At 60.1% G+C, this 57,671-nt stretch carries 44 protein-coding genes and 1 pseudogene (1 of these 45 running past the window's edge); 21 read left to right on the top strand and 24 right to left on the bottom strand.

Annotated features, from left to right (window positions below):
• A protein-coding gene (locus H1B37_RS26305) for a hypothetical protein (protein WP_182870254.1) crosses the window boundary here: on the bottom strand, positions 1 to 179 show its 5' end (the start). Its footprint begins 298 nt before the window's first position; 179 of the gene's 477 nt are visible here — the first part of the coding sequence; the start codon lies at positions 177 to 179; its stop codon lies off the left edge, out of view.
• A 317-nt stretch (positions 180 to 496) separates the two neighbouring features.
• On the bottom strand, positions 497 to 1,126 hold the full coding sequence (gene hisH, locus H1B37_RS26300; RefSeq protein WP_182870264.1) for an imidazole glycerol phosphate synthase subunit HisH: 630 nt from the start codon (positions 1,124 to 1,126) through the stop codon (positions 497 to 499).
• A 264-nt stretch (positions 1,127 to 1,390) separates the two neighbouring features.
• On the opposite strand from hisH, the gene hisE reads away from it, so the two are divergent.
• From hisE to H1B37_RS26260, 8 genes are all read left to right on the top strand, one after another.
• Entirely contained in the window at positions 1,391 to 1,741 is a 351-nt protein-coding gene (hisE, locus tag H1B37_RS26295; protein ID WP_182870253.1) for a phosphoribosyl-ATP diphosphatase, read from the top strand.
• 16 nt (positions 1,742 to 1,757) lie between these two features.
• Entirely contained in the window at positions 1,758 to 2,624 is an 867-nt protein-coding gene (hisG, locus tag H1B37_RS26290) for an ATP phosphoribosyltransferase (protein WP_182870252.1), read from the top strand.
• A 9-nt stretch (positions 2,625 to 2,633) separates the two neighbouring features.
• The gene (locus tag H1B37_RS26285) at positions 2,634 to 2,972 is read left to right on the top strand and encodes a rhodanese-like domain-containing protein (protein ID WP_182870251.1); all 339 of its coding nucleotides are present in this window, start codon (positions 2,634 to 2,636) and stop codon (positions 2,970 to 2,972) included.
• Between the two features lie 450 nt (positions 2,973 to 3,422).
• Positions 3,423 to 4,517 (top strand): AAA family ATPase, encoded by a 1,095-nt coding sequence (locus tag H1B37_RS26280; RefSeq protein ID WP_286178204.1) that lies wholly within the window; start codon positions 3,423 to 3,425, stop codon positions 4,515 to 4,517.
• Complete coding sequence (locus tag H1B37_RS26275) at positions 4,514 to 5,923, top strand: DUF58 domain-containing protein (RefSeq protein WP_182870250.1); 1,410 nt, start codon at positions 4,514 to 4,516, stop codon at positions 5,921 to 5,923. The genes H1B37_RS26280 and H1B37_RS26275 overlap by 4 nt, the downstream gene beginning before the upstream one ends.
• The gene (locus tag H1B37_RS26270) at positions 5,913 to 8,315 is read left to right on the top strand and encodes a transglutaminase-like domain-containing protein (protein ID WP_182870249.1); all 2,403 of its coding nucleotides are present in this window, start codon (positions 5,913 to 5,915) and stop codon (positions 8,313 to 8,315) included. The genes H1B37_RS26275 and H1B37_RS26270 overlap by 11 nt, the downstream gene beginning before the upstream one ends.
• Positions 8,312 to 8,611 carry a DUF167 domain-containing protein gene (locus tag H1B37_RS26265; RefSeq protein WP_182870248.1) on the top strand — a complete coding sequence of 100 codons (300 nt, stop codon included), beginning with the start codon at positions 8,312 to 8,314 and terminating at the stop codon, positions 8,609 to 8,611. Before H1B37_RS26270 ends, H1B37_RS26265 begins: the two co-directional genes overlap by 4 nt.
• A 252-nt stretch (positions 8,612 to 8,863) precedes the next feature.
• Positions 8,864 to 9,334 (top strand): hypothetical protein, encoded by a 471-nt coding sequence (locus H1B37_RS26260; RefSeq protein ID WP_220498379.1) that lies wholly within the window; start codon positions 8,864 to 8,866, stop codon positions 9,332 to 9,334.
• Between the two features lie 150 nt (positions 9,335 to 9,484).
• Here H1B37_RS26260 and H1B37_RS26255 read toward each other — a convergent pair whose 3' ends face one another.
• From H1B37_RS26255 to H1B37_RS26240, 4 genes are all read right to left on the bottom strand, one after another.
• Complete coding sequence (locus H1B37_RS26255; protein WP_182870247.1) at positions 9,485 to 9,883, bottom strand: hypothetical protein; 399 nt, start codon at positions 9,881 to 9,883, stop codon at positions 9,485 to 9,487.
• Between the two features lie 245 nt (positions 9,884 to 10,128).
• Positions 10,129 to 12,084, bottom strand: a complete 1,956-nt coding sequence (locus H1B37_RS26250; RefSeq protein ID WP_182870246.1) for a YjhG/YagF family D-xylonate dehydratase — start codon at positions 12,082 to 12,084, stop codon at positions 10,129 to 10,131.
• A 268-nt stretch (positions 12,085 to 12,352) separates the two neighbouring features.
• The gene (locus tag H1B37_RS26245; protein ID WP_286178203.1) at positions 12,353 to 15,745 is read right to left on the bottom strand and encodes a secretin GspD/PilQ domain-containing protein; all 3,393 of its coding nucleotides are present in this window, start codon (positions 15,743 to 15,745) and stop codon (positions 12,353 to 12,355) included.
• A 480-nt stretch (positions 15,746 to 16,225) separates the two neighbouring features.
• Positions 16,226 to 18,160, bottom strand: a complete 1,935-nt coding sequence (locus H1B37_RS26240; RefSeq protein WP_286178210.1) for a preprotein translocase subunit SecA — start codon at positions 18,158 to 18,160, stop codon at positions 16,226 to 16,228.
• 642 nt (positions 18,161 to 18,802) lie between these two features.
• Between H1B37_RS26240 and H1B37_RS26235 the strand changes: the two genes are divergently transcribed.
• Positions 18,803 to 20,209: a BBP7 family outer membrane beta-barrel protein gene (locus H1B37_RS26235; protein WP_182870244.1), complete on the top strand. Its 1,407-nt coding sequence runs from the start codon at positions 18,803 to 18,805 to the stop codon at positions 20,207 to 20,209.
• 343 nt (positions 20,210 to 20,552) lie between these two features.
• Positions 20,553 to 21,452 (top strand): aldo/keto reductase, encoded by a 900-nt coding sequence (locus H1B37_RS26230; RefSeq protein WP_182870243.1) that lies wholly within the window; start codon positions 20,553 to 20,555, stop codon positions 21,450 to 21,452.
• A gap of 16 nt (positions 21,453 to 21,468) precedes the next feature.
• Here the strand turns inward: H1B37_RS26230 and H1B37_RS26225 are convergent, their stop codons facing one another.
• The 4 genes from H1B37_RS26225 to H1B37_RS26210 form a co-directional block, all read right to left on the bottom strand.
• Entirely contained in the window at positions 21,469 to 21,693 is a 225-nt protein-coding gene (locus tag H1B37_RS26225; RefSeq protein ID WP_182870242.1) for a hypothetical protein, read from the bottom strand.
• A 212-nt stretch (positions 21,694 to 21,905) separates the two neighbouring features.
• The gene (locus tag H1B37_RS26220) at positions 21,906 to 23,693 is read right to left on the bottom strand and encodes a serine/threonine-protein kinase (protein WP_182870241.1); all 1,788 of its coding nucleotides are present in this window, start codon (positions 23,691 to 23,693) and stop codon (positions 21,906 to 21,908) included.
• Positions 23,694 to 23,767: 74 nt separating this feature from the next.
• The gene (gene larE, locus H1B37_RS26215) at positions 23,768 to 24,583 is read right to left on the bottom strand and encodes an ATP-dependent sacrificial sulfur transferase LarE (protein WP_353620922.1); all 816 of its coding nucleotides are present in this window, start codon (positions 24,581 to 24,583) and stop codon (positions 23,768 to 23,770) included.
• Between the two features lie 147 nt (positions 24,584 to 24,730).
• The gene (locus H1B37_RS26210) at positions 24,731 to 25,618 is read right to left on the bottom strand and encodes a class I SAM-dependent rRNA methyltransferase (RefSeq protein ID WP_353620921.1); all 888 of its coding nucleotides are present in this window, start codon (positions 25,616 to 25,618) and stop codon (positions 24,731 to 24,733) included.
• Between the two features lie 103 nt (positions 25,619 to 25,721).
• On the opposite strand from H1B37_RS26210, the gene H1B37_RS26205 reads away from it, so the two are divergent.
• On the top strand, positions 25,722 to 26,699 hold the full coding sequence (locus H1B37_RS26205; RefSeq protein ID WP_182870238.1) for a ThuA domain-containing protein: 978 nt from the start codon (positions 25,722 to 25,724) through the stop codon (positions 26,697 to 26,699).
• A gap of 170 nt (positions 26,700 to 26,869) precedes the next feature.
• Entirely contained in the window at positions 26,870 to 27,619 is a 750-nt protein-coding gene (locus H1B37_RS26200) for an FHA domain-containing protein (RefSeq protein WP_182870237.1), read from the top strand.
• A gap of 144 nt (positions 27,620 to 27,763) precedes the next feature.
• Here H1B37_RS26200 and H1B37_RS26195 read toward each other — a convergent pair whose 3' ends face one another.
• On the bottom strand, positions 27,764 to 29,476 hold the full coding sequence (locus H1B37_RS26195) for an NADPH-dependent assimilatory sulfite reductase hemoprotein subunit (RefSeq protein ID WP_182870236.1): 1,713 nt from the start codon (positions 29,474 to 29,476) through the stop codon (positions 27,764 to 27,766).
• Between the two features lie 173 nt (positions 29,477 to 29,649).
• Between H1B37_RS26195 and H1B37_RS26190 the strand changes: the two genes are divergently transcribed.
• Positions 29,650 to 30,543 (top strand): bifunctional 5,10-methylenetetrahydrofolate dehydrogenase/5,10-methenyltetrahydrofolate cyclohydrolase, encoded by an 894-nt coding sequence (locus tag H1B37_RS26190; protein WP_182870260.1) that lies wholly within the window; start codon positions 29,650 to 29,652, stop codon positions 30,541 to 30,543.
• Between the two features lie 170 nt (positions 30,544 to 30,713).
• Here H1B37_RS26190 and H1B37_RS26185 read toward each other — a convergent pair whose 3' ends face one another.
• The 4 genes from H1B37_RS26185 to H1B37_RS26170 all read right to left on the bottom strand — a co-directional run bounded on the left by H1B37_RS26185 (position 30,714) and on the right by H1B37_RS26170 (position 35,302).
• Positions 30,714 to 32,108, bottom strand: coding sequence for a methyltransferase RsmF C-terminal domain-like protein (locus H1B37_RS26185; RefSeq protein WP_182870235.1), 1,395 nt, complete (start codon positions 32,106 to 32,108; stop codon positions 30,714 to 30,716).
• A gap of 172 nt (positions 32,109 to 32,280) precedes the next feature.
• On the bottom strand, positions 32,281 to 32,571 hold the full coding sequence (locus H1B37_RS26180) for a hypothetical protein (RefSeq protein WP_182870234.1): 291 nt from the start codon (positions 32,569 to 32,571) through the stop codon (positions 32,281 to 32,283).
• 92 nt (positions 32,572 to 32,663) lie between these two features.
• Positions 32,664 to 33,683: a hypothetical protein gene (locus H1B37_RS26175; protein WP_182870233.1), complete on the bottom strand. Its 1,020-nt coding sequence runs from the start codon at positions 33,681 to 33,683 to the stop codon at positions 32,664 to 32,666.
• Between the two features lie 449 nt (positions 33,684 to 34,132).
• A complete protein-coding gene (locus H1B37_RS26170) occupies positions 34,133 to 35,302 on the bottom strand; it encodes a fatty acid desaturase family protein (RefSeq protein WP_182870232.1) in 1,170 nt (389 codons plus the stop codon).
• 245 nt (positions 35,303 to 35,547) lie between these two features.
• On the opposite strand from H1B37_RS26170, the gene H1B37_RS26165 reads away from it, so the two are divergent.
• From H1B37_RS26165 to H1B37_RS26140, 6 genes are all read left to right on the top strand, one after another.
• Positions 35,548 to 36,831, top strand: coding sequence for a BaiN/RdsA family NAD(P)/FAD-dependent oxidoreductase (locus H1B37_RS26165; RefSeq protein WP_182870231.1), 1,284 nt, complete (start codon positions 35,548 to 35,550; stop codon positions 36,829 to 36,831).
• A gap of 402 nt (positions 36,832 to 37,233) precedes the next feature.
• Positions 37,234 to 40,062, top strand: coding sequence for a c-type cytochrome (locus H1B37_RS26160; RefSeq protein ID WP_182870230.1), 2,829 nt, complete (start codon positions 37,234 to 37,236; stop codon positions 40,060 to 40,062).
• A 273-nt stretch (positions 40,063 to 40,335) separates the two neighbouring features.
• Positions 40,336 to 41,820, top strand: a complete 1,485-nt coding sequence (locus tag H1B37_RS26155) for a DUF7133 domain-containing protein (RefSeq protein ID WP_182870229.1) — start codon at positions 40,336 to 40,338, stop codon at positions 41,818 to 41,820.
• A gap of 195 nt (positions 41,821 to 42,015) precedes the next feature.
• Positions 42,016 to 42,879 (top strand): alpha/beta hydrolase, encoded by an 864-nt coding sequence (locus H1B37_RS26150; RefSeq protein WP_182870228.1) that lies wholly within the window; start codon positions 42,016 to 42,018, stop codon positions 42,877 to 42,879.
• 9 nt (positions 42,880 to 42,888) lie between these two features.
• Positions 42,889 to 43,122 (top strand): VOC family protein, encoded by a 234-nt coding sequence (locus H1B37_RS34565; RefSeq protein ID WP_353620920.1) that lies wholly within the window; start codon positions 42,889 to 42,891, stop codon positions 43,120 to 43,122.
• A 141-nt stretch (positions 43,123 to 43,263) separates the two neighbouring features.
• Complete coding sequence (locus H1B37_RS26140) at positions 43,264 to 44,118, top strand: hypothetical protein (RefSeq protein WP_182870227.1); 855 nt, start codon at positions 43,264 to 43,266, stop codon at positions 44,116 to 44,118.
• 5 nt (positions 44,119 to 44,123) lie between these two features.
• Here H1B37_RS26140 and H1B37_RS26135 read toward each other — a convergent pair whose 3' ends face one another.
• Positions 44,124 to 46,943: a transporter substrate-binding protein gene (locus H1B37_RS26135; protein WP_182870226.1), complete on the bottom strand. Its 2,820-nt coding sequence runs from the start codon at positions 46,941 to 46,943 to the stop codon at positions 44,124 to 44,126.
• Between the two features lie 204 nt (positions 46,944 to 47,147).
• Positions 47,148 to 48,914, bottom strand: coding sequence for an alanine/glycine:cation symporter family protein (locus tag H1B37_RS26130; protein WP_182870225.1), 1,767 nt, complete (start codon positions 48,912 to 48,914; stop codon positions 47,148 to 47,150).
• A gap of 608 nt (positions 48,915 to 49,522) precedes the next feature.
• On the opposite strand from H1B37_RS26130, the gene H1B37_RS26125 reads away from it, so the two are divergent.
• The gene (locus tag H1B37_RS26125; RefSeq protein ID WP_182870224.1) at positions 49,523 to 50,299 is read left to right on the top strand and encodes an NAD(P)-dependent oxidoreductase; all 777 of its coding nucleotides are present in this window, start codon (positions 49,523 to 49,525) and stop codon (positions 50,297 to 50,299) included.
• A 154-nt stretch (positions 50,300 to 50,453) separates the two neighbouring features.
• On the opposite strand, the gene H1B37_RS34105 is transcribed toward H1B37_RS26125, so the two are convergent.
• The 6 genes and pseudogenes from H1B37_RS34105 to H1B37_RS26100 form a co-directional block, all read right to left on the bottom strand.
• Positions 50,454 to 50,591: a hypothetical protein gene (locus tag H1B37_RS34105; protein ID WP_286178201.1), complete on the bottom strand. Its 138-nt coding sequence runs from the start codon at positions 50,589 to 50,591 to the stop codon at positions 50,454 to 50,456.
• A 53-nt stretch (positions 50,592 to 50,644) separates the two neighbouring features.
• Positions 50,645 to 50,746: pseudogene (locus tag H1B37_RS34560) on the bottom strand (transposase); the annotation flags it as partial.
• 8 nt (positions 50,747 to 50,754) lie between these two features.
• Positions 50,755 to 51,147 carry a hypothetical protein gene (locus H1B37_RS26115; protein WP_182870222.1) on the bottom strand — a complete coding sequence of 131 codons (393 nt, stop codon included), beginning with the start codon at positions 51,145 to 51,147 and terminating at the stop codon, positions 50,755 to 50,757.
• A gap of 215 nt (positions 51,148 to 51,362) precedes the next feature.
• Entirely contained in the window at positions 51,363 to 51,875 is a 513-nt protein-coding gene (locus H1B37_RS26110; protein ID WP_182870221.1) for a ferritin, read from the bottom strand.
• A gap of 130 nt (positions 51,876 to 52,005) precedes the next feature.
• On the bottom strand, positions 52,006 to 53,514 hold the full coding sequence (locus H1B37_RS26105) for an arylsulfatase (RefSeq protein WP_182870220.1): 1,509 nt from the start codon (positions 53,512 to 53,514) through the stop codon (positions 52,006 to 52,008).
• Positions 53,515 to 53,731: 217 nt separating this feature from the next.
• Positions 53,732 to 55,387: a sulfatase family protein gene (locus H1B37_RS26100; protein WP_436298887.1), complete on the bottom strand. Its 1,656-nt coding sequence runs from the start codon at positions 55,385 to 55,387 to the stop codon at positions 53,732 to 53,734.
• A gap of 555 nt (positions 55,388 to 55,942) precedes the next feature.
• Here H1B37_RS26100 and H1B37_RS26095 point away from each other — a divergent pair.
• Positions 55,943 to 57,274 carry an amidohydrolase gene (locus tag H1B37_RS26095; protein ID WP_182870218.1) on the top strand — a complete coding sequence of 444 codons (1,332 nt, stop codon included), beginning with the start codon at positions 55,943 to 55,945 and terminating at the stop codon, positions 57,272 to 57,274.
• 11 nt (positions 57,275 to 57,285) lie between these two features.
• Here the strand turns inward: H1B37_RS26095 and H1B37_RS26090 are convergent, their stop codons facing one another.
• The gene (locus H1B37_RS26090) at positions 57,286 to 57,486 is read right to left on the bottom strand and encodes a hypothetical protein (protein ID WP_182870217.1); all 201 of its coding nucleotides are present in this window, start codon (positions 57,484 to 57,486) and stop codon (positions 57,286 to 57,288) included.
• Positions 57,487 to 57,671: the final 185 nt, after the last annotated feature.

The following is a 57,671-nucleotide window of genomic DNA, read 5'->3' as shown; positions in this document are numbered from 1 at the left end:
GACAGCTGTTGGATCGGGGGCGAATCCGGCCAGGCAGCTCCATCGGCCCCGATTCGGCACGCGATCCGCTCGGCCCCAAATTCGATGGCGTGCTGAAATCGATCCGCGGTCCACTCAAAGTGGACGCGACCGAGGTGATCGGGGTGCTGAAGTGACAAGGGCGAGGCAGAGGTCGACAAGTTTGGCATTAGGAACGGGGCTTACGTAAGGAAGCGGTAGTTTCAGCGATTCGATGAAAACACCCTCAATGCCAGAGGTCGTCCGGTTTTTGGCAATTCACCCTCCCTGGCAGGGAGGGTCGAGCGAAGCGAGGGGAGGGTCGATTGGTGGTGTTTGAGTGTGTCCGAGCCACAGCGAACCCTCCCCGCTCCGGGCGCTCACTCCTCCGCGACCCTCCCAGAGGGAGGGTGAAGGGGTTACGCGCCCGATATTTCAGAGGTTAAAGCCGCACGACCCTTCCAGGGAGGGTTTCGTCTTAATTTGATGCCGATGCCCCTCACGATCCGGGAGCGTTTTGCAGGTCCAGGGTGTTGAAGGCGCGGAGCAGGTTGAGCCCGTTGGCTTGGCTTTTTTCGGGGTGAAACTGGGTCGCAAACAGGTTGTCGCGGGAAACCATCGCGCAAAATTCGTGGCCGTAATCACAGGCCAGGGACATCACCGAGGGGTCGGCGGGGCGGACGTAGTAGGAGTGGACGAAATAGAAATGGGTTTCGTCGGCCAGATCCTCCAACAGCGGCGAGGGGGCGGTTTTCCGAACGGTGTTCCAGCCCATGTGCGGGACTTTGAACGTGTCGGGCAAATCGAATCGGACGACGTCACCGGGCAGGATCCCCAGCCCGCGATGCGTGCCGTGTTCGTAGCTCTGTTCGAACAGCAGCTGCAACCCCAGGCAGATCCCCAGGAAGGGGCGTCCGGTTTGGACAAAATCGCGAATCGCCGGCGCCAGGTCGCGGCGATTGATTTCGGCCATCGCGTCCCCGAACGCGCCGACCCCTGGCAAGACCAGTTGTTCGGCCGCTGCGATTTCGTGCGGATCGGACGAGAACCGGGCTTGGCCACCGATTCGCTCGATGGCTTTTTGGACGCTCCGCAAATTGCCCATCTGGTAGTCGACGATCGTGATCATGGCGTGTGATTCGCGGGTGGGGCGGAATGCGTGGGACAGCAGTTTCATCGACACACTACTGGGAAACGAGTTCGCTGGCAAATCCCCCTGTTTCGCCGCCGCAAACTTGGGGCGCCGGTCGTCGCCCAGGCCCATCACAAGGGGGCGATTCGGCCTAGCCATCGGTGGCGGAGTGGACGTCGGCAAACGTCTGATCTACGATCCCCGCTCCGCTCCGTCGGCAATTTGTCACACGCCCTTGGCCCAACCAGCCCTTAGTATTCGATGTCTGATTCGCTCCTCCCGCTGCGGCGACTGATGGAAACCTTGGCCGAGCGAGCGCAGACGCGTCCGCAGGGATCGTACACGACCAAGTTGATGGCCGCCGGGACGGGCAAGATCGGCGAGAAGATTTTGGAAGAGGCCCGGGAGTTGATCGAAGCGGCCGACGAGCCGGGGGATGCCGGCCGGGAGCACTTCATTTATGAAGCCGGGGATCTGATTTACCACACCCTGGTCCTGTTGGCCTATCGCGGTGTCGACCTGGACGAGGTCGCGGCCGAACTGGCGCGGCGCGAGGGGACGTCCGGCTTGGTCGAAAAAGCAAACCGAAGTCAAACGAATACGGACCAATAGCCCCAAGCGAACGACGATGGGACAACTGAACAAGAATCTAAGAATCGGGCTTCCGAGCAAGGGGCGGCTGAGTGAGTTGTCCGGCGAGCTGCTGCTGCAAGCGGGGCTGAATTTCCGCCGTCAAAACCGCGGCCTGTTCGCCAAGGTCAAGGGGTTGCCGATCGACCTGGTCTTTTTGCGAACCGATGACATCCCGACCTTGGTCGCCGAGGGCGCCATCGACATGGGGTTCACCGGCAGCGATTTGGTCGAAGAAGCCAACGCCAACGTGACCACGCGGATGCGGTTGGGCGTCGGACGTTGCCGGTTGGCGATCTGTGTTCCCGATGACAGCGAGATCCGATCGGCAAACGAGTTGGACGGAAAACGCATCGCCACCAGCTTTCCGCACATCACCAAAGCCTACTTGGGCCAACACAACGCCCTGGCTCACATGGTGTCACTCTCCGGCAGCGTCGAAGTGATGATCCAACTGGGCGTGGCCGATGCGATCGTCGATCTGGTCGAAACCGGCAGCACGTTGGCGGCCAACCGATTGCGAATCCTGGAAGAGATCGGATCCTATGAAACGATTCTGATCCAGAACAACGAAGCCTGCCGCGACGTGGAGATGGCCGACCGGGTCGTCCGGCGGCTTGAGGGCGTGGTGATCGCCCGGGATTACTCGTTGCTGGAATACAACATCCCGACGGCCAAATTGGATGAAGCCGAAAAGATCACGCCGGGATTCAATTCGCCGACCATCGGCACGCTCGAAGACGACGCCTGGCGCAGCGTGCGAGTGATGGTGCGAAGCAGCGAAGTGATCGACGTGATGGAAAAGCTGGAACGTCTCGGCGCATCGGCAATTTTCCAAACCACCATCTCCAACTGCAGACTGTAAACGCCAACCATGTCCAGCGACTATCCGATCGAGATCGATGTTCAATCCGTCAAGCAACTCCAGGATTCCGACGAATCCTTTTTGTTGCTCGATGTGCGTCAACCCGAAGAATATGCGACCGCCAAGATTGACGGCAGCATGCTGATCCCGATGGGCGAACTCGGGCAACGGCTGGACGAATTGGAACCGCACAAGGACGGGCGGATTGTGGTGCACTGTCACCACGGCGGACGCAGCATGCAGGTGACCGAAGCGTTGCGGTCACGCGGCTACGACAACGTCCAAAACATGGCCGGCGGAATCGACGCCTGGAGCCTGCAGATCGACGCCGGCGTGCCCCGCTATTGATCGCGCAGGCAGCGCACGTTGGTGTTTAGCCTTCAGGCGACTCCCAGCGCTGCGAGGGACGTCGATTGTTTAGGTGACGGATTTGATCGTAGCGGAAGTCGCCAAGACTTTCGCAATCCGCCGGCCCTCTCTGGCGTTTGCGTGCTGCGCAAACGCCGTCTCTCCCAGGGGGAGAGAATTTCAATCGGTTGGCAAATCCTGCAGGAACGAAATCGACGTCCCAAGCAGCGAGCGAGTGCGGTTCAAGCCAGGACACCAACGCGCGTTCTCGTACTGCCGGGGGGACACGGATCAGCCGATTGCGTTTCAATCTTGGCGGTCGATGCGGCGGACCGAGGCGTGGCCGGGTACATTAGGGGTTAGGGAAAGCCAACGCCCTCGTCGTGGATGCAACATGGGACGAAACCACCACCGCAGGTTTGCCCCGATGGATGCCGACGACGCTCATCGATGATTTTGACGCTTGCCGGAGGCCCCATGTTCACCCACGAAAACCAGTCGCGACAGTCCGACAACGACGCCGAGTCGGCTTCCCCGGCCTCGGTCGCCGACGCATCGGATCGGCATGCAGCGGCTGCAGCGAGCCATCCCCACACCGTGCATCCGGATGTCGCCCGCGATCTGCTGGGAAAAATCGAAACGGTGCGATCGAAGCTGCAAAGTGTGATCCGCGGAAAGTCCGACGTCATCGATTCGGTGCTGACGTGCATCTTGGCCGAGGGTTCGGTGTTGGTCGAGGATGTTCCGGGGGTCGGCAAAACGACGCTGGCCAAATCGATCGCCGCCCTGATCGACTTGGAATTCCAGCGGATCCAATGCACGCCCGACCTGTTGCCGTCGGACATCTTGGGCAGTGCCATTTTCCAACCCACCAGCGGCGAGTTTCACTTTCGTCGCGGGCCGATCTTTTGCAACTTGCTGATCGCCGATGAAATCAACCGCGCCTCACCGCGGACGCAAAGCGCGCTGCTGGAGGCGATGGCCGAATCGCAGGTCACGATTGATTCGACGCAGTACCGCTTGGCCAAACCGTTTATCGTCATCGCCACACAGAACCCGACGGGTTTCGAGGGGACCTATCCGCTGCCCGAATCGCAGCTCGACCGATTCCTGTTCCGTTTGTCGATGGATTACCCGGACCAGGAAAGCGAGATCGAATTGCTGCTCGACCAGGCGTCTCATGATCCGTCCAGCGAGTTGACGCCGGTGATGCACCGCGACGATCTGGCGACACTGCAGCGATTGGTACGTGAGGTCACGGTGGATCGCAAGGTCGTCCGTTATCTGGTCGCGTTGGTCGGTGCGACGCGGCACGACAGTCGATTGCGGGTCGGGTGCAGCCCGCGCGGATCGAAGATGTTGTTGCGTGCCGCGCAAGCCCGCGCGGTGCTGGATCAACGCGACTATGTGTTGCCCGATGACATCCAGGAAGTCGCCGTCGCCGTGCTCGCCCACCGAGTCTCGATGCGATCGGTTTCCACGTCGTGGAGTGACGCCGCGGCGGTGATCGACGAACTGATTCGACAGACGGAGGTGGTGGTTTGAGTGCGGACGTGTCGGCCAAGCCGTCGATCCCTGCCGGCGAGAGCCGATCAGCTCCTGAGATCGCCGGCGGAATGTCATCGCGACCGGGCAACGGCGTGGAGGATCGCGGCGAGGCGGCGGTCGGCTTTGGGAGACGCTGGATTCGACGCGGGGTCTATGTTGTGGGCCGCGTCTTGACCGCTCCGATTCGCAGCTATCTGTCGCTTCGACGCAGCATGACCGTCGCTTCGGTCTCGGTGTTGTTGGCCGCGTTCATGACGCTCAATGTGATCTGGGGGTTTCCCTGGAACGGCATGATGGGAGCGTGTGTGGCGTTGTTGGTCGTCGGGCTTGCGATCAATCGAATCATGTGCCCGCGGTTAAAGCTGAGCGTCTCGCTGCCTCGATCGGCCGTCGCGGGCCAGCCGTTTACGGTCAACGTCCATCTGGCCAACGTCCGCAAACTTCCGGCGCTGAACCTGCGCGTGGGCTGGCACCGTGAAGGCGTGCGCGACATCTATCCCCGGCGCAGCGCGTTGTCGTGGGAGGCGTCCGAACCGGTGTCGGTCGACATGCTGCGCAGCGGGGATCAAATGCAGTGGCACGGGGCGATGCGTTTTCACGCCCGCGGCATCCACGACTTGCCGGACTTTCAGATCGCATCGACGTTCCCGTTTCATTTGTTCTATTGTCGCAAGGCCGTGTCGACCGAGGCCCAGATCGCGATCACTCCGGCGCCGGCCCGCGACGATGACGACCCGACCTCGCGAGCGATGCTGGCCGCGATCGGGGATTGGTCACAGAAACTGGTCGCCGGTGCGCCGGTGGAATACGTCGGCAACCGCGAGTACGAGGTCGGTGTGCCGGTGCGTCGTTGGGACTTTGCCTCCTGGGCGCGACTGGGGCGGCCGATCGTGCGCGAGTACCAGTCACCGTCGATTCAAACGGTGACGTTGATCGTCGACACGTCGCAACCAGAGGCAGGCGAACGTTCCACTTCTCGCGGTGCGGCCCGACAGCAGCGGCAACACGCCGACGCGTGGTTTGAACGGCTGATGTCGATTTCCGCCACGGCGATTGCGGAGATCACCCACCGGCGTGTGCAATTGAACCTCTGCGTGACCGACCAGCCGATCGTCGACCGTCCGACGCGAGCTGGCGCGAGGTCCAGCGAAGGTGCCGAGAGCATGTTGGTCCGTTTGGCCGCCGCCCAACCGGTCGACCCGGTCGTCGGCGAAGCACGCATCCTGGAAGCGATCCAGTCCAGCCGATCACAACCGACACTGGTCTTCTCGATGTTGGATCTGGGCGGCCACGATCGCACCAGTTTGGCGAACACGTTGCCCGCGCACGTGACCTACATGACGATCCGGGCACCGCGGCCGGGCGATCGGTGGCAATCTGACGGGGAAACCGATGAACGATAAACCGATCCATCGACGAAGTGCGTTGATCGAGGCCGACCGGGTGAACGACTCGGCGGCCCGGTTTTGGTTGCTGCCGGCGCTGTTGCTGGTCCAAGCCGTGTTCGTCGGATCGGCCTTTGACACGATGGCGACGACACTGGGGGCGTTCTTGTTCAGCTTGCTGGTGGTGGGAATCTTTTTGCAAGGGTTCGGAAAACGCAGGCACGCTGCAGCGATTCAGCCCTCGTCGAAACGGTCAACGTCGAAGCAGCCGATGCCGAAAGGTATGCGTGATTCGTCAACCATCCGGGCGGTCACCGCCGGTGCCCCGCCGCAGGTCACTCGCCCGGCCGACGCCGCCGACCTTCCCGACCGCTATCGGTTGTTGCGCAAGGTGTTGCTGTTGCCGACGTTGTTGATCGTCAGCGGTTTGGGCGTGTCGCTGCGGATCGTTCACCACATGTCGGGAAACTTGAACCCGATCGCGATGGTCGTCGACTGCGTTTCCCACATGGCGTTTCTGGTGACGGCAACGCTGTGGGTGTTTCATCCGCGTCGGGGCCATCCGGCGATGCTCGTTTGCGGATTGTTGTTGGTGTTGACGACGGTCACCGGTGGCGGTGTCAGCCAAACGATCACCGGTCAATTGGTCGCGGCCTTGGCGACCGTGATCGGATTTGCATTCGCGGCCGACCATATCTTGCGACGTTGGCAGACGCATTCCTGGCGCAAGGAACGCCAGCGGTTGGAGAAGCGATCGGCCAAGCGAAAATTGGTGCAACAACCGGCACCGCTGCCCCGGTCGACCGTTTCGATTTCCGGCGATGCCGACCCGACCGGGGCGGGACGCAGTGCGTTGATCTATTCGGTGTTGGCGCTTTCGGTCCTGTTGATGTCGACCAGTGCCGCGGGGCACTTGGCCAACCGAATCGTGCCGGGATTGCAGTTGGACTTTTTTGATCGATTGTCGCAATCGCTCGAAGCGGTGACGGCCAACACGATCATCGGCGGTTCGCGCTACGTCCGCGGCAGCAAGTTGGGGTCGGTCCGAAAACACATGATCGGCGACCCCGGGCAAACGGCGGTGCGTGCGTTTTCGATCACCGCCCCGGGATACCTCCGCGGCACCGCATTTGACCTGTACCGCGACGGCTCTTGGACCGCCGCGACGCCGCGCAACTTTAATCGTGGTGTGGATATGACACCGATTCTGCCGCGACCCGTCCGGATCGAATCGCCGGGGGAAACGCCGCTGGAACTCAGCAGCAATGCCAGCTTGGACCGATTCCAGGTTCGCAAGAACCCGGACGACGGCTTCGTCGGGACGATCGAGGTTCACAATGTTCCGCTGAAAGGACGCATCGTTTTTACCGCGTTGTCGACCGACTGGATCGAGGCCGCGACGACCGGCGCGATGCTGTCGCACCATGACATGGTGCTCAGCGGCGTGGACTCGCGCGAGCCCTATGTGCTGGGGCTCGGTTCCCAAACGCCGCGCGAGGTTTTGGACCCGATCCGACGCGAGATCCTGCTGTACCTGCCGAACCGATTGCGATCCTTCGTCGCACCACTGGCACAATCGGTTTGTGACGGTCGCTTGACGGCACAGACCAAAGCGCGAGCGATCGAGGACTTCTTCCAGGACAACTACCGCTACTCGTTGAAGGACGTGGAGACGCCGCCCAATACCGATCCCATCGAACACTTCTTGAGTGCCCGGCACCCGGCGCATTGTGAGTTCTTTGCCAGTGCCGCCGCCGTCATGCTGCGTGCCCAGGGCGTCCCGACACGGTATGTGACCGGTTACGTCGTCACCGAACGCAGCGAAGGCGATGACTATTGGTTGGCCCGAAATCGCGACGCCCACGCTTGGGTCGAAGCCTACGATGAGATCAGCGAGCGTTGGTTCCCGGTCGAAGCGACGGTGGGACGGACATATCGGACGTTGATGACCGAAGCGGACCTGGTCAACACCGTCGGTGGGGCCGGCGATGGTTCGCTGGATCTGGAGGAGGACCAATCGCTGTTGGGGATGATCATCGGACGGCTATTGTCCTTTCGCGCGACCGACTCGTTGACCGTCGTGTTTCGAATCGCACAGTTGCCCCTGTTCTGCATCCTGGTGGCGTTGTTGTGGATTCGCCAGCGACAAAAACAACGCGCCGGCAGTGACCCGCTGGAATTCCAGAGCCGACAGATGCTGCATCACGTCGACCGCAAGGTCCGCCGACACGCGTTGGTCCGCGGGCCGACCGAAACCTTGCACCAATTCGCCGCCCGGGTGGAAGCCGCCGCGGGCGAACGCAGTGATGTGGCGAGTTTCTTGGTCGCCGCTGCGGACTGGTATCGTTCCTACGCCGCGGCACGCTATCGCGGGCTGATGCCCACCCCGATGGACGGAGCGGGCCGTTGAACGAGCCTTGGGACTGCAAACAAGTCGACGAGCAAACGATTCGGTTTCGCGTCCGGGTGACGCCGAAAGCCAAACAGGCTGCCGTGGGCGGCACGCACGACGGTGCGCTGAAGGTCTCCGTCACCGAAGCCCCCGAGAATGGCAAAGCGAATCAGGCAGTGGTCAAAGCCATCGCCAAACGACTCTCGATCAGCAAAAGCAGCGTCGAAATCGTCTCCGGCCAGACCTCTCGAGTGAAATCGATCCAGGTCCACGGCGTCTCGGCCGCCGATGCGAGCGCGCGTTTGCGGGTCTGATCCGGCACAACCGCTACGACCGGCCAGATTCGCGAGCCCGCACAGTTTCTCTTGCCCGTTCTTGCTCCCTAAACCGACGCCTTTGCCTAATCGGCGTGCTAGGTTTTTTTGGCCCAGCGTTCAGCACACTTCCAGCGAGAACCATCGTCAAGCTAACCGTCACCTCTCCCGCGACTTGGGTCGCCGGACGTGGCGGTCGCAACGCATCGCACGGGGCCGGATGGTTCGACTGTATCCCAAGGAATTCAACGCATGCCTTCTTCGAAAGCCGACACGTCTCGAAACACCGACAGCCGCAACGCATCTTCGAAAAGCAAAACCAATGAGACCGCGGGTGATGCTAACGAGCAGATCGTCACGCTTGATCGCCGACGCCCGGGTGGGGAACGCCGCGGCGGTGATCCCGCCGCTTTAGATGTCGGCGTGATGAAAAACCCGCGACGCAAGAAACAACGTCGCCGTCACATCGATCCGACCACTTGCGAACGCGACTACTCGGATCCCGAGATCGAATTCATGCGTGCGATGGACGACTACAAACGAAAGAGCGGTCGCATGTTCCCGACCTGCAGCGAGGTTCTGGAAGTGGTCCGCGACCTCGGCTACTTTCGGTTGACCGATCAACAAATCGATCAACTGGGTCTGGGGGACAACGACGACGAAGTTGCCGCGATCGACGCATCGGAGCAAGACGAGCTTGAGGAAGCCGAAGCAGACGTCTAAGCGACCGAGGCGATGGGACAATTGACACAAGGGCATCCGGCTTTGGGGCAAAGCCGGGTGCCCCTTTTTTTTGCCCGTCGGCAGCAAGTTGAGAGGTGGCACCTTCAATCCAGCAAGTCACCTTCTTTTCCGGCATTGGTGTCGACACAACTAAAAATGGCTCCCTTCTCCCCCGGCTTTGCGCACAGAGAAGGGCTGGGGATGAGGGGCCCAGCGGCCTGTCAAAAGCCACAAAGATGAAGCGCAGACGGATCGGGTGTGCGGCCCCTCACCCCCAACCTGGCCTAATGAAGATTGAGTGGCGTCTGATACTGGTGAACCGACAATGATTGCAAATTGCAAAATGAACACTGCAAATTGCAAAATGATTTGAGCGACGATTCCCGGCAAATTTAAATTTTGCAATGAACAATTTGCAATTTGCAATTTGCAATCGAGGGATCCAGCAGAATCGTTGAACGTCCCCGAACCTACCCAACCTTCCAAGTTCCGTTGATTTTCATCAGGCCACCCCCAACCCCTCTCCCCCAAACAGATCGCGGTCATCATCACTGGGCGATCAAAGTCGTTTGCGCGATCTGTTTTAGGGAGAGGGGAGCCATGTCCTCGATTGGGAGCCGGCTTGTGTAGAGACCAATGCCCTGCGGGAGGGTCGCGGAGGAGTTTGCGCTCGGGGCGGGAAGGATTCGCTGTGGCTCAAGTGCGCTCGAACACCACGAGTCGACCCTCCCCTCGCTGCGCTCGACCCTCCCTGCCAGGGAGGGTTAATTCTTAACCTGATGCGATGTCTTTTGTTACCGTCCCCGCGCCTTCATGCCCGCCTTGAGTGTCTCGACGATCTCGTCGACGTCATAGACGCAGCCGCCCCAGGCTCCACCGCCGACCTGTTGCAGTGCCGCCCACAACCGGGTGTCGTCGGGCATGTCCGATTCGACCGCCAATTCGGGATGCGGCGGCCGTTCCGCCAAAAGCGTCGCTGCGGGCGTCCCGTCGGCCGATTCGATCAGTTCGACGCGACCGTCCAACGTGTTGCGGTCGATTTCGATTTCGATCACATCCCCGTCGCGGACCTTGGCGATCGGGCCGCCGGCGAGTGCTTCGGGGCCGACGTGGCCGACGCACGCGCCCGTGCTGACGCCGGAGAATCGGGCGTCGGTGACCAAGGCGACGTCTTTGCCGAATGACAGGTACTTCAGCGCCGATGTGATCTGATAGGTTTCTTCCATGCCGCAACCGAGTGGGCCGCGTCCGATCAGCACCATGATGTCACCGGCGACGATCGGTTCGCCCTGTTGGCCCTTGACCGCCGCGATCGCCTGTCGCTCGCTGGTGAAGACCCGGGCCGGACCGCGTTTGCGATAGACGCCGTCGTCGTCGATCACGCTGGGATCGATCGAGGTCGCTTTGATCACCGAGCCTTCCGGACAGAGATTGCCGACGGGGAAACTGACCGTCGGCGTCAGACCTTTGGCGGCCGCCTTGCTTGGCGGTACGATCACATCGTCGGGATCCACCCCGTCGGACTCGGCCAGCCGATCGCGACAGAACGCCCGGCGATCGCTGGTTCGCCATTGATCCAAGATTTCATCCCAGGTCATTCCGGCAACCGTCCGCGCAGACGATTTCAGCAACCCCAATTCGCGCAGGTGCCAGGCGACTTCGGGGACGCCACCGGCCAAGAAAAATCGAATCGTCGGGTGGCCCATCGGACCGTTGGGCAAGCAATCGACAAAGCGGGGTACGGAGCGATTGATCTGGCGGAACGTTTCCGCGTCGGGCCGTCTCAACCCGGCCGCGGCGGCGATCGCCGGGATGTGCAACAACAGGTTTGTGCTGCCGCCGACGGCCGCGTGAATCAACATCGCGTTGTAGAGTGCGTCATCGGTCAGAACATCGCCCAATGTGGCTCCGGCGGCGACCAACTCCATCGCGACGTCGGCCGAATCACGCGCCATTTGGGTCCAGATCGGACCGCCGCTGGGGCCGAGCGCGGCATGCGGAACGGTCATCCCCAACGCTTCGGCCACGACCTGGCTGGTCGCCGCGGTCCCTAGGAACTGGCAGCCACCGCCGGGCGTGCCGCACGCGCGACAGCCTTCCAACGACGCCTGTTCCAAAGAGATTTCGCCTTTGGAATAACGCGCCCCGATCGACTGGACCTTTCCCGCATCCTCGCCCACGGTCGCCGGCAATGTGACACCGCCGGGGACCAGCACGCTGGGCAGCGTCCGGGCACCGGCCAAGGCCATCATCATCGCCGGCAGACCCTTGTCACAGGTCGCGATCCCGATCACCGCTTTGCGTTGCGGTAATGAACGGATCAGCCGGCGAAACACGATCGCCGCGTCGTTACGGTACGGCAACGAGTCGAACATTCCCCGCGTGCCCTGGCTGCGACCGTCACAGGGATCGCTGCAGTAGGCCGAAAAGGGAACGGCCCCCCGCGCGGTCAACTGTTCGGCCGCGGCCCGCACCAGCAAGCCGATCTCCCAGTGCCCGGTGTGGTAGCCCAGTGCCAGTGGCGTTCCGTCGTTCTCTCTCAGTCCGCCTTGTGTGCTGAGGATCAAGTACTGGTCGCCCAGCACACGGCGAGGGTCAAATCCCATCCCGACGCTTTGCGTCAACCCGAACAGGTCGCCCGAGGACCAGGTCCGCAGGATGTCGTCGGTCAGCGGCAGTGTTCCGGCAGGCCCATCAGCGTGGGTGACAAGCGAATCGGGATCGGGGGGCGTGTCGAAAAAGGAGGGCACGGTGTTGGATTCAGTGAAGCAGAGAGGGGAAAACGGGAAAACGCAGGCAAGCAATATAGCAAGCTTGATGATCGGGCTGGACCAGCAAGGTCCCGCAGGGTAGCGGAACTCGCCAAGAGTTTCGCAGCGCCGCGGTGACGCCGCCCCGCGGGGGACGAAAGCCTTGGCGGCTTCCGCTACGACCCAACTTGAAACCTGAAACAAAAAAAGCGGCGTGACCCTTCAGGCCACGCCGCTTTCGCAATTCAATTCTCTCGCTCGCTCGCCGTTACCGGTTCGGATCGAATCCGGTTTGTGCGAACTCTTCTTCCTCTTGGATGATGATCCGTGGGGTGACCATCAGCATCAGGCTCGACGCATCGCGGCCGACGGCGACGTTTCGGAACAGTCGGCTGATGTAGGGGATCTTGCTGAGCATCGGAACACCGCGTTCAGTGCGTCCTTCGCTGAGTCGTTTGATCCCACCGAGCAGAATCGTTCCACCATCGGGCACGCTGACCGTGGTGCTGACTTGCGTGAATGCAAAGGTCGGCAATTGGACGGTCGAACCGGAGATGATGTCTTCTTCCTCTTCGCTATCCACCGCGTCATCGTCGTTGACGACGCCGTCACCGTTGGTGTCCTCTTCTTCGCGACTGCTGCGTCGGGTGGTTCGTGAACCTTCGAAGGTGAAGGTGTCGACGTCCCCGATTTGGCTGAAGAAGGGCACCAGGGTCAGACGCACAAACCGTTTGTCGTCGCTGACGATCCCTTGCACGTTCAACTGGGTGCCTTCGTTCAGGACCACGATCACGGGCTGTTGGGCGACGGCGAAGTCACCGACAACCGGCGTGATACTGGTCACGAAGGGCCGTTGACTTTGGTCAGAGATCGTTGCGATCTGGCCGTCGAACAGCGTGACCTTGGGAGCCTGCATCACGTTCGTCCGCTCGTCGCCTTGGGCGGCTTGCAGGAAGAAGAACGCTTCGATGTCGCTGAGGATGGCGAAACCGATCGACGAGAGGGCTCCGGGGTCGGGTGCACCGAAGGCCGGGACGACACCGAAGGAACCGTTGTTGAACTGGATATCCAAGTCAGCGGTCGGCAGGCCGGTGATTCCGTCCCACCCGACGGTCACGCTCGGGCCGCTGTCGTCATCGGGCAGCGTCGAAACGTTGTCATCAAACTGGACGTTGAAGTCGACGCCGATCTGTTCGAAGAACGTGTCGGACAGCGTGATGAATCGAACTTCGATCGTGATCTGCAGGTTTTGCAGCGACCGCAGCGATTCGATCAAGTCGACGATCTGGTCGTGAACATCGCTGGTCGTGCTGATGATCAGGCTGAGGTTCTGGGGATAGGGAGCCATGGTGCTGTTGCCACCGAGAGCTTCCCACGTATCCGGAACGACGGTCGTTTCGATCAGGTTCATCAGCGAATCAAAGTCCGCAAAGGAGCCGCCACCGCCCGCGCCGTTGGGCGGGTTCTGGGGACCGAAGCCGCCTTGAGCCCCGCCGGGGGCGTACTGGCCCAACATGTTCGGCGACATCTTGCTCGGCTGCAGGGCGTTGGCCTGGCGCGAGGCAAGGTCGGTCATCCGGACGGGCATCATTTGCACGTCCATCCGCGGGTTGGTCATTTGATAGGCGGCACGCAGTGCCCCGGCCAAACCGTCTTCGTAGCTGGACGTGAAGTTCGGGATCGGGGTCACCAGGTCGGCAACTTTGTAAACCCGCGTGATCACGTTGGCCCGTTTGGCTTCGGCACTGGTGATTTGCAGCACCTCGTTTTTGATTTCGTAACCCAAGTCCAGCGGCTCGAGAATCAGATTCAGGGCGCTTTTGAGTTCGATCTGGTTTTGCAGTTCCAGCGTGACCGGCGTATCGATCTGAACGCGAACGGCTTCCATCGCCCGTTGGTTCATCACGATCGGCATCCCGGTGATCGTCTTCAGGTCTTCGATGACCTCGACCAACGGTCGGTTGCGATACTGGACGTTGACCGGAGTGCTCAACTGCTGTTTCAGCTTTTGCTCTTGGACGGTGCCGTACAGCGAACCGGTGTCACGGGATCGACGCAGCGTCAATTCGTGCCAGGATTGCGGATCACGTCCGAACGTCATCGGCTGATTGGGATCCAATCCGTCGGTGATCGAAGCGGAATATTCAACGTCTTCCAACCCTTTGTAGACCAATTCCTCTTTGCCGGCTTGGATGTCCCGCATGATCTGATCGCGGGTGGCGAACCGGCTCTTGTGGAACATGGTCGTCGCGATGGTCGAGCCGGGTTTCAGCTCGCCGACCTGTTTGGCGACCACTTCGGCTTCGGAAAACCGTCGTTCGCGGATCAAGTCGTTGAACGTGTTGACCAACTCGGAAATCTCTTCGTCGATTTGGGCTTCGCGAGCGGCGTCGGTGGCCAGTTCGGTTCGGACGGCATCGTTTTGCAGTTCCAATTCGATCGATGCGCGATTGGCTTCGACGTATTGTTTTTGCTTTTCCAATTCACGATCGACCAGACGGGCCAGCGTGCGTTTACTGGTTTCGTCGACGTTGGATCCGTCGACGCGGCGTCGCAATCGATTCAAGTTATCCAGTGCGTCCAACGGAGCCGATTCTCGGAGTTCGGCCGCGTTTGCGATTTCCGCGGTGATCTCACGATACAGTCGCTGAGTCATGTCGCGGGTTTCGGCGTCGGCTTGATCGATCGCCGAAAGTTGGGGATCGGCTTGGGTTCGCGGCAGTCGAGCCGGCTGCAGCAACGTCAGCTTGTCCTTGAGCCCACGTCGGGTCGCCAAGTCCAATTGATCTTCGTATTTCCAGGCTTCGACAAAGTGCTTGCGGGCGGTTTCCTGGTCGCCGGCTTGAAGCGCTTGCAACCCGGCCTGGTAAAGCTGGTTGGGGTCGGCACCGGGCACTCCCACTTGGCCCTGGGGCAGCGGTGGGATCGGTGCGCCGAGCGCTTGGACCTGGGCGACGGCACCGCCGCCCATGTTGTTCGGTCCGGCATCGGGGCCGGCGTTGAACAGCATCTGTTGGATGAAGCCGGCTTCGTCGCCGCCGAGTTCTTGTTGTCCGCCGGCCAAGGCGATTTGCGACTCCAGCGTGCCGGCTCGCTTGGCGGCCGATTCGGCATCCAAGACGAATTGCCACACCTGGGGTGCGGTCTCGGCATCATTGAGCGCTTGGGCCTGGCGTGCCAGTCGCAATGCCGCAGCGGTATCGCCGCGATCCAGCGTGGCCCGTCCGAGAGCGATCAACCGCAACGCTTCCTGTTTGGAGTTGGTCGCCGCGGACGCGTTCGGCATCGGCATCGCGGTCAACGGTGCCGCCGGGTTTCCCGATGCCAGCGGCGTCGGCGCGGTCGCGGGCACGCTCAGCAGTTCGGCGTCGATGCCGGCGATCTGCAAATCGACTCGCAGTCGTGCCAGATCGGCGGCGACCTTCGAATCGGATTTGGGAGCCGCCGAAGCTTGGCGGAAGGCATTGACGGCCATTTCGAATTGACCGCCGGCCAGGGCCGCACGCGCTTGTTGGACGAGCTGTTTCGCGCCCGTTGCGTTGCGTCCTGCAGCCGCCTCTGGCACCTTGTAACCGGCCGGTAGGGCCGCGGTGTTACCTTGTGCGTAGGAAGGAGCGGCAGCGGTTGCCGCACCCGATTTGTCGTTGGATGGCAGGCTCATGCCTGGCATCGGTAGCTGGGCAGAGACGCTGGACGCCCCCACAAGCCACGCCATTACGGCGCCGCCCCATCGATTGCGATTGAGGCCGAAAAGTTTTTCGTGGCGTTTCAACGCGACACTCCTTCTTCGCGGTGAGACTTCGTTGGATACACATGGAATTTCCGCCTACGTTCACGAAAACCCATTGTCGCTTTTTAGCCCCACGGCACGTCTGTCCAACCAATGCGGACCGACCTATCGCGAGTCCCGATTCGACAGCGGACCGCGTCTGGCCGCCTTGATCCGGGCCCGACCCTTGACCGACCGAAGTGGGCGGAAGTGCCGGGAGCTAATGGACTCGGAGCCGGGGATACGCTGTTTTCGAGTGCCCTGTCAAGCTCGGCCGAGCCCGGTTTTTGGCTTTTTTTCGAATTGAAACCCGCCTCGGCACAGGAAATGCCAGACTTGAGCCAAAGCCGACAAAAAGATCGCTTTTTTGCGTCAATCTGGGGTATCTAGATAAGGATCCTGGCCGATTTCACGCTGCATCTTCTTGCGTTCCTTCTCGTGATGCAACAACACCATCCGGTCGCGAAAGTGTTTCTTTTCCACCTTGCGTTGGGCGCGGCCGAAAAGTTTGGCGTAGGAGTCGACCGAACCGGTCAAGTTTTCGCCGCGGGCCTTCAGCTTTTCGGCCTTGTCCGGTCCCAAGCCGCCTTTCAGGATGTCGTCGTCCAGCGACAGGTACTGGCGGTACGATCCCGGGTCGCCCTGGCGTCCACAACGACCGATCAACTGGCGGTCGATTCGCGCCGCGTCGTGTAATTCGGTGCAAATCACGTGCATCCCGCCCAGGTCGACGATCTCGTCGCTGAGTTTGATGTCGGTACCGCGTCCGGCCATGTTGGTCGCGACGGTGACTCGGCCGTATTGGCCGGCGTCGGCAACGATTTCGGCCTCCATGGCGACGTTGTTGGCATTGAGCACTTGATGCTCGATGCCGATCGCTTGAAGCATCCGCGACAGGATTTCGCTTTTGTCGATCGAGCGTGTTCCGATCAACACCGGCCGTCCGGTCTCGTGGATCGTTTTGACTTCATTGACGATCGCCTGGAATTTTGCGTCGATGGAGCCGAACACGCGGTCGGGCAGCCGTTTTCGCTGGGGCGGCCGGTTGGTCGGCACGCGCAACACGGGCGTGCGATAGATCCGCCGCAGCTCGCGTGCGCTGGTCGCGGCGGTCCCGGTCATTCCTGCCAGATGGTTGTACCGGAGGAACAGGTCTTGGACGGTGATGCGGGCGGCCTGTCCGGTCGGAACGCTGATTTCCAGGTTCTCTTTGGCCTCGATCGCTTGGTGAATCCCATCGCGCCATTTGCGGCCTTCGGCCAATCGGCCGGTGAATTCGTCGACGATCACGATTTCGTCGACGCCTTTATCGCCGGGGCGAACGACGTATTGGCGGTCGAGCAGGAATTCGCGAAAGACTTTTACTGCGCGTTCGGTGTACTCGTACAAATCGACCAGCCCCATCGTCCGCACCAAGTTGCTCTTGGGCAGTGCACGGACCTTTTGCCGGCCGCGTGCGGTCAGTTCGTATTGTTTGGTGTCGTCGTCGATTGTGAAGTGTTCATCGAGTTCGTATTCGGGCGCGTGCTCGCTGGCCCAACGATAGGTTTCGACGATTTGATCGCGGACGGTGTCTTCGATGCTGCCGATGATCAACGGCGTCCGGGCTTCGTCGATCAGGATACTGTCGGCTTCGTCGACCAGACAGAAATGCATGCCGCGCATCACCGGTTTGTCGCCGGAGTCGGAAAAGCCGCCGCCGCCGTCGCCCAGCATTTCGGTCTGGATGCGGTTTTGGGCTCGCAGTAGCAAACGATCTCGCAGGAAATCGAAGCCGAATTCTTTGGCCGTTCCGTAGGTCACCGCCGAACCATAGGATTTCCGCCGAGATCCTTGATCGTCGGGCGTCTGGATGATTCCCACGCTGACACCCAGCATGGTGTAGATCGGCGTCATCCACTCGGCGTCTCGTTTGGCCAAGTAATCGTTGACGGTGGCCAAGTGGGCTCCTTTGCCGACCAGGGAATGCAGGTACAGCGGCAGCGTCGCGGTCAGGGTTTTCCCCTCCCCGGTCTGCATCTCGGCAATGTGGCTTTCAAACAGCGAGATGCCGCCGATCATTTGCACGTCATAGTGCCGCATGCCAAGGGCGCGGCGGCCGGCTTCGCGGACAAGCGCGTAGGCCTCGGGAAGCAGCTTGGCCAGTTTTTCGCCGGCCATCGCGCGATAGCGCAATGCCAGGGAGCGTTTGCGAAGGTCGCTGTCGGATTCCGGTTTGAGCGTCGGTTCCAGTTCACCGATTTCGGCCAGCATCCGCTTCCAACGCACCATTTTGGGGTGAAAGCCGCCGCCGGAGAAGATCGACATCGACTTGGTGCCGACCGTTTGAAACCGCTCGGGGGCGATCGTGGCCGCTGGTGCCCCGCCGGTGGGATTGGGCGAGGTGTCGGCGGGAATGATCTCGGCCGGTTTGACGGTCTTGCGCTCAGTTGCCTCAGATGCGGGAGTTGGATCCGCAGGCGGCGTCGCTGCGGGGGGGCCGCCGGCGGTCGTGTCGGCGTCTGCATTGCGGGGATGATCGACCGCGGTATCGGCGTCGGGCTGCTCAGCGGCGCGGGGCTGGACGATTGTCTCGCCGTGATTGGCCGTCTCGCCGTGATTCGCCGGCGGCACGATGGGCGGGTCCGCGGCATCGATCGCATCGGGGTGTCGTCCGGATCGCGCGTCGTTTCGGCCGGTGTCTTGGTCGGTCATCAAGCTGTTTGGGGGACCAATTTGCGAAAAGTTTCTGGCAAAAGCAGCGTGCGAGGGAACCTCGGGAACGCCATTCTACCGCTCAAAAGGCTGTTTTTCCCACACTTTGGAAAGTGCAGGCAGTTTGAGTGTTGAAGTTGGGAGGGATGCGCCGACTTTAAGCAGCGTAAGGGACGTTCTCGATCTAACGCTCGTTTTCGTCGATCGTCTTATACCAGTCATTCCAGTAATCCCGGACTGCGCGAGACTACCAAAATGAAGAAAAACTTCCGAGGCATGACCCTGGCAGCACTGTTGCTGTCCGCCTCAGCGTCGGCCCAGGCTGACACCAATCAGTATGTACCCGCCAATGATTCACCACAAGCATTCGTCGGCGATGTCGCCTCGGACGCGCCGGTCCACGTTGGCTCCCAATACCCTTCGCCCGTCGCACCGATCAGCAACTATGCTCCGGTGACCGTCGGCGACCTGCAACCGGCCGGATTTTTTGAAGGCGGATTTCGGGGTTCAAACAGCGGTTGCGATAGCTGTGACAGCCCCGGTTGTGACGGCGTCGGTTGCGACAGCATGTGCGGAGGCAAATCCCGCGGGCTGGGCAGTCTGTTGAACCTGTGTGGCAAAGACGGTTGGATGCGTGCCGAAGGGATGTTGATGTTCCACGCCGAGCGTCAAGCGCCGCCGTTAGTGACCTCGGCCGCCCCCGGGATCTTTCCCGTCTTGCCGGCCGCAACGGTTGAATTCGGCGACGACCTGGATGGCGGTTTGTCCGGCGGTGTTCGCACGGACATCGGACGCTACCTGACCGACAGCTTCGGCGTCGGCGGTCGTTTCCTGTGGGTCAGCGAGAACGGCGACGACTACTCCGCCAGCGGTGACCAGACCGATCCGGGCGCCCGCTCGCTCGGTCGCCCCTACTACTTCGTGCCCCGGTTCAATCCCGGCACGGCGCAAGAAGACTCGGTCATCATCAGCCAACAGAACCTGTTCTCGGGGAATGTCCAAGCGGAATACGCCACGGACTTCTTCATGGCCGACGGCTACGCCCGCATGACGTTCTGCCACAACAAGGCATCGCGACTGGAATTCATCGCCGGTTACACCTATGCCGAACTGGACGACATGATCTCGATCACCAGTTATCGACAGGACACCGATGCCGGCCGCAACCCGAACCTTGCCGCCACCGAGTTCTCCAGTTTGTTTGACACCGAAAACCGTTTCAACGGCGGACAACTCGGTTTCGAATCGACGGTGTCTCGTGGCCGTTGGACGGCGCGGGCGTTGACCAAGGTGCACCTGGGGAACATGGAACAAACGGTTCGCAAGATCGGCACAACGACCGACTATCTGCTCAACAACGTGGTTTCGACACAGAACTCCAGCATCCTGATCAACGACGAACAGGGGACGGTCAGCCAAGATGTGTTCACGTTCATTCCCGAAATGGACTTCACGATCGGCTATCGCTTCCGCGACCATGTCTCGTTCACCGTCGGGTACACCTTCTTGTACTTTGACAACGTGGCGATGGCGGGTGACCAGATCAATCGCAATCGCGACACCGGCAACATCGGTGCCAACGTGACACCGGTGTCGTACGACATCGTCGAAGGCAGCCACTGGGTCCAAGGCATCAGCCTGGGTGCGTCAGTCGACTACTAAGGGTCGTAGGAATTTTCATCGGCCGGTTGGAAGCTTTTCGCGTCATCCGGGATCACAGACGAATCTTCGTAAACCGAACCGATTGAACCGTCAAACGAAAACGCGTGGTCAAAACGGCCACGCGTTTTTTTGTTGCGACCTCGTTTGGCCAATTTTCCTACCTCCGAAATCTTCTTACCTTCTTCTCCAAGCCCTGCCACATCGACGCGAATCTGGGCAGGGATGGCAGAATGATTCGGGGCAGAATGATGGCGGCATCCGGCGTTTGAGGACTCCCCCGTGATGCATCCGGAGATTTGAACTCCATCAATTGACCGATCCTTTCAAGCGAGCACATTCCACCATGCACTCCCCGAAGATTGTTTTAGGTCTGTGGCCGATTGCCGGCATCACCACGATCGGCGTGACCGATCAAGATGCGCGGGCGACCCTACGAGCTGCGATCGATGCCGGCATCACGACCTTCGACACCGCCTACAGCTACGGGTATGACGGAGAAAGTGATCGTTTGCTCGGCGAGTTCGTCCGCGATGACCGCGATCGATTCACCGTGATGGGCAAGGTCGGCCAGCGTTGGACCGAAGACCGCAAACGCATCGTCGATGGTTCACCGCGACAGTTGACCTCGGACGCCGAAGAGTCGTTGCGGCGGATGGGGATCGATGCGATGGACACGCTGTTCCTGCATTCGCCCGATCCCAACGTCCCGCTGGAAGAATCCGCCGGTGCGATGCAGCGTTTGCAAGCCCGCGGGCTGTGCAAACGCATCGGGATCTGCAACGCGACGGCCGAGCAAATCGATCAGTTCGCCGGACATGTCGCCACCGATGCGATCCAGTGCCCGCTGAATCTGGTGCAACGCGAAAACCAGTCCACATTGATTCAGCCGGCAATGGCTGCCGGACGCGAGGTGTACGTTTTCTGGACGTTGATGAAGGGATTGTTGGCGGGAAAGATCACCCGCGATCACGTGTTCCCCGAGGGGGATAGTCGTCCGGGGTATGCGATCTTCCAAGGCGAAACGCGGCGACGGATTCACGACGCGATCGATCGGCTAAGCGAGTTGGGGCGGCAGGTCGATCAGAGCGTCGCGCAGCTCTCCATCGGCTGGGCGATCTCACAACCCGGAGTGACCGCGGCCCTGGTCGGGGCGCGTCGTGAAGAACAGATTCGGGAACTGGCCGGGGCACGCGTGATGCCGCCCGAGACGCTCGCCGCGGTGGAACAGATCGTCGAGGCGTGAGATTGTCGCCTGTAGGTCACTTCAACTCTTCGAACGCGTCGTCGCCGAGTGCTTCGACTTCTCCGCCGCCGAAGTCATCCTCCAGCACCGCTTCTTCGCCGCCGTCCCCTTCGAACGCTTCGTCGACCTCCTCGCCCTCGTCCGCTTTGGCGACTCGGCCGCCGGGCGACATTTTCGCGGCGACCGGAACGGCGACGATCACGGCCACCATCAGGACGGCCCAAAAACTGAAGTACAGCATGACTGGAATAAACGGGGTGGAGCGGTGGTTTGAGGAAAAGGGGTCAGGCCTCTTTTTCGTTCTCTTATCGCTGGTGTCTAGCCTTTAGGCGATTCCCGGTCGCCGTTTCACAGCGACAGTGGGCGGCTAAAGACAGTGGGCGGCTAAAGCCTGAACACCAACGATTGTCGGACGAAGCTCTAGTTTAGCTCGAACCGGCGACGGATGAAAATTTATTCGGTCGGCTCGGGATCGATTCCCAGATCCAGCCGATCGCGGCCGGAAAACACGGCTTCAAACAGGCTGATCGCCTCGGCGTTGGAGGACTTGATGTCCGCGTAGGCGGCTTTGAGTTGCCGTTTCGCTTCGTCGACGCGGAGCTTGTCCCCGATCCGTTGAGCGGTCTGGACCCGGCGGGCCAACGCGATCAGCCGGTACTTTCGATCCGTGGTCGTGTCGTTCAGGATTTCGACCAGTGTGGCGTCGGCTTCAGCCGTGCGATTCTGTTCCAGATACAGCCGTGCCAATTGCAGTTTGGCCTTGCTGACATAGGCCTGCATGACGGCACTTTCGCCGGGCGGAAAGTAGGTTTCAATCGCTTTCCAGCCCTGGACGTCGTCACGCTCGGCGGCTTCCAAGTACTGTTCTTCGACCGATCCCCGGCGGGGGACTTGGTCGGGACGCAACAGATCCGCGACGGAGGGGTGTTGCACCTGCGAGGCCGCGGCGACTCCTAAACCGATCGCCAACAGGGGGACCAGGCTGAGCACGAGGACTCGTTTGCGGCGGCGGGCACGGGCACGTTTTTCTTCGTCGGCGACACGCTGCAGACGCGCCGTCGCGGTCGCCGCACCGGCCAGACGACGCGTGTTGCTCTGCTGGGTGGCGTCGTCCCCGGTTAACGCATCAAGCAGCTCGCCGGGCGACTGAAAACGCTCCCCCGGATCCTTGCGCAACAGTTTGGCAATGATCGCGATCAACCATTCCGGAACATCCTTGTCGCCGCGAACCCGGTCCAGCGGTTTGGGTGTTTCGTTGACGTGGGAAAACGCCAGTGCCAACGGATCATCGGCCTCGAACGGCGGACGCCCGGCCAACAGGTGATACATCGTCACGCCCAACGAATACAAGTCACTGCGCGGATCCACCGGCAGCCCCTGGACTTGCTCCGGGCTCATGTAACGCGGCGTCCCCAAGGTCAGCCCCGCCTGGGTCAGATCGGCGCGGCTGCCATCGGCATCGTTGCCCAAGCGGGCCAGTCCAAAGTCGGCGACTTTCACCGAGCCCGACTTGGACCACATGATGTTTTCGGGTTTGATGTCCCGGTGCGTGATGCCTTCGATCGCCGCCGCATCGAGGGCCGAGGCGACGCCATAGAGAATCTCGATCGCCTGTTCGGGATCGACCGCACCGTTGCGTTCGATGTACTCGCGGAGGTTTTGTCCCGAGATCAGTTCTTGGGCGATGTAGTGCCGCGATGCGTCTTCGCCGACTTCATAGATCTGGACGATGTTGGAATGATTCAGCTTGGCCGCCGCCTTGGCTTCGCGACGAAACCGCGTGATGTAGTCACGGTCGCGAGCCAGATCGGGCCGCAAGACTTTGACGGCCACATCGCGGTCGAGCGCCATGTCACGCGCGGCGTAGACGTCCGCCATGCCGCCGCGGCCGAGGCGGCTGAGGATCAGATAGCCGGCCAAACGCGATCCGACCAGACTGGCCGTCGACAGCGGGATCGTCGGGGTGTCGATGCCAGCCGGTGATGCAGGGTTCACCCCGCCGTTTGCACTTGGAGGATCGGCACGGGAATCATCGGCCGTTGCCCCGATCCGCGATCCGCCAGACACCTGTTCGCCAGACGCCTGTTCGCCAGACGCCTGTTCGCCAGACGCCTGTTCGCCAGACGCCTGTTCGCCAGACTGATCCGATGTCTCACCTGCCATCTGAGATGACGATGCGTCACGGGAGTTTTCGTCGGGAGAATCACCGTCTGGAGAATCACCGGGCGCCGTCTTATTCATGAAGTCTCTCGAAGTCTCGGTTGGAGTGGTCCGCTCGTTGGGATCGCGTTGATTCCAGATGGTTAAGTCCTGATTTACGTTCCCGAGTCGGTCGGACCGCCGAGGGAGACGAGTTGCCGATTCATGCTGCCGCTGGAAAAGCCTTGCAGGTCCAAGGTGACGTAGCGGAAACCGATTTCGGTCAATCGCTGCGTCAACTCGGTACGCAGCGGGGCGTCGGCGAGTTTGCTGATCTGGTCGGCCGGCACTTCAATGCGTGCCAAGTCGCCTTCGTGAAAGCGGACGCGTACGTTTGCCAATCCCATCCCGCGCAGCAGATCCTCAGCCTGTTCCACCTGTGCCAATCGCTCCGGCGTAACCGGGACACCATACGCGATCCGGCTGGCCAAGCATGGCGAAGCGGGCAAGGATGCGTTGGGTAAACCGAAGTGACGCGCCAACTCGCGTACACCGGATTTATCGATCCCCAATTCCGCCAACGGTTTCAACACCCCCGCTCGGTCGCCGGCTGCGATGCCCGGTCGATAATCCCCCAGGTCATCGGCGTTGGTGCCCGACACGATCGTTGCGGCATCCAATTCAGGACTTTGACACAATCGATCAAGCGTCTGGTAAAGCGTGCTTTTGCAGTGAAAGCAACGCGACGCGTCATTGACGCGGTACTGCGGCAACGACACCTCGTCGGTCTCGATCAATCGATGGTCGGCGGCCAAGTGAGCGGCGATCGATTTGGCCAATTCGATTTGCCAGCGGGCCACACTGGGCGAGACCGCCGTGACCGCCGTGACTGAATCGGCGGCACTGGCGAGCGCAGCGGCCAAGACCACGCTGCTGTCCACGCCACCGGAGAACGCCACGGCGATCGCGCCACGGCCATGGAACCATTCCACCAACTCCTCTGCACGCGATTGAACAGTCCGAGATTCGACCGCCGCCTGCGCAGACGAACGGGGACTCGGCGCAGAGGCGAGAGGAAGGTCGGGGGCCGGGGAAGTGGAGGAATCGATCGTCATGCAGTGTTGCTCAGACGGTGTAGCTCAGACAGTGTTGGAATCAAAGGCGACGCGAACGAAAAAGCCCGCATCGAGTTTCCGGTTCCCCGAATCGTTCAGCGACAAACGTCCGCTGTCGACAAACGCATCGAACTGGCGGACCGGAACGGCGAGCTTTTCCGGCAGTGTTGCCCTTAAATAGTCTACCACGTCGCCGCCGCTGACCTGCGGTGAATGGCCGGTGATCAGCAGACGAAATCCGTTCGGCGACAGCAGCGTTAAACAATCGTCGACCAGCGGCCACAGGTCACGTTCAAGCCGCCACGCTTTTCCCGACGGTCCGTGCCCGTAGGCGGGGGGATCCATCACAATCGTGTGGTAGCGGTTGCCGCGGCGGACTTCGCGGGCGACGAACTTGGCCGCATCGTCGACCAGGTAGCGGATCGGATGCTCGGCCAATCCGTTCAAACCGGCGACCGTTCGAGCCGACGTGACGTTGGGTTTTGCGGCGTCCACGTGGGCGACCTTCATCCCCGCCAGCGCCATCGCGATCGAGCTCGCGCCGGTGTAGGCGAACAGATTCAACCCGCTCGCGTCGCCGCCGGCTTTCGGAGCGGTCTGGCGCAGCCAGCGCCAATTGGGCAGCTGTTCGGGGAACACACCGACGTGACCAAACGGTGTCGGCGCGATCGGCATTCGGATCCCGGCAAAATCGACTTGCAGCTGGTCGCTCCACACCGTGCGATGTGTCCAGCGACGCCGCTGCGGGTCAAACCTGGAATCGGCGTCCTGCCACAGATCCGACCGCTGTTTTCGGTTTCCGTCGGCTGCCGGACAGGGACGGTCCACTAGCCGACCGCCGAATGATTCCAGCTTGCGACCTTGGCCAAAATCCAGCAACCGATAACCCGGCCCGTGCGATCGTTCATTCACCGTGTTACTCATCGCCCCAAGGGTGAACTCTTACCGATCCCGTGTAAAGGAGACTACAATAGCGGATCCCCCCAACAGCCCCCTACGCCCACCGAGTCCATCGATGCCCACCGAATCTCGTCCCCGATTTGTCTCGCTTCTGATCGCCGTGATCGCGGCCGGTTCATTCAGCCTCGTCTCGCTCCATGCCGACGCACTGTCTGCCCAAGATCCCGATCCGTGGGAACAGAAGAAAGCCGAGCGATTCAAACCGCTGACCGAGAACGACAAGCACCAGATCGCGGCCGCCGTCCCCGCCCAGCCGACGGCCAAACCGGCGACCAAACGTCGTGTCCTGGCCTTCTATCGGTGCGAAGGTTTTATTCATACTTCGATCCCGCACGCCAACGAATGTGTCCGCGTGATGGCGGAAAAATCGAAAGCATTCGAGGTCGATTTTGCCGACACCTACGACGTGTTCCAGGCCGAAAACTTGGCGAAGTACGATGCCATCTTGCTGAACAACACGACCCACATGCAGTTCCCCGAACCGTCCCAACGCGATGCCTTCATGGACTTCATCATCGGCGGCAAAGGGCTGATCGGTTTCCACGCGGCCAGCGACAACTTCAACCGACACCCGGATTGTTTGGCGATCGTCGGCGGCACGTTTGCCGGCCACCCCTGGGGGGCCGGAGGAAAGTGGGCCTTCAAATTGGATGACCCCGGCCACGTGCTCAATGCCGCCTTCGATGGATCAGGGTTCTGGCACAGCGATGAGATCTACCAGTACAAGCCTGAATCGTATGTCGGCACAAAGGTGCTGCGCGTGTTGGTCAGCCTGGACATGAGCAAGGAAGCCGTTTCCAGCCGGATCAACGACGGGCCGCGCGAGGTTCCCGTCTCCTGGGTCCGCAAGGCCGGTGACGGCCGCGTGTTTTACACCAATTTTGGCCATCGCGAAGACACCTTCGCCAATCCCGTGATCGTCCAGCACATGCTTGACGGTATTCAATACGCGCTCGGCGATTTACCCGCCGACGCGACGCCCAGCGACGAACTGAATAACGTTCAGCCCGCCCTGGCCCCCGCGGCAAGATAAGTGCGGCGACCCTCCGCAAGGCAAGTGGCTGCCCACCAGTGTCGTGGCATAGTTCATTCAATCCACATCAAACGCGCTGCGTTGCTTTGCCGAATCTTCATGTCCCATCCCTATGCTTTCTAACTCGTGACTCGTGAGGGAATCGTCGTAACGGATTCAGCAGCAGACTCTTGTTTACCATCACCCTGCTTCAGACAAATGGTTCGCGAAAGGGCACTCGATACCACATCGAATCATCACCATTCTTGATCGGCCGTGGTGATGATTGCGACTTGGCGTTTACGTCGCGATCGGTCAGCCGAAAACACTGCACGATCGTGTTTGATGACGACAACGTCTTGATTCGAGATTTGCAAAGTCGCAACGGAACGGTCGTCGATGGCGATGCGGTCGCACCCGACGTCCCACGACAATTGTCGCATCACGATAAGCTTCGGATCGGCAAGTACACCTTTCGAATCTCGATCCGCGACCGGGAGACCAGGGAACCCCATCGCCCCGAGCTGATCGATCTTTCGACACTTTCCGGGCCGGGCATCGTACCGCAGGATGACGTCAAAGGGGCGGCGCAGCTGCTGAGCGAACTGGATGAACTCGCCGCCCGGCTCGATCAACCCAGCGACGACAAGACTGAGCCGGTGGTCAAGGCGAGCGGAAAAGCTGCGTCGAAGGAGCCCGACCGTGTCGCCACGAATTCGCCGGCCGGCGAGGACAGCGACGACGCTTCCACTCAGTCGGGCGAAGCCGATGAATCTGACGAGTCGACCAGCGTGTCGCGGGCGGACGGGAAGCGGGCGAAGGAATCCGAAGACGAACCATCAACCGACACCAAGAAGCTTCCCCCGCACCTGCGTCCCAAGGGGCCCAAGGATTCGCAGAGCGCCGCCTCGGCGGCACTGAAGAATTTGTTCGTGCGGTAGGCGATCACTTTTCTGATGTACGCTGGCCCTTCCGGGCCGTCGCCCGTGGGGCTTGGCACGACGACCTAGAAAGGACGTCGTACAGCTCTTCCACTGACCGCCTCCTACCCAATCGTCAGACCGCGCGGCATTCCCGAATAACCGCTACGGCTTGGGCGCCGCGGCGGCCATCACGGTCAGGTCTTCTTGACCGACGCGGGCACAAAAATCGCCCAGCGATTCACCTTCCTCGCGGTTGGCCTTGTAGGCCGATGCGATGGCGACGATCTCATCAACGATCTGGTCCGACGGGACCAAGTCTTTGTACAGGTACGCCAGTCGATTGCCCAACCAGCCGCCACCTGCGAACAGGGTGTAGCGGTCTTTGGCCTTGCCGACCAGAGCCAGGTCGGCGTTGTAGGGTCGGGCACATCCGTTCGGGCACCCGGTCACTCGGATCGTAAAACGTTCTTTGTCCAGGCCGAGTTTGGCCAGCGGTGGTTCCAGGTCGTCGATCAAACTGGGCAGCCGACGTTCGCTTTCGGTGATCGCCAGGCCACAGGTCGGCAGGGCGACACAGGCCATCGACCAGCGGCGGACGGTGCTGGTTTCTTCGGTCGTGCGGACGTTGTGCCGGCGGATGATCTCGATCAACTTGTCTTTATCGGCCGGATCGATGTCGGTCACGATGATGCTCTGGTGCCCGGTCATCCGCAATTCGGTGCCGAAGGTGCGACACACTTCACGCATCATCGCTTTGAGCTGACGGTGTTCGTTGTCGTACAGTCGACCGTTTTCGATGTTCAGCCCATAGGACCATTTCCCATCGCCCTGGTCTTGCCAGCCCATGTGGTCGTCAAAACCGGTGACGTCATCGGGCTCGCAATCGGCAAGCGGGCCACCGAATTGTTCTTCGACCGCGCGGCGGAATTTTTCGACGCCCCAATTGTCGACCAGATACTTCATCCGGGCAACCTTGCGGTCTGCGCGGTTGCCGTGATCCCGTTGGACCTTGATGACCGCCTTGCTGACTTCGACCGCTTGTTCGGGCGTGCAGAACGCCATCCGTTTGGCCAGCGCGGGATAGGTCCGCTTGAGTGCGGGGGTGGCCCCCATGCCGCCGCCGACCAGTACGTTGTAGCCGATGATTTTGCCATCGCGGACGATCGCCAAGAAACCCAGGTCTTGCGTGTAGATGTCGATGCAGTTGTCTTCGGGCAGGGCGATTCCGACCTTGAACTTCCGCGGCAGGTAGGTCGGCCCGTACAGCGGTTCGACGATCGGGCCGCCGCCTTCGAGCGTTTTTTCGCCGGTTTCCGGATCGGTCAGCCACAACTCGTGGTAGGCCGGCGTTTGCGGCGCCAGGGCGGCGACCAATTCGTCGGTCAGCGCCAACATTTCCTGATGAACGCCGTCGGCCCGTTTGGCCGGGCAGCACATGATGTTTCGATTGACGTCGCCACAGGCGGCCAACGTCGACAATTCGATCTCGTTGATCCGATGGATCGTCTTGCGGAGATCTTTCTTGAGCACACCGTGCAACTGCAGCGTCTGTCGCGAGGTGATTTTCATCGTCGAATCACCGAGTTCCTCACACAGATCCAGCTGGGCCAGCATCTGCTCGCTGGTGATTCGCCCGGCGGGAATCCGGCAGCGGACCATCATCGCGAACGCCTTCCCGCCGCCGGCTTTTTTCAATTCCGCCCGCTTGTCGCGATCGTCTTGCTGGTAGGTGCCGTGGAATTTCAGCAACTGGATGTCCGATTTGCCGAAATGGTCGGTGTCGGCAGCCATCTCCGTGTCGATGGTGCCTTTGAGATACTCGCTCGCCTCTTTGATTTTTTCGACCGGGCTAAGCTTCGGCGCTTCGGTAGACATCGAGTCAAAAATCCTGTGTGATATCGTTTCGCCGGTCCGGAACCGGGCGACAGATGAACTGTGAATCTACGCGAACTATAACGATCAATCGCGTTTCCCACTATGGTAAACCCATCGGCTATCGGCGCCTGACAGAACAGGGGTGCGACGAGCTGACGCAAGACGAGGCGAACATGACGGCAGTGATTTTGGATGGAAAGCAGGTGGCGGCGGAAATTCGCGCCGAGACGGCCAAGGAAGTCGCGGACTTTGTCGCCGGCGGTGCCCCGCCCCCCTGCCTGACCGCCGTGTTGGTGGGCGAGGACCCCGCCAGCCAGGTTTACGTGCGAAACAAGGCCCGGGCCTGTGAAAAAGCCGGGATCGACGGCCGCACCCACCGCTTGCCCGCCGACGCCGGCCAAGACGAGCTGATGGCGCTGATCGCCGAACTCAATACCGACACCAACGTCAACGGTATTTTGGTGCAGCTCCCGTTGCCGTCGACCGACGACGTCCGGTACGACGAACGAGAAATCCTGGACGCCATCGATCCGCTGAAGGACGTCGACGCCTTTTCCCCGGTCAACGTCGGCCTGATGATGCAAGGTCGCCCGCGTTTCTTGCCCTGCACCCCCCACGGCATCGTCCAACTGCTCGGTCGTTCCAACCTGTCGGTGTCCGGAAAAAAGGTTTGCGTCGTCGGCCGCAGCGACATCGTCGGCAAACCGATGGCGATGATGTTGGCCCAGAAAACCGGTTCCTGTGGTCCCGAGGTCGCCAACGCCACGGTCACGCTGGCCCACAGCCGCACGGCAGACCTGGCGGCCGTTTGTCGCGACGCCGATTGCTTGATCGCCGCCGTCGGCCGCCCCGAAATGATCACCGGCGACATGATCAAACCCGGCGCAATCGTGATCGATGTCGGCATCAATCGCGTCGGCGACAAACTGGTCGGCGATGTCGCGTTTGATCAAGCCAAGGAGGTCGCGTCGGCAATCACGCCCGTCCCCGGCGGCGTCGGACCGCTGACGATCGCCATGCTGCTGCACAACACCCTGGCCGCGGCGAAATTGCAAAGCGGACGCTAGTGCCGCCTGTGGGATAGGCTTCCAGCCTGTCGATTCCGCAAGGCGTTAGGGTAGCGGAACTCGCCAAGAGTTTCGCACCGGTGCGGCGCCGCAGCAGGAGGTCCGAAAGCCTTGGCGGCTTCCGCTACGACACGAATCTCGTTCTCGCTATTGCGAAAAACACGGTCCACCTATCCCACCCCCACTTCCATCCTGGCCGCGGCGGGCAGGTGGTTCTTGCCGGTCCCACGCGACGCCTTGATCCAGCCCAACGGTCGGCCTCGGTGACGCACCACGCACCAGCCCGTCAACGCGCACGCGATCGGTTGTCCGCTTAGGAACTGCTGCGCCGTCGAATCATCGACATCGACCGATTGCAATCCTCGCAGCGCCCCGGTTCGACGCAGCGACGCCTCGTGCGACGGCTTCCAGGTTTGACCGGTACGATAGGTGAGTTCCGGGCCGGCGGCGGAAATCGATTCGGCCCACGACGGAGCGTCCTCGGGCCAAGCCCAGATGACCGCCCCGGCGACTTGATAACGCTGCGGCGTGACGCCGAACCATTCCCCCAGTTCATCGGGCAACCGCTCCGGTTTCTCACGACGCTTTCGTTTCTTTCTCGACGCTGGCTCGACTGCGGCTGCTGCGCCGATGTCGGATCGCAACGAGGCCGCAAAGCTGCCCGCACAGCGATGGCGGTGCGGCCACAGTCGATAGCTACATCCGGAATCATCACTCGCATAGTCGGCCAATCGATCGATCGGCTCGGCCGCCACGCCATCCTTTTCCAGCAACCAACGCACTTGCGATTCGTTCTCCGCGTCGGCGAACGTGCAGGTGCTGAGCACCAGCCGACCGCCCGGACGCAGCAGCCCGATCGCGGACGACAGGATGCGGCGGGCCCGCAGCGCGCTGTGTTCAATTTGGGTCGGCGAGACCGCAGCCAGGCTTTGCTTGCCGCGGCCCAAGAGTGCTTGCCCGCTGCACGGGACATCGGCCAAGACCAAATCGAAGACGCCGCCGAGTCGCGTCTGCAGGACTTCGGGATCCAGGCTGGAAATCGCGTATCGATCGTTTCCGGTTCGAGCCAAGTTGTACGCCAGCGGTGCGATCCGAGACTTGATCGGTTCGTTGGCCAACAGGAAACCGTCGCCGATCGATTCCAGCAGCGCGCTCGACTTGCCGCCCGGTGCGGCACACAGGTCACAGATTAATCGGTCCCGTTGGGGAGGCACATCCGCTTCGCACGCGGCGAGGGCCAACATCGAACCGGCATCCTGAATGAAAAAGTCCCCGGCGGCGTAGTCCAACGTCCGGCTGGGGCGGGCCTCCGAATCAGTGCAGTGATAGCCGAGTGAATACCAGTCGACCGGGCGGACGGGAAACGAGAGGTCGGCTTGATCGATCTCGCTGCGGCAACGCAACGCATTGCGATGACGCGTCAGCAACGCCGCCGAAAACGCCGCCAACTCTTCGTCGGAAATCGCGACCGTGCCGAGCGCCGCGGCAAGTGAACGGCGGAGGTCCGCGCCAGCTTCATCGGACGCATTCGTTGCACCGGAGGCATGGCTGTCTAAATCAGTCACGAAACCCTCCCCGCGTCGTCGCTCACTCCTCCGCGACCCTCCCTGCCAGGGAGGGTGAAGTCGTAAACGCCTGTCAAATCAGAGGTTAAAAACCGCACGACCTCTGCGAGGGAAGGTGTCTTAAATAAACTGACGACTTGCGCAGACACGCATGCACCGATGGATGGCACGTTCACGGCGACTTACGCCCCAAATACTTCAATGCCGAAACCGTCAGCGAGAGAACACAAGCCAACAGCAACGGCGAGGTGAACGTGAACATGATGAACGCCCGATGTGCCAGGCGGCCGACGTCTTCACCGCCCTCACCCGCTTCGCCATAGAACAGCACACTCAGTTCTTCGCGGATCGCGGGGACCCGCGAGGCGTAGAACAAGGCCGCCGAGAGGAAGGCGAACACGACCATCATCAACAACATCAGCGACAGGCTGATTTGAATCTTGGGGCCGTGCTTCACCTTCACCGCCTGCGATTCAGGCGTCCCTGCCCCCGATGCGGTCCCCGCCCTCGATGCGGATGATGGTGAAGTACTCGGCGGCCTATCGGCGGGATTCATCACTCAAGTGCCTCCTTGGGCAATTCGGGCAGCGGCTCTTTGGCAGCCTGCCGAGGCGTCCAAAGGTCCTCCGGCTCTTGGCCACCGGCGTCGCTGCGAAGCAACAAATAGACTCCCCCGAGTAGACCAAACGCCAGCGTGAGTTGCCAGGCAATCATGAGGGTCGCGATGATTTCCAGGGCGGCGTTCAATTGCAACCGGTCCGGCGCGATCAGCGAATTGAGTCCCCAGGTCGCCAACGACGCTGCCCAGCCGACGCCGCCCAGTAGCCCCCCGGCGACGAATACCATCGCACCGGAAACGAACAGGTACCAGACCAACGACAACGGCCGACGAACGAATGCCTCATAGCCTCGGCTGAGTGAATCGATCGGGTCCGGATCCGGTTCACAAACCATCGCGGCAAGCGCCAGCGGTATCGCGAACAATGCCCCGAATCCCAGAATGCCGACCGGGATGACCGCGATGCCGATCGCCCAACCCGTCGCCTGAGAAAGCCACGCAATGTCGGCCAATAAACTCGGCACACGGATCACGAACACGGCAGCAGCCAACGCCAGCACGCACAACAACGGGATGATCGGAACCAAGAACGATTTCCACAGCCGCGATCGCACCAGCCGCATGACTCCTCCGGCACGCGGCATCGACTTGCCGGCGGCCAGCACCGCGCCGCCACGGCAAACAAATTGGATCACCGGTGTCCAGAGCACCCACATCGCCACGACCAGTGTGGTTCCCAGCAATGGGCCGGCCGCATTCCACATCGCCGCAATCGGCTCCAAGTGCGATTGCAATTCCCAAAACGGCGCTGGCGCGACGCGTACGGCGACAGCAGACGAGACCAGAACACGTGTCACCAGACAGGCGACAAGCACCAGAGCGACGTGACTGGGAGAGGCCATGATTCGGGGGACGCGGGCCAAGCGGACCCAGGATGCCACGTCCACCCAGGAACGCATCCGAGAAAACATCCCCGATTCGAATTCATAGCCGGCATGAATCTCACTCTTGTTCAAGCCAGGGCTCCGCGTCGACACTTTTCATCTTGGACCACTCCCTTCCTCCGTTCTTCGCGTGCAGTATCACGCAAGCGGTAGTGATCACGCAAGATGCGACGGCCGGCGGGGCATCGGCATCAAGTTAAGCGGGCGATTCATCGCTGAGCCGAATTCACCCTCCCTCTTGGGAAGGTCGCGGAGGAGTATACGACGACGCGGGGAGGGTTGCCTGTGGCTCGGATGCACTCGCACACCGCCGCTCGACCCTCCCCTCGCTGCGCTCGACCCTCCCTTCCAGGGAGGGTGAAGTCCTTCACTTGATGCCTATGCCTCTCCGAGGTCGGCGGGGGCCCAAGCTTTGCTTTTTCGCGCCCGCCGAGTTCGGAGAACACGGCGACTTTGGGGGCCGCCGAGTTCAGAGAACACGGCGACTCTCCGAACGCGTCGTCAAGTGCGCGAAAAGGGGGTCAGGCCGCGATCTTTGCCGGTTGGCTCTCGGCCGTCTTGCCCCGATCGCGCGAGCGCCGCCACAGCGCCTTGATCTCGGCGGTCAAACTGTTGGCGACCGTCTTGTGATACGGCGAGTCGGCCGGCAAGCCTTCGATCAATCGGCGGTGGGCTTTGCCCAAGTTGTGGTACGGCAAACGCGGGAACAGGTGATGCAACGCATGGTAACGCGTCCCGATCGGTCCCCACAATTCGCTGATCCACGGGGCATGCGGATAGTTGACCGAATCGAGCAACTGTTCCTCAAACGTCATCTCCGCCCCGTCACCGGTCCAGCGGTGCGCCCCCAAGGTCCGAATTTCGTTCAGCGTCAACAACCCGATCGCGACGCTGTAGGCGACGATCCACAACGGATCGAACCACTCGCCGGTGACGATTTTGTGACGAAAGATCAATCCGGCTCCGACCAGGAAACAAAAGAACTCTTGCACCACGACGACACGCATCTCGGACTTCGACGCGTCCTCACGCTCGTAAAACGGATCCACCACCATCGTGGATGCGTGACGATGGACCAGTTTGCGCGCCCCGGGAATCAACCAACAAACCGGGCTCAACACCACAAACCGAAACAGCCCCAAGAACGGAATGACCAACGCTTGGCCGATGAAACCCACGATCATCCACGGGCTGTGATGGCTGAGCGACAGGTATTCCCCGTCATGCTCGGTGCCGTAGTGTTTGCGGCGATGGTGGTCCATGTGCGGGTAATACAGGAACGAGGGGACGAACAACGGAATCCCGCACAGCAGATTCCATACGAATCGAAATCCGTTGAACCCTTCTTTGGGCAGATGCACCAATTCGTGGATGAACATGACCGAGCGCATGAACAACAGCACGGTCGCCAGGTATGACACGATCACGGCGGGAACCACCCACGGTTCCGACCAGAACAATCGCGGCACGTGCAGCGTGGCGTGCAAGGCGATGAACCCGCCAATGATCGACAACAGAAAGTCCGTCCAGTAGATCCGCGGATTCGGCTTCGCCAGATCTCCGATCAAGCTGCGCGCCTCGGCAAACGAAAACTGGCCGTCGCCGCCGGGTTTCTGCGGCCCGGATTGGCCAGCGCGTTTGGGGTCGGGGTGGGTGTCGCGGGCAAGCTTGGCTGGGCTATTAACGGACATCGCTGCTGTGATCGTGGAAGTGGGTCGCGGTGGTGGTCCGGCAAGCCATGGGGCACATCGTCGGGCACATCGTCGGGCACCACGGCGCTACTGGACAGAATCCTCGTGTTGTTTCTATCGTCCTTGGATGGCGGCAAAATTTGGTGGACCGCCCTCGTAAACCTTCAGTTTAAATACGACCTTACAGCCTCGCCCGCAAATTCCCCAAAGTTGTCCATGTCGCCATTGTCGCAGCCCGAGAGTCCATGACAGATCCATCCCACCGTGACAATAACGCGCGCCGCATCGTGGTGATCGGGGCCGGGGCCGCCGGATTGGTCGCCGCCGCGGAGGCCTCGATGCGGGGGGCGACGGTCTACCTGTTGGAGAAGAACAGCAAGGCCGGCGTCAAAATCTTGATGTCCGGCGGAACACGCTGCAACATCACCCAAGACACCGACGCGCGGGGAATCGTCAGCGCCTTTGGCAAAGCCGGTCGCTTTTTGCAAAAGTCCGTCGGCGCGTTCGGTCCCGCCGATGTGGTGGCGATGTTTCGTCAGCAAGGTGTCGACACCAAGGTGGAATCGACCGGGAAGATCTTTCCCAAATCCGATCGGGCCGTCCACGTCCGCGACGCACTCCAGCAACGTGCGATCCAGGCCGGCGTGAAACTGCACCTCCGCTGTGCCGTCAGCGGAATCGAACAGACTCCCAACGGTTGGACGGTGCAAACCGATTGCCAAGCGATCCCTTGCGACCGACTGATCGTCACCGCCGGCGGAAAAAGCTGGCCGGGTTGCGGCACGACCGGTGATGCCTATGCCTGGTTGCACCGGCTCGGTCACACGATCGTACGCACCCGCCCCGCACTGGTCCCCCTGGTCGGCGGTTACCACTGGACTCACGCCCTGTCCGGGCTGACGCTCGAGGATTGCGTCGCGTCGGTCTATCGACGCAGCGATTGGGAATCCAAGCCGCCGTCCAAACGCAAACCGCTGGTCAGCCGCCGCAGCAGCTGGCTGTTCACCCATCTGGGATTCTCCGGTCCGGCGGCGATGGATGTCAGTGGCACGATCACCGGTGCCGACTCCTTTGATGACGTCACCTTGACGGTTGATCTGGTGCCCTCGTTGTCGATTCAACAGATCGAGCAAGCTCTCACCGATCGCAGCAGTGGTGGACGGCGGACGACCGCCGCGGTGATCGCCGATTGGTTACCCGCTCGACTGGCCGAATCGATCACCCGCAGCAACCATGCCGACGATCCGATCGCCGAACTCTCCCGCGTTAAACTCCAAACGCTGGTCGCTGCACTCAAGACCGCCACGTTTCCGATCCAAGGCACGCGAGGATTTGCCAAAGCCGAGGTGACCGCTGGCGGGGTGAAGTTGTCCGAAGTCGATCCGCGGACGATGGCCAGTCGAAAGGCGTCGGGGTTGTACATCGCCGGAGAAGTCTTGGACGTCGACGGCTGGATCGGCGGCTACAACTTTCAAGCCGCCTTCAGCACCGGTCGAGCCGCCGGGATCGCCGCCAGCTCGTCCGAGTAGGTGAGAGTTGGCGAGGCTTCCTGCCTGTCATCATTCTGCCATCCCTCTCCTGACTGCGACCGACGTGACAGGGTACCCTTGCCGCGTCGAGGGGCAGGAAGGTTTTAGCGGTCGGAAGATTGGGTCCATCGAAGAGAAGCAGGAATTCACCATTTTCTTACCCCAAAAATCTTCTTACCAAATTCCCGCAAGAGCGGAGCCGATTGTGCGCACCGGTTGATGTCAGTGATGCTTTCCAGCACAACCGCCCCAAGATCATAGCTGGTCGATCGCTGAATCGATTGAGGGAGATCGATCCCACTGGTGACCGCGGACACACTTCTGCCTTATCGTGATTCGCATTGCGGCTACACTGTCGGCAATCAACATTCTTGCTCCGTCACGACAACGAGAGTCACTGACGTGAATCGAATCTTCATCGTCGCATTACTGGTGCTGACCACCTGCATCGCCCAGCGGGAATTCGTCCGGCGGGGACTCGCCCAGTCCCCATCGCAACCCTCCTTGACCGAACGGTTGCTGGCCGAAAGCAGCGACTCGCTGGCGGCCCAAGCACGCCAACGGGGTGATGGGGTCCGCGGGGCCATCTTGTTTTCCACGCAGTCGCTGGCGTGTACCAAGTGCCACGCCCAAGCCGCCGAGGACTTGCTCGGGCCGGACCTGAATCAAGCCTTGGCGAAATTGAAAGACAAGGAGATCGTCGAGGCGATCTTGCAGCCCTCCAAAGTGATCTCCAAAGGATTCGAATCGGTCAAGATCCTGACGCTGGGCGGTCGCGTCGTGACCGGAAGGATCGTTCGCCAGGATGACGAAACGATCGCGTTGCGCGAACTGTCCGACGCCAACCGATTGATCGAGATCGCGACCGACGACATCCAGCGGCTCGCCAAAGACACGGTTTCTGCGATGCCGACCAAGTTGGCCGACCAACTGGCCGACCGGCAACAGTTCCTGGATCTGGTGAAGTACCTGATGGACATCGCCCAAGCCGGCGCGATGCCGGAGATCGAGGGAACCACCAAGGTCGCAACGGAGACGCTGGAGCCGCGACTTTATGGCAGAGTCTTGTTGGACCGATTCGGTTGCGTTAATTGCCATCATGATGATGCTGAAGCAACGGCGGCCCAGAATCTGGTTCCCGCCAAACAAGCACCGCGGCTGACTTCCGCCGCGTCGCGGATCGATCCCGGTTACCTCCGTCGCTTCATCGCCGATCCGCAGCATGTCAAACCCGGAACCAGCATGCCCGAAATGATGGGGCATCTCTCCGACGACGATCGCGAGGCGGCGTCGACGGCGATCACCCGCTACCTGGTGTCGCTGGCTGCGGAACCGTTTCACCGCGACGATGTTGATGCGGAATCGGCGGCGCGCGGACGCGAACTGTTTCATTCGGTCGGATGCGTCGCTTGCCATTCACCACGCGACGATCAGGGGGCCGAAACGATGTCGGAAAGCTCGGTCACACTGGGCGATCTGAGCCAAAAGTATAGCGTCGCCGGACTGTCGACATTCCTCGAACACCCGCACTCGGTGCGACCCTCGGGACGAATGCCCGACATGAAACTGACACACTGGGAGGCGATCGATCTGGCCAACTACTTGGCCGGCGGCGCGGCGTCCCAGATCGAATCGTCGCCGATCCGGGCCGATCCCTCGTGGATCGAACAGGGCCGCAAGTGGTTCGCGAAACTCGGCTGCGCCGAATGTCACGTTGTCGACAACGCCGCGACATTGGACCAACATCGGGAGCTTGCCATGCACTTGCCCGCTCTGTCGCAACTGGACACCGACCGAGGATGTCTCTCGGATGGCTCCGGCAATTGGCCACGCTATGACTTGGACGACAGTGAACGTGATGCGATCCGAGCTGCACTTGCAGATGTCGGCACAACGTTGGACGACCGAGACCAGATCGTGTTGACGATGAAAACGTTTCGCTGTTACCGCTGCCACCGGCGCGATGATTTAGGAGGCGTGTCGGACCAGCGTGATTCGTTCTTTCACACCACCAATGAAAACCTGGGCCCCCAAGGACGCATCCCGCCGTCGTTGACCGGGGTTGGTGGGAAACTGCGTCCGAAATGGATGCGTGAGGTGTTGGTCGCGGGACGGTCCATTCGCCCTTACGTCAAAACCCGAATGCCCCAATACGGTGCCGACAACGTCGCTCACCTGGTCGAACTTTTTGCGTCGGTCGACCCCAAGCCGATGGTCGAAATCTCCGAGACGTCGGATCCCAAGGAGACGCGTAAAACCGGGCACCAACTGGTCGGTCGCGGCGGATTGAACTGCATCGCATGTCACACCTTCCAGCACAAACCGGCTCAAACCATGCCCGCGGTCGACCTGACGGAAATGGCCGAGCGGCTTCACAAGGAATGGTTCTTCCAATACATGGTCTCGCCGCAACTCATCAGCCCCGGGACGGTGATGCCATCGTTTTGGCCCGGTGGGAAGGCGATCCGAAAAGAGATCTTGGACGGGGATCCGAATCTTCAAGTCGGAGCGATCTGGGAATACCTGCGCGAAGGCCGGCAAGCCAGAACACCGCAGGGATTGCAATTGGAACCGATCGAATTGCTGGCCGATCAGGGCCGCGCGGTGATGCTCCGGCGAAGTTATCGCGACATCGGCAAACGCGGGATCGGAGTCGGGTATCCCGGCGGAGTCAACTTGGCCTTTGACGCCGAACAGATGCGGCTGGCGATGATTTGGAAGGGCAAGTTTGCCGATCCGGGTGGCGTCTGGCGCAGTCAGGGACACGGGACCGTGCGGCCGCTGGGAACCGACCTGATCCGTTTCTCCGCCGGGCCAGACCTGGACGATGCCCGACAGCCGTGGATCGTCGACGAGGGCCGTCCACCACATCACCGATTCACCGGTTATCACCTGGACGAGGTCGGCCGTCCCACGTGGACGTATCGATTCGGCGAGATCGAAATCGAAGACTACGCGATCGATGGGATTGACGCCGATCAACCGGTGTTGAAACGGACGGTCACGTTGAAGGCCGAACGCCGACGCGACAACCTGGTCTTTCGCGTCGCATCGGGCAAACGTATCCGAGCGATCGCCGAGCATTCCTTTCTGGTCGGGGATTCCCTGAAGGTTCGAATCGATCCGCAACACCAATCCCAGATCGTCGACGACGGATCGGATAAGCAATTGGTCGTGCCGCTATCACTCCCGCCCGGCCGCACCACGCTGGAGGTCGAGTACCGATGGTAAGGGAGTGGAGGGGACGGACGAAAACGATGAGATGCACCACCGATTCGATTCAGCCAATTTTCCTACCTGCAAAATCGTCCTACCTTTCCCACCCCGTCTGGTCGTCCTGTCAAGCCGGTGAGAATGAGGAGAGGGATGGCAGAATGATCCGGGGCAGAATGATGGAGAGGGCCTGTGCTCGAAGAGTTGTTTCCGCCCTCTGAAAACGAAAGTCTTGGCGACTTCCGCTACGAACAAATTCGTCAACCAGCAACATGTGGAACCTGAAGCCCAATGCGTCTGAACACCAATTTCCTCCTCGTCCTGACCTTCACCATTACGATGGCACCAGCCCTCCGCGCCCAAACCCTGGGCGAATACTGGGACACGGCCGAGGAGGAAGCGAAGTACTACAAGATCGTCGAAATCCCGATCCCCGAGGACGCCGCGATCGAAGCGGGCAGCTTTGAAGTCCTGCCCGACGATCGGCTGGCCATCGGCACCCGACGCGGCGACATCTTGTTGGTCGAGGGGGCGTTCGATCAATTCCCTCAACCGACGTACAAACGCTTTGCCAGTGGGCTGGACGAAGTCATGGGCATGTCCTTCAAAGACGGAGCGTTTTACATCACCCAGCAAACCGAAGTCACGAAGGTCACCGACGAAGACGGCGATGGGCTGGCGGACCACTTCCGAACGCTCAGCGATGCCTGGGGCTTTCGCAACTATCACGAATTTGCCTTCGGATCAAAGCTTGATCCCGAAGGCAACATCTGGGTCGCGCTGTGCCTGTCCAAATCCTATCAGTCCGATGAACCGTTTCGCGGTTGGTGCGTGAAGGTCACCCCGGATGGAAAAACGATCCCCGTTTGCAGCGGCATCCGCAGCCCCGGTGGGATCGGCCCCAACGAACATGGCGTGATGTTTTACGCCGAAAGCCAAGGACCGTGGAACGGATCCTGCAGCCTGAAAGTCCTTCAGCCAGGCGGCTTCATGGGGCATCCGGCAAGTTTCCGTTGGTACGACTTGGCAGAGAATCTGGACAAGCCAACCGTCCAGCCAAACACCCGGTCGCGGCTGTTGACCGAACGGAAACGCGTCAAGGAATTGGTGCCGTACGCCGTCGTGTTCCCTTACATCAAGATGGGACGATCGATCTCGGGCTTCATGGTGGATCGCACCGGCGGCAAATTTGGGCCGTTTGAAAACCAGATCTTTGTCGGCGACTTCAGCCTGAGCGTGGTGATGCGGGCGACGACCGAACAGATCAACGGGGTCTGGCAAGGTGCTTGTTATCCGTTCCGCGAAGGCTTGGCGACCGGGTTGCTGGCCTGTCAGTTCACACCCCGCGGCGATCTGATCGTCGGCGGAACCAATCGCGGTTGGCCGGTGCGGGGACCGCGCGAGTTCGCGATCCAGCGGCTGGACTGGACCGGAATCGTCCCCTTTGAAATCAAGCAGATCAACGCGCTGCCCGATGGTTTTCGAGTCACGTTCACCAAACCCGTCGATCCGACCATCGCATCGAAAAATGATTGCTATCGGCTGTCCACGTTTACCCACGTCTATCAACAAGGCTACGGCAGCCCCGAAGTCGATCAAACCACTCCGGTCGTCACCGAGGCGATCGTCGCCCAGGATGGCATGAGCGTCCGGCTGAAGATCGACGGCTTGGTCCAAGGGCACGTCCACGAATTCGACCTCGCCCCGATCCGTTCCGCCGAAGGTGGTAAGCTGGTCCACGTCAACGCGTACTACACGCTCAACGAAATCCCTTAAGCGGATTAAGTTGCTTCCATCATCATTCTGCCTTCCATCATTCTGCCTTCCATCATTCTGCCTTCCATCTCTCCCATCGTTTTGCCCCCATCGTTTTGCCCCATCGTTTTGCCCCCATCGTTTTGCCCCCATCGTTTTGCCCTGCACCTACCATTCACCCGACGCCTGAATGGAAATCCCAGAGAACCGGCCGACATGCACGCAAGCAAAACAAACGATCGCGGGCAAACCTGGACGCTGGGCCATCACGATCGGTTCGTCAGGTCCTGGCTGGCCCCTGCTGCGTCAGCTGCCTCGCATCAGCCCCCGATCGTCATGGGCGTGGTTCATGGCCTGGGCGATCACTCCGGGCGATTCGACGAGGCCGGACGCTGGTTGGCCGGTCGCGGCATCCACGTCTATGCCTACGACCAGTGTGGACATGGCAAGACTCCTGGTCGGCGGATGCGGATCCCGAGTTACGAAACGCTGTTGCAGGACATCGATTCCTTTTTGCTACGTCTGAGAGAACTGCATCCCGACGCCTCGGTCGGATTCTTGGGGGTCAGCATGGGCGGCAACCTTGTGTTGAACCATCAGCTGCGCGGTTACTCGCCGATGGATTGGGTGGTCGCAGCTTCGCCGATGTTGCGTGCGGTCAACCCGCCCGGACCGATCCAACTGACGCTGCTTCGGTTGCTATCGCACCTGGCGCCCGATCGTCTATTGGACAAACCGATCGATCCGGCCGATCTCACTCGCGATCCACAGAAACAGCGCGCGTTCCTGGACGACCCGCTCGTGCAACAGCAGATCAGCTTACGCCTGGGCCGTGACTTGATCGACTCAGGACAATGGTTGATCGAGCACGCGGGGGAACTTGCAACGCCGACCCTGATCCCGCACGGAGATGCCGACGTGATCACCTGCCACCGGGCGTCGATCGAATTCTCGGAAAACTCCCACGGCCGCGCCAGCGTTCAAATTTGGCCTGGCGGGGCGCACGACCTGCACCAAGATATCCAGCGTGAAGAATACCTGCAGAGTATTTTGGACTGGATCAACGCCACGTCGACGTAGCGACGCTCGATGCGAGCGTTTAGGATGCAGGGGAACCACCTTCTGGCGAAGGTAGCTACGTTGAAACCGCGATGCATCTTGTTTCTTGGATCAAGTGACGCTGTCCGGCGAGTGCTTTGCCAAAATCAAGCGGCTGAGTTACGGTGCATGCCGTTGGACGACTACGGTTTCCGCACGCGATTCGGTTGGGTGACCGATCGATTCGGTGTGTCCTGGCAGATTAATTTCGGCCCGCTGAAGTGAATGAGACGCGAAGGATCAGACACGCCCCCGCCCCGCCCGGTGTAGACACAGTGTCTGGTTTGGTCTAGGCTAGAGATTCATCGCCACGACCTGACCGGCTTTCGTGGCCCACGGTATCTAGCAGACGATCGGTGAGAGGACATGGTGATAATTCGCACCTTGGGAATGGTTCTGATGATCGGCGCCGCATGGGGCTCCATCGCTGCGGCGCAAGATCCGACGCCGCCGGCAAACGGTCCGGGCAACGAAACGACCGAACGCAGCGAGCGATTGTTTCAACGATTCGACCAGACCGCCAAGGAATTAGAATTTCAGTCGCAGGCTGGCGAGGTCTATCAGTGGCAACAGACACCGCTGTTTCGTTTCAGTTCCGAAGGCAACGTGTTTGGCAGCGTCTTCGTTTGGATGACGCCCAAGAAACACTTGGCGTTGATCGGGACCATCGGTTCGATTCCCATCAATCAGCGGGACTATGAATTTGTCGAACTGCATCTGCTTCAGCCGGCGCCCATCGTTCCGATGACCATCGGCAATGCGCCGCGGAAACGCTGGATGCCCGAGGTGGAGCAATTGGAATTGAAACCCGTGCCGTCGGCGCCATCGGTCGCGACCGACGGCGGGAAACGACTGGTACAGATGCGTGGGATCGCGCGACAATTCAAAGCGGAAATGATCCACAACGGCCAGACCAACCATCTGCGATTGTTGCCCCAGCCGCTATTCCGATACGACGATTCGACCGCGGAATTTGACGGTGCCCTGTTCGCGTTCGTTTGGGACAATGGGACCGATCCGGAATTATTGCTCCGGTTGGATGTCCAGCAACGCGACGGAAAAAGCGTGTGGATGTATCAAGCCGTCCGATTCACCTGGCGGCAACTGCGGCTGGATCACAAAGGAGAAACCGTTTGGCAAGCCGATGAATTCGTCCAGCGTGATACTGCCGAACAACGAACGCCATATTTGACGGGTCTCACAGGTGTGATTGCCGAGTAGTGCGATCACTCGCGCCGAGGCGTTGCGGCGACCAGGGCCAAGACTTCGTTCATGTTCATCGGCTTGGTCAGACAACCGTCCATGCCGGCGTCCAGGCAAGCGTCCTGCTCCTCTTTCATCGCGTTCCCGGAGAGCGCCATGATGGGCCATCGCGGCCAATCGTTGTCCTGCTCGCGTTTGCGTATTTGACGGGTCGCTTCCAGTCCGTCCAGCTCCGGCATCTGCACGTCCATCAGGATCAGATCAAACGCGTCGGCGTCCGTCAGTGCATCCAGCGCCGCTTGTCCGTTTTCCGCGATCGTGACTTCGTGTCCTTCTTGTTCCAGGATTGACCGCGCAACGGTTTGATTGACGATGCTGTCCTCGGCCACCAGGATGCGTCGCGGCTGGACTTGCTGCTGGGGTGTGGAGGCTTGGGGAGGACTCCAGTTGGTCAACGCGACCGCCAACGCACGAAACAGCGTTCCGCGTCTCAGCGGCTTTGGCAGGACGACTTCAAACAACTCCGCCTCCGCCGCGGAGTGGCCTTCTTCGCTGCCGATCGCCGATGAAGCAAGAATCAGCGCGATGCCCTTGCCGTCCCGCTGCTCGCGAATCCAGCGGGCCAATTGCCAGCCATCCGTCCCCGGCATCATGGCGTCGACAATCATCCCGTCGTGGTCGTGCAAACAATCCGGATCGCGTCGCACGCGTTGTTTGACATCATCTGCGCCGGTCGCCGCATCGACAATGATCCCGAAACCTTCCAGTAACCCCTTGGCCACGCGACGATTGATCGCATTGTCATCGACCAGCAACACACGTTTGCCGACCAGCAAATCCTTCGGCGGAGTGGATTGATGAATCGACGCCCCGACCTCGATCTTGTCCGTCGGTGGGAGTGGCAACCTGGCGGTAAACGTGGTCCCTTTGCCGACTTCGCTTTCCAGCGTCAATGTGCCCCCCATGCGTTCGACCAAACGCCGACAGATCACCAATCCCAAACCCGTCCCACCGTACTTGCGCGTCGTCCCCGAGTCGGCCTGGACAAAGGGCTGGAACAATCGCCGTTGAGCTTCTGGGGAGATTCCGATCCCAGTGTCTTTGACCTGCAAACGGATTTGTTCCGGTGATTCCGGGTCCGGTCGAGCCACGACGATGATCCGGCCGTTCTCGGTGAACTTGATCGCGTTGGTGACCAAATTCGTCAACACCTGACGGATCCGCGTCGGATCGCCGGACCGGACATCGGGCATCTTCAGATCGATGTCCAGCTCGATTTCCATGCCGCGCCCATGAGCTTTGGGGGACAGCAACTGAAGCGTCTCGCTGACCAGGTCGTGGAATGAAAACCCGATGTTCTCCAGTTCGACTTTCCCCGCATTGATCTTCGAAAAATCCAGGATGTCGTTGATGATCCGCAGCAGGGATTCACCGGAGGAAAGGATGATCGCCAGTTGTTCGGATTGTGTCGCAGAAAGCGGCCCATCGCCCAGCAACTGCGCCATCCCAAGGATGCCGTTCATCGGCGTGCGGATCTCGTGGCTCATCGCGGCCAGGAAATCCGATTTCGCTTCGTTGGCCGCTTCGGCGGCATCGCGAGCCTTTTCCAACTCGACCTGCTTTGCATTCAGTTCTTCGATCAGTTTTTCCTGGATCTCTTTTTCCCGTCGCAGCGTTGCGTGCAGGTCCACGACGGTCGGAAAGGCTTCGAGTGCTTGGTGGATGATTCGGCCACGAAGCAGAGTGTCGACACCAAACCACGGCTCGGGGTCGATCATCTCGGGGAATTGCCAAATGATTTCAAACTCTCCGTTCTCCCTTGCCCGTCCCACCATCGCTCGCTTGCGAACATGTCGGTTGCGGCGTAGCTCCATCACGCCACAGGGGCCGTTGACCAGGATGAAACTGTGATTTTCCAGGTCAGCCGGGTCGAAGCTTTCCATTTGTTCGACCATGGCTTTCCACAGGTACACTTGCGTGTAGGCGTTTGCCATCGGCGAAGACACCGGACACTCGTACCCCATGTGCTCGCGCATCCGCGGCAGAAAGTGCTGGTTGACCTCACTGACGCAGGTCGAAAAATAATCCCAGCAGGCATAGTGACCGACCGCTTCGGGGACGTCGGCCAGCTCGGTTTCGGAAAAGCTGAACGAGAGGACCGGCAATTCGTCCGGCCCCGCACCGCGCTGGGATAGCAACCGAAAAAAATCGGCGTTGGCCGAGCCATTGATCGTGTTGTAAATCACGTCGGGCCGGGCGGCCAGAATCTCTTCGATCGCCGGGGCAACGTTATAATCTTCCAGCGGCAGATAACATTCCTTCAAAACACGGCCCCCGCGTTTTTCCAGAATGCCGTGCATCAACGTGTTGGCGGTTCTCGGATAGACGTAGTCGGATCCTATAATCGCCGCGTTCCGCCAACCGCGATCCATCGCCCAATCGACGGCCGGTTCGACTTGTTGGTTCAGCGTGCTGCCGGTGTAGATCACGTTCTCGCTTTCTTCCAGTCCTTCGTATTGAAGCGGATAGAACAACAACCCGTTGTGTCGCGACAGAACCGGCAGCAGTGCTTTTCGAGAAGCGGACGTCCAACACCCAAAGATCACTCGGATTTGATCGTCTTGGAGGAATCGCTTGCCTTGCTCGGCAAACGTTTCGGCATCCGAGGCGCCGTCACGGACCCGAGCGACGATCTTGCGACCCAGGATGCCGCCGGAGGAGTTGATTTCGTCGATCGCCAACTTGGTCGCTTCGGCGACAAGTGTTTCTCCGCCCGCAAGGACACCGCTAAGCGAATGGAGAATCCCGACGGAATACGGTGCGGCTGAATCGGGAGCGACCACGGCAAGCTCTTTGCATGACGACTTTTCTATCCCGATTGCTATTCTAATCGATCGGCGAGCCAACATGTTGTCGTCACATCTGCCAACGTTTCCGTCTCGCTGAGACGACGTCGCAATGGGAGCAATAGGACGGATGCGTCCCATAAGTCCTATGTGCCCTCTTAGTCCTATTGCCCCATGTTTGCCCCAGCAAGCAACAGATTCTTATCCCTGTGACACTTGAGTTTCATCGTGGCGTTTGAATTTGCCCTCGGTGAGTTTCCTTCGATAGTCACTGAGCGATCCGACGGCGAGATACCCCAGCGCCAGCACGATGGGGATATTGGACCACAGCATGGCGCCGGTTCCGAGATCCATCAGCCTCACCATTTCGTCGGCGTTCTCAATCCAATTGGCGGCGTAGACCGCACCGGCCAAGAAAACGAATTTGAAGGGCAGCACACTTTTCCGGCCCAACAGATAGATCATCCCTTGTTCGCCGTAGTAGCTCCAAGAAATCATCGATGAAATTGCGAACAGCCACGCGGCGAGCGGTACCAGCCAGCCGCCGAGCCCCGGGAATTCGCGGTCGAACGCAAATGCGGTCAGCTCGGCACCGGCATAGTCGCGATAAACGGCGGCCGACACGATTGTGATCTCATCGACCTCGCCATCCCAGTCGCGCGGATCGACGGCGATGGGTTCCCATCGGATGGAAGGTTCTTGGCTGTCGGTGATCTCGCCAAAAACCTTCACGCGCGAGCTTCCTGTTTCGCGCTGGATCGCATTGCCCGAATCGCCGACCACGAAGAAAGTGTCGCCGACCGCCCACGTCCCCGATTCGTCCGTCGGCAGATCCGCCGGATCCGCAGCCGAAACAACCGAAAACGTGACCACCGTGTCGTCGCCGCTTTGAACGGCCTTTTCGATAGTAAGCGGTTTCGCGCACTCGCCGATCGGTTCACGATTCCACGTGCCCGTGCATAAGATGACCAAACCTGTCAACGTGCAAATGCAAAGCGTATCAATGAACGGTCCGAGCCCGCCGACAATTCCTTCACGAGCCGCTTCGCTGGTCTTTGCGGCCGCGTGGGCGATCGGCGCAGACCCCAGTCCCGCCTCATTAGAGAAAAAGGCTCGCTTCATCCCTTGGATGAATCCCCAACCGGCCGTGCCGCCGACGAATGCCCCGACCGCCTCGGTCGGCTGGAACGCGGACCGGACGACGATCATCAGAAGTGACGGGACCTCCGCGACGTGAATCGCCAAGACGAAGAATGCAGAAACCAAGTAGATCAGACACATCACAGGGACCAGCGTCCCAGCGACGCTCCCGATCCGTTTGATGCCGCCGATGATGACCAGCCCCACGATCAGGGCCATCGCAATGCCGGCAAAAAGTTTCGGGACGCCAAAGTGTCGCTCTGTCAATTCGGCAACGCTCCAAGCCTGGAACATGTTTCCGTTGGTGAACGTGGCGATGACAAGGGTGATGCAAAAGAACACCCCGCACGCTCGGCCAATGATTTTCCAGATTCCCCCTTTGCTGCCCAGCACTTGCTCGACGACCCACATCGCGCCGCCAGACGGGTTTTCCGGATCGTCGGTCTTTCGATACAGCATCGCGAGTGTGATTTCGACGGATTTTAACGCCATCCCCAACACACCAACGACCCACATCCAAAAGAGTGCGCCGGGGCCGCCTGTGCCCACCGCAAGCGCCACGCCTCCGATATTTCCCAAGCCGACCGTCGCCGAGAGTGCTGCCGAAAGCGCTTGGAAGTGATTGATCGCCCCCGGGTCACTCGGGTTGTCATAGCGACCGCGAATCACATCAACTCCGTGCGTCACCACGGTCCACTGGATGAAACGCGTCCAGACGGTGAACAGAACGCCCGCAGCGAGCAACGCATACGGGGTCCAAGGCCCCCAAAGGATCTCGTTGACCGGATCAAGAAAATCGAACGAACTCAACAGCAGGCTGTCCGTCATAACTTCATCCCTTCGTTCCCCTGTCCAACAACCCCTTCCTCACAGCAATCCGCTGACCAGACAATTGACGATTTGTTGATTGAATCGTTTTCGATTGGTTCGCGATCGAGATAGCTTACACGAATCGACAAAGCATCATGAAAACGCTGGTAGGAAGATTTTTTCGGTAAGCAAATGAAGAAGGAATCCGAGTCGACGCAGAAGTCGTTTTCTTACCTCCAAAATCTTCTCGCCACTTTCGCATGCCCCACCTGCCGATCTTGTCGTTGGCGTCAATTCAAAGTCAATTGGTGCTGTCAAGTGAATCTGCACGAGGCGAAATACCAACTCTTCTAAACAGCAAACAAATCCGGTTCTTCCAGGAATTTAGTGACATCCATCCAGGGTAGGGATTTTTTGAGGCATTTGCTCCTGCGTCCAATGAGCAAAAAGGCAAGTCCACGGCGGAGGTATTCCGCCACGGGCTTGCTGCACCACCTGCGCGCTATCGACCGAGATATCCCTTCCCAGGCCCGCGTCCCCGCAGAGCCTGAGTCCGTTTTTCCCGGCACCTTGAAGCCTACCGAGTACCAACGAACGTTGCAAACAATCATTGGACGCAGGAGCAAATGCCTCCGAAAATCCACCACCATGAGTTCGGCCCAGGCGAGCTACACGGTCACGAGTTTGCCACTCAATGCCGCGAAGAACCCAACAATGTTGACCTGGATGCGTGCCAACGTCATCAAATGAGTGTTGTGCGAATTCCGGCCTACTCCCCCTACGCCGTTGCCGAGCACTCCGTCGCCTTGATGCTGATGCTGAATCGGAAGTTGCATCAGGCGTATGTGCGAAACCGCGCGGGCTACTTTTTGCTGGACGGCTTGACTGGATTTGATATGCGAGGAAAGGTCGTCGGCGTCGTGGGCACGGGCATGATCGAAAAATGCCTGACTGAAATTCTGCTCGGTTTCGGTTGCCAAGTCATCGCCTATGATAAATCCCCAGATTCAGATCTACTGAACCGGCCGGGCGTCACCTACGAAGACATCGATGACCTACTTGCTGAGTCCGATATCATTTCATTGCACGTTCCACTGGTGTCCGGTACCCGTTACCTGATCGATGATGAGGCGATTGCCAAGATGAAGTCAGGGGCAATGCTGATCAACACAAGCAGGGGGGGACTGGTCGATTCAAAGGCTCTGATACGAGGCCTGAAGAGCGGAAAGATCGGCTCGGCAGGCCTTGACGTCTATGAAGAAGAGGCCGGAATCTTCTTTCACGATCGATCGACTGAGGTTTTGACCGATGACGTCCTCGCTCGTTTGATGACCTTCAACAACGTTGTGATCACATCGGCGAGCATCAAAGGGGTCAGGCCCAATACTGTTCGGCACATTTGATGCTCAAGGGTGTACGGACGTGCGATTTCAGGGGTCGGATGCTCAGAGACGGTCTGTCGACAGCAGTTTTCGAGGTGGGTTCGGCTCGCGCTGTTAGTGTCCGCGCAGCAGGCTATCCTGCAGCGTGTCTCGTTTTCTAACGCGCGCAGTAATCCTAGGCGTCTGTCGTTTTCAGCTTTTTGACGTGAGCCTCAAGCTCTTCAAGAGAAGCCCAGCCCATCAGGTAGAAGCAGACCATCTCGTACGTCCGCTTGGTCGGTTGCCCCCGGTGTAGCTCAAGATCAAAAGACAAGCGATGATCGCCAAGTACATTTGAATCTCGACGCCGTTGGGTTTGGTGCTTAGCAAATGCCGGCACCCTAAGAGCTGTTTCATCATTCTGAAAAATAGCTCGATGAGCCACCTGAGGCGGTATGCCTCTGCGATGAGTTCGGCTGGAACGTGCATGACGTTTGTTACCAGTCTGGGTCAAAAATCGTGACCGATTCCGATAGTGACCCGAGTGATGCCCTGCCGACACCGAATTTTCGTTGAACGGCCTCCAGTTCGCTTGCCTGCTGTAGCCCGCGCAGTGAAGTCAGGATTGGATTGAACAGCCACATCAGCACCAGCAATCCGTACTGGTCCATCGCCAGGTCACGGTGCTTTGCATTGTCTCTGGCGGTGCCGACGCTTTGGAGCGTCTCGAGAAACGGGCGGACCTTCTTAAAGAACTTCAAGCCACCCAGATCGCTGGCGTCGATAGAAAAGTCGTCCCGCTCCGGTCCCCGCTCTTGATCAGCAGGTTCAGCAGGTTCAGCAGGTTCAGCAGTGATCGGTTTTCGTCGTTTGGGCGGCTTACTTGGCACCGAACAGACTCGCGCGTGCCAACTTGGCGGAACGTCCACCGTGAAAGTTGGTGGCGCAAATTGCCTGCCAAAATTCGCTAAAATCGCTGCGCAAATCTTGTGCCGAACAATATTGGGCCTGCCCCCTTTGTTACCGGTCGCTGCGGAGCAGCGACGGGGAATCGCCTAAAGGCTAAACACCAACGACAATTCCGTCGGCTTTGACGTAGGGAGTGCTACTGGGGTGAGGTGTCCATCGGCAGGGTGCGCTCGCCGAGTGCGTTGTCGAAATCCAAGATGGCTGCGGGGTCGTCGGCGATCATCTTGATCCGTGCCAGATTCGTTCGGGCCGTTTTCTCTTCTTCCACTTGCTCGGTCACGAACCATTGCAGTTCGACCAGTGAGGCGAACGCTTTTTGTTCCATCGCCATGTGGAACAGCTCGTCGATGCGTTTGGTGTTCTCCTGTTCCTGATGCAACGCACACTCGAAGATTTCGACGATCGAAGCGAACGTTTCACGCGGGGCTTCCAGCGGCGACAGTTTGACTTCGACGTCGCGATCCAACAGGAATTCGTAGATCTTCATCGCGTGAGTGTACTCTTCTTGAGCCTGCGCCCGAAGCCAGCCTGCACAGCCGGAAAGCTGCTCGCGCGAACACCAGGCACTCATCGCCAAGTAGGAATACCAGGAGGCAAATTCCGAGGCGATTTGTCCGTTCAAAGCGTCGTTGATTTGTTGGTTTGACATGGGAGGCCTTTCGTCTGGAGGAGAGAATCGCAGTCGCCAAGCCTCGGTTTTCGCAGCGCCGACCGGTTCTGTCGAGGCCCGGTTTACGACAGAACCATTGCCGATCGCTGGGCGGAACGCCCCGGCGATGCTACAGCGACGGCGGCTGCCAGACGGGGATTCCCTTCTCAGCCATTTGCTTCTCGTAACGCACTTCTTGGGGCTGGCGTTCGGCGTAGGGGGCGTCTTCGTTGACCATCAGCGGCAGCGTGTCGGCCCACCACTGGTCATAGGCTTTCCGCAACTCTGCGATCACGTCGGGGTGATCGGCGGCGACGTCGAGCGCTTCGTAGGGATCGGCCGAGATGTCGTAGAGTTCTTTGTTGTTGACAAAACGCCAGCGTTGCGTGCGGACGGCACAGTCGGCGAACTTGCTGCCGTTCGGGTCGTCGCCTTTCTCCCAGCGGCCTTTGTGGACGAACAACTCGCGGTCTTCCCAAGTTGCTTGCGGATCCTCCAACAACGGAATCAATGACCGTCCGTCGATCGCTTGAACGTCACCCGGGATCGTGACACCGGCCAGCGCACAGAACGTCTTGTACAAATCGATGTGGGCGGTCAACGCGGGAATGTCGACACCTTCGCCCAGTTTCCCTTTCCAACGCCAGAACGCCGGCACGTGGGTTCCGCCTTCGTACGGCGAGCCCTTTCCGGTTTTGAACCCGGCAGTGAATACTTTTTCGGTCTTGCCGTTCTTTTTTGCCGAGCGTCCGGCCTGGCCGTTGTCGGTCATGAAAATCACCAACGTGTCCTCCCACAACCCCCACTCGTCCAGCTTGTCCATCAGGATGCCGAAGTTGTCGTCGATGTTTTCGATCATCCCATAGCGGCCTTGCAAGTTTCCGTCCCAACCCATTTCCCGGAAGCGTTTCTTGTACTTTTCCGGTGCGATCATCGGGCCGTGCGGCGCGTTGGTGGTGATGTAGGCAAAAAACGGCGTGTCGGATTCATGTTGCTGTTTGATGAAACCGAGAGCGGCTTGGAAGAATACGTCGGTGCAAAATCCTTTGGTTTGAACAATCGTGTCGTTGTGCAAGATCACGTTGTCAAAGTATCTGCCGTCGCGGGCCCGGTTGGGCGGAAAGTCGGCACAGCTGCCGCGATAGGCTTGACCGATCCCGCCGGCACCGTGGATAAACACTTCGCTGAAGCCGCGGTTGTAAGGCTGGTAGGCGTCTTCATCACCGAGGTGCCATTTGCCAAAGATGCCCGTCGCGTAGCCCGATGCGTGCAACAGTTGCGGAAACGTCGTCGTGGACAACGCCATCCGCTCGCGTTCCTTGATCGTGTGCGTCACGCCGTTTCGAAATTCATGACGGCCGCTGAAAATTGCCGACCGCGTCGGGGCACAGGTCGGGCTGACGTGGAAATCCGTGAACCGCGTCGAGATCGAATGGAACCGATCCAGGTTGGGCGTCCGCAAAAGCTGGTTGCCCATGCACGAGAGGTCTCCCATCCCCTGGTCGTCGGTCATCACCAGGATGATGTTCGGCCGCGAACCGGTCAGCGATTCCGCGGGCAATGATTCCGCGGACAACCGGGACGCAAGGGGGCAAAGGACCAGTACACTAAGGACGGCCAAGGCCATACGAAACTTCATTGCTCGAATCTTGGGCAGCGAGAAGGAAACGGTCAGAAGAAACGCATTGTAGCCACGGACGCCCCGGCAGGGTGGACCAGTGGGATAGGCTTCCAGCCTGTCATGGCCGCAACGACAGGCTGGAAGCCTGTCTCACAGGGGGGAGAATCGACAGGCTGGAAGCCTATCCCACAGGGGGGGAATCGACAGGCTGGAAGCCTATCCCACACTTTGCAGACTACTTGCCCCAGTACGTGCGGATGTTCCGCTCGCCCGCGGCGAGTTCCTGCTGTCGCCGTTTGAGGTACTGGTGTGAAATCTCGCGTGCTTTGGCGCGGTCGGCTTCATCGTAGTCCCAAAACTCTTGCACGATGGTCTCGCAAGCCGGGTAATGGGAGCCGTCATCACCGACGCGCTGGCGCAGTTCAGCCAGTTGCGATTTGAGCTTCCCGGCCAATTCGGCGTGTTGGGGATCGTCGTACAGGTTGCGTGTTTCCTGGGGATCGTTGACCAGATCATACAGCTCCCAGCCGGCCGGGGTCTGGTACCCGCCGTCGTAGTTGCATCCGTAGTAGTAGATCAACTTGTGCGTCTTGGTGCGGATCCCCATGTGGCCGGGATTGTCGTGGTGCGCCATGTGCATCCAATAGCGATAATAGGCGGCTTGCTTCCAGTCCTCGGGCTCTTGGCCGGATTCCAACAAGGATTTGAACGAGCGGCCTTGGATGGTCGAGGGGATCTCGGCACCGGCGAAGTCCAGCATGGTGGGCCCGTAGTCGACGTTTTCGATGATCGTGTCAAAACGCTGTCCGGCGGGCACCGTCTTGGGGTAACGCACCAGGAACGGCATCCGCTGGGATTCCTCGTACATCCAACGCTTATCCTGGTAGTCGTGTTCGCCCAACATGAATCCTTGATCGCCGGTGTAGATGATCACGGTGTTGTCCATTTGCCCGGTCTTTTCCAGGTGGTCGAACAGACGCCCCAGGTTGTCATCGATGCCTTTGACACAGCGGAGGAATTTTTTCAGGTAGGCGTTGTAGGCCAGGCGAGTGTTTTGTTCGTTGCTGTAATCGGCCGGGTCATAGTCTTTGGGAAACTCGTTGGGATAAAGCGAAGGCAGATCGCCCAGGTAAGAGCGCCGTGGGTTGCGACCACCGATCGACGTTCCGATATGGGGCACCAATTCGTCGTCGGCACCGCGGGTCGCCAGTGACCCGAATTCCGGGCCACGATCCCACAGCGTTTCGGGCTCGGGGATCTGGACATCGGCCAAATACGACTCATACCGAGCCGCGTTGTCGAAGTAATCGTGGGGGGCCTTGTAATGATGCATCAAGAAGAACGGTTTGTCCTTGTCGCTGCGCTGGGTCAACCACTCGAGTGACAGGTCGGTGATCGCGTCGGTGACGTGTTTCCCTTTGAAGCTGATCAGGTTCTTGCCCCACGGTTTGTCGCCGCGGACGCGAAAATCCGGGTCGTGGTATTTGCCTTGGCCGGGCAAGACACAGTAGTGGTCAAAATCCGCCGGTTCGTCTTTCAAGTGCCACTTACCGATCATCGCGGTTTCGTAGCCGGCCTTGCGCATCTGGATCGCCAGCATCTGCTTGCCCGGCCCGACTCGGCCAGAAAGATCGAAGGAACCGTTGATGTGGTTGTACTGTCCGGTCAGCACACAGGCTCGCGAGGGCGAACAGATCGAGTTGGTGCAAAACGCATTGGTAAACAATGCACCTTCGCTGGCCAAGCGATCGATGTTGGGTGTCGGTGCGACCTGTGCCAAACGACCACCGTACGCGGAGATCGCGTGGGCGGCGTGGTCATCTGACATGATGTACAAGATGTTGGGCTGCTCAGTGCGTGCAGGCTCGGCGGCAACACCAGCACGCAACATCAATCCGGTGGAGAGAAGCAGTAGAACGCAGGATGCGACGCGGGATCGGGTCATCGTCAATTCAAAAATCGGGAGTGATCGAGTGGATGTCAATCGAGTGTTTCGAGTGGCACGGCAGTATAATGCGACCGCTGCGATGGATCACCGATCGGGAACGATTTCCGGTGAATGTCTGCCACTTCGTTTTCCGATCCATGCCAACACGCGACTGAATAGAAACAATCGATCAATCAGGGCCCCCCTCTGCCCCGAAACTCTGGCGAGCCCCAGCGAGCGTGAGTTGCGGGGGCAGAAGGCCGGGAGTGGCCCGATGAAAACGGCGTGGCGTCTGAAACTGGTGAACCGGCAATGATTGAAAATTGCAATATGAACATTGCAAATTGCAAAATGCTCTGAGCGACAATTCCCGGCAAATCTAAATTTTGCAAAGAACAATTTGCAATTTGCAATCGAGAGGGCCAGCAGAGTTCGCCTTCGCTATCATCATGGGACGCCCTGTTTCAGTTTCGCTCAAGCGCATTCGCTATTGCCTGCAACTCTCACGATACCCTGCCGATGAAACCGACCTGCCTAATCATCCTGCTCCTTGCGATTCCATTCACGCCGCCGATTCTTGCCCAGGAATTGAGCCAGGCGGTCAACGACGACTATGAATCGCACCTGGCGGATCTGTTCGATCACTTTCACCGCAATCCCGAACTGTCATTGGTCGAGTACAAGACGGCGGCGCGGATGGCCCGAGAGATGCGGGCGGTCGGGTTTGATGTCACCGAGGGCGTCGGCGGCACCGGCGTGGTCGCTTTGCTGAACAACGGTGACGGCCCGACGGTGATGATGCGGGCCGACATGGACGGTTTGCCGGTCGAGGAGAAATCGGGGCTGGCCAACGCATCCGAAGCGACGCAGCGGAGTCCGATCACGGGTGAGTTGGTGCCGGTGATGCACGCCTGTGGTCACGACGTGCATTTGACCAGTCTGGTCGGAACGGCTCGCTACATGTCGCGCAACCGCGACGTTTGGAAAGGCACGCTGATGTTGATCATGCAGCCGGCCGAAGAACGCGTGCTGGGGGCTCGGGCGATGAAACAAGACCGGTTGTGGGAACGGTTCGGCGTGCCCGATGTCGCACTCGCGTTTCATGTCACCTCACGCGACCGATCCGGATTGATCAATGTTTCCGAAGGCAGCCCCTATGCCGGGGCCGACACCGTCGACATCATCGTTCACGGCGTGGGGGCTCACGGCGCAAGCCCGCATCGGGGGAAGGACCCGATCGTGCTGGGCAGCCAAATCGTCGTCGCCTTGCAGACACTGGTTTCCCGCGAGATCGCACCACGGGTTCCCGGCGTGGTGACCGTCGGATCGTTTCACGCCGGAACCAAGCACAACATCATCTCGGACAAGGCGCATTTGCAATTGACGGTCCGCAGCACGAGCGAGGAAACGCGCAAGACGTTGCTGGATGGCATCCGCAGGATCGCAACCAACATGGGACGCGTCGCGGGTCTGCCCGACGATAAACTGCCCGAAGTCATCGTGTCCGAAGAGAGCGTGCCGCCGACGAGCAACACACCCGAGCTGGCGCGGCGGTTGCGAGCGGCTTGGCAGAAACACCTGGGCACCGATCAGGTCATCGACGAGCCCTCCAAGGGCATGGGAGCCGAGGACTTTCCGATCTTCACCGTCAATCCGACGATCCCATCGGTCTACTGGTCGGTCGGGGGCACGCCGCAAGCCGACTTTGACGCCGAAGCACGCGGCGGTGCTCCCGTGCCGAGTCATCATTCGCCCCTGTTCAAGATCGAAGCCCGACCGGCGGTGACTCGTGGCGTCGAGTCCACCGTGGTGGCGTTGATGACACTGATGGGGACCGATGACGCGTTATGAATTAGGGCGGCCTACTCCATCTCCCCGTCGCTGATCACGGCGTCGTCGACGCTGCGGGCGATCGTGATGGCGTCCCGGATGGACTGTTTCAAGTACTTCGTCTTGTCATTGTCATCAACAAGTCCGCTGCACAGATACGCGGCATAGATTTGCGCTGCCGCTTGCACAATCACACTCTCGCTGTGCTGCAACGTTAGGTGCTTCTTCGCCATGGTTTCCTGTTCCTGTGAATAAGATTCTGTTCGTCGAAATCGCAATAAATGAAAACGGCCATCGGCGGGTTTGCACGTCGATGGCCGCGTCAGTTTAGCACAGGAGGGATGGCGGGATATTGACGGTCTTACGTAGCTACCTTCGCCAGAAGGTGGATCTCGTGTCACATCCACGCTCTGACGAG

The sequence above is a fragment of the Stieleria mannarensis genome, assembly GCF_014154935.1.
GTDB classification, from domain to species: domain Bacteria; phylum Planctomycetota; class Planctomycetia; order Pirellulales; family Pirellulaceae; genus Stieleria; species Stieleria mannarensis.
The sequence above is the reverse complement of the archived record's forward strand: the minus strand, read 5'-3'. Positions and strand labels throughout refer to the sequence as shown.

What these genes read in the sequence shown, in the direction of transcription:
- hisH (WP_182870264.1), bottom strand. Translation starts at nt 1,126, where the DNA reads ATGATCACGATCGTCGACTACCAGATGGGCAATTTGCGGAGCGTCCAA.
- hisE (WP_182870253.1), top strand. Translation starts at nt 1,391, where the DNA reads ATGTCTGATTCGCTCCTCCCGCTGCGGCGACTGATGGAAACCTTGGCC.
- hisG (WP_182870252.1), top strand. Translation starts at nt 1,758, where the DNA reads ATGGGACAACTGAACAAGAATCTAAGAATCGGGCTTCCGAGCAAGGGG.
- H1B37_RS26285 (WP_182870251.1), top strand. Translation starts at nt 2,634, where the DNA reads ATGTCCAGCGACTATCCGATCGAGATCGATGTTCAATCCGTCAAGCAA.
- H1B37_RS26280 (WP_286178204.1), top strand. Translation starts at nt 3,423, where the DNA reads ATGATTTTGACGCTTGCCGGAGGCCCCATGTTCACCCACGAAAACCAG.
- H1B37_RS26270 (WP_182870249.1), top strand. Translation starts at nt 5,913, where the DNA reads ATGAACGATAAACCGATCCATCGACGAAGTGCGTTGATCGAGGCCGAC.
- H1B37_RS26260 (WP_220498379.1), top strand. Translation starts at nt 8,864, where the DNA reads ATGCCTTCTTCGAAAGCCGACACGTCTCGAAACACCGACAGCCGCAAC.
- H1B37_RS26255 (WP_182870247.1), bottom strand. Translation starts at nt 9,883, where the DNA reads ATGATGACCGCGATCTGTTTGGGGGAGAGGGGTTGGGGGTGGCCTGAT.
- H1B37_RS26245 (WP_286178203.1), bottom strand. Translation starts at nt 15,745, where the DNA reads ATGAGCCTGCCATCCAACGACAAATCGGGTGCGGCAACCGCTGCCGCT.
- H1B37_RS26240 (WP_286178210.1), bottom strand. Translation starts at nt 18,160, where the DNA reads ATGTCGATCTTCTCCGGCGGCGGCTTTCACCCCAAAATGGTGCGTTGG.
- H1B37_RS26235 (WP_182870244.1), top strand. Translation starts at nt 18,803, where the DNA reads ATGAAGAAAAACTTCCGAGGCATGACCCTGGCAGCACTGTTGCTGTCC.
- H1B37_RS26230 (WP_182870243.1), top strand. Translation starts at nt 20,553, where the DNA reads ATGCACTCCCCGAAGATTGTTTTAGGTCTGTGGCCGATTGCCGGCATC.
- H1B37_RS26225 (WP_182870242.1), bottom strand. Translation starts at nt 21,693, where the DNA reads ATGCTGTACTTCAGTTTTTGGGCCGTCCTGATGGTGGCCGTGATCGTC.
- H1B37_RS26220 (WP_182870241.1), bottom strand. Translation starts at nt 23,693, where the DNA reads ATGAATAAGACGGCGCCCGGTGATTCTCCAGACGGTGATTCTCCCGAC.
- H1B37_RS26205 (WP_182870238.1), top strand. Translation starts at nt 25,722, where the DNA reads ATGCCCACCGAATCTCGTCCCCGATTTGTCTCGCTTCTGATCGCCGTG.
- H1B37_RS26195 (WP_182870236.1), bottom strand. Translation starts at nt 29,476, where the DNA reads ATGTCTACCGAAGCGCCGAAGCTTAGCCCGGTCGAAAAAATCAAAGAG.
- H1B37_RS26190 (WP_182870260.1), top strand. Translation starts at nt 29,650, where the DNA reads ATGACGGCAGTGATTTTGGATGGAAAGCAGGTGGCGGCGGAAATTCGC.
- H1B37_RS26170 (WP_182870232.1), bottom strand. Translation starts at nt 35,302, where the DNA reads ATGTCCGTTAATAGCCCAGCCAAGCTTGCCCGCGACACCCACCCCGAC.
- H1B37_RS26165 (WP_182870231.1), top strand. Translation starts at nt 35,548, where the DNA reads ATGACAGATCCATCCCACCGTGACAATAACGCGCGCCGCATCGTGGTG.
- H1B37_RS26155 (WP_182870229.1), top strand. Translation starts at nt 40,336, where the DNA reads ATGCGTCTGAACACCAATTTCCTCCTCGTCCTGACCTTCACCATTACG.
- H1B37_RS26150 (WP_182870228.1), top strand. Translation starts at nt 42,016, where the DNA reads ATGCACGCAAGCAAAACAAACGATCGCGGGCAAACCTGGACGCTGGGC.
- H1B37_RS34565 (WP_353620920.1), top strand. Translation starts at nt 42,889, where the DNA reads ATGCGAGCGTTTAGGATGCAGGGGAACCACCTTCTGGCGAAGGTAGCT.
- H1B37_RS26140 (WP_182870227.1), top strand. Translation starts at nt 43,264, where the DNA reads ATGGTGATAATTCGCACCTTGGGAATGGTTCTGATGATCGGCGCCGCA.
- H1B37_RS26130 (WP_182870225.1), bottom strand. Translation starts at nt 48,914, where the DNA reads ATGACGGACAGCCTGCTGTTGAGTTCGTTCGATTTTCTTGATCCGGTC.
- H1B37_RS26125 (WP_182870224.1), top strand. Translation starts at nt 49,523, where the DNA reads ATGCCTCCGAAAATCCACCACCATGAGTTCGGCCCAGGCGAGCTACAC.
- H1B37_RS26110 (WP_182870221.1), bottom strand. Translation starts at nt 51,875, where the DNA reads ATGTCAAACCAACAAATCAACGACGCTTTGAACGGACAAATCGCCTCG.
- H1B37_RS26105 (WP_182870220.1), bottom strand. Translation starts at nt 53,514, where the DNA reads ATGAAGTTTCGTATGGCCTTGGCCGTCCTTAGTGTACTGGTCCTTTGC.
- H1B37_RS26100 (WP_436298887.1), bottom strand. Translation starts at nt 55,387, where the DNA reads ATGTTGCGTGCTGGTGTTGCCGCCGAGCCTGCACGCACTGAGCAGCCC.
- H1B37_RS26095 (WP_182870218.1), top strand. Translation starts at nt 55,943, where the DNA reads ATGAAACCGACCTGCCTAATCATCCTGCTCCTTGCGATTCCATTCACG.
- H1B37_RS26090 (WP_182870217.1), bottom strand. Translation starts at nt 57,486, where the DNA reads ATGGCGAAGAAGCACCTAACGTTGCAGCACAGCGAGAGTGTGATTGTG.